Source organism: Bifidobacterium choladohabitans (assembly GCF_016102005.1).
Lineage (GTDB): Bacteria > Actinomycetota > Actinomycetes > Actinomycetales > Bifidobacteriaceae > Bombiscardovia > Bombiscardovia choladohabitans.
In genome coordinates this window covers 288,357-345,396 of sequence record NZ_JACFPL010000001.1, presented here as the reverse complement: position 1 = coordinate 345,396, position 57,040 = coordinate 288,357, and the positions used below count along the sequence as shown (strand labels likewise).

The 57,040-nt window shown below is 60.8% G+C and carries 52 protein-coding genes and 4 tRNA genes (2 of these 56 only partly in view); 39 read left to right on the top strand and 17 right to left on the bottom strand.

Going from position 1 to position 57,040, the window contains the following annotated elements; translation table 11 throughout:
* Positions 1-386, top strand: the final stretch of a protein-coding gene (gene menA / locus H3S97_RS01460) for a 1,4-dihydroxy-2-naphthoate octaprenyltransferase (RefSeq protein WP_198219416.1). Its footprint begins 562 nt before the window's first position; the window shows 386 of its 948 coding nt (coding positions 563-948); its start codon lies off the left edge, out of view; the stop codon is at positions 384-386.
* 67 nt (positions 387-453) lie between these two features.
* Positions 454-1,194, top strand: a complete 741-nt coding sequence (locus H3S97_RS01455; protein WP_198182852.1) for a phosphoglyceromutase — start codon at positions 454-456, stop codon at positions 1,192-1,194.
* A 192-nt stretch (positions 1,195-1,386) separates the two neighbouring features.
* Here H3S97_RS01455 and phoU read toward each other — a convergent pair whose 3' ends face one another.
* The gene (phoU, locus tag H3S97_RS01450) at positions 1,387-2,064 is read right to left on the bottom strand and encodes a phosphate signaling complex protein PhoU (protein ID WP_198182850.1); all 678 of its coding nucleotides are present in this window, start codon (positions 2,062-2,064) and stop codon (positions 1,387-1,389) included.
* 200 nt (positions 2,065-2,264) lie between these two features.
* Here phoU and H3S97_RS01445 point away from each other — a divergent pair, with 200 nt between their 5' ends.
* Complete coding sequence (locus H3S97_RS01445; protein ID WP_232342738.1) at positions 2,265-3,515, top strand: sensor histidine kinase; 1,251 nt, start codon at positions 2,265-2,267, stop codon at positions 3,513-3,515.
* On the opposite strand, the gene H3S97_RS01440 is transcribed toward H3S97_RS01445, so the two are convergent.
* On the bottom strand, positions 3,448-3,735 hold the full coding sequence (locus tag H3S97_RS01440) for a hypothetical protein (RefSeq protein WP_045935671.1): 288 nt from the start codon (positions 3,733-3,735) through the stop codon (positions 3,448-3,450). The two genes, H3S97_RS01445 and H3S97_RS01440, sit on opposite strands and share 68 nt — an antisense overlap.
* 139 nt (positions 3,736-3,874) lie before the next feature.
* Here H3S97_RS01440 and manA point away from each other — a divergent pair, with 139 nt between their 5' ends.
* The 4 genes from manA (at position 3,875) to H3S97_RS01420 (ending at position 8,469) form a co-directional block, all read left to right on the top strand.
* On the top strand, positions 3,875-5,260 hold the full coding sequence (manA, locus tag H3S97_RS01435) for a mannose-6-phosphate isomerase, class I (RefSeq protein ID WP_198219415.1): 1,386 nt from the start codon (positions 3,875-3,877) through the stop codon (positions 5,258-5,260).
* A gap of 293 nt (positions 5,261-5,553) precedes the next feature.
* On the top strand, positions 5,554-6,465 hold the full coding sequence (locus H3S97_RS01430; RefSeq protein ID WP_198182846.1) for a CHAP domain-containing protein: 912 nt from the start codon (positions 5,554-5,556) through the stop codon (positions 6,463-6,465).
* 49 nt (positions 6,466-6,514) lie between these two features.
* The gene (locus H3S97_RS01425) at positions 6,515-7,252 is read left to right on the top strand and encodes a C40 family peptidase (protein WP_198182844.1); all 738 of its coding nucleotides are present in this window, start codon (positions 6,515-6,517) and stop codon (positions 7,250-7,252) included.
* Positions 7,253-7,422: 170 nt separating this feature from the next.
* The gene (locus tag H3S97_RS01420; protein WP_198182842.1) at positions 7,423-8,469 is read left to right on the top strand and encodes a universal stress protein; all 1,047 of its coding nucleotides are present in this window, start codon (positions 7,423-7,425) and stop codon (positions 8,467-8,469) included.
* Between the two features lie 72 nt (positions 8,470-8,541).
* On the opposite strand, the gene H3S97_RS01415 is transcribed toward H3S97_RS01420, so the two are convergent.
* Positions 8,542-8,955: an OsmC family protein gene (locus tag H3S97_RS01415; RefSeq protein ID WP_198182840.1), complete on the bottom strand. Its 414-nt coding sequence runs from the start codon at positions 8,953-8,955 to the stop codon at positions 8,542-8,544.
* 143 nt (positions 8,956-9,098) lie between these two features.
* Between H3S97_RS01415 and H3S97_RS01410 the strand changes: the two genes are divergently transcribed.
* The 3 genes from H3S97_RS01410 to H3S97_RS01400 all read left to right on the top strand — a co-directional run bounded on the left by H3S97_RS01410 (position 9,099) and on the right by H3S97_RS01400 (position 11,271).
* Complete coding sequence (locus H3S97_RS01410) at positions 9,099-9,974, top strand: thymidylate synthase (RefSeq protein WP_198182838.1); 876 nt, start codon at positions 9,099-9,101, stop codon at positions 9,972-9,974.
* 89 nt (positions 9,975-10,063) lie between these two features.
* Positions 10,064-10,732, top strand: coding sequence for a dihydrofolate reductase (locus H3S97_RS01405; RefSeq protein WP_198182837.1), 669 nt, complete (start codon positions 10,064-10,066; stop codon positions 10,730-10,732).
* A complete protein-coding gene (locus H3S97_RS01400) occupies positions 10,732-11,271 on the top strand; it encodes a low molecular weight protein-tyrosine-phosphatase (protein ID WP_198182835.1) in 540 nt (179 codons plus the stop codon). Before H3S97_RS01405 ends, H3S97_RS01400 begins: the two co-directional genes overlap by 1 nt.
* A gap of 66 nt (positions 11,272-11,337) precedes the next feature.
* On the opposite strand, the gene H3S97_RS01395 is transcribed toward H3S97_RS01400, so the two are convergent.
* The 3 genes from H3S97_RS01395 to galE form a co-directional block, all read right to left on the bottom strand.
* Positions 11,338-11,413, bottom strand: a tRNA-Phe gene (locus H3S97_RS01395).
* 47 nt (positions 11,414-11,460) lie between these two features.
* A tRNA-Asp gene (locus H3S97_RS01390) sits at positions 11,461-11,534 on the bottom strand.
* Between the two features lie 72 nt (positions 11,535-11,606).
* Positions 11,607-12,617, bottom strand: coding sequence for a UDP-glucose 4-epimerase GalE (gene galE, locus H3S97_RS01385; RefSeq protein ID WP_198182833.1), 1,011 nt, complete (start codon positions 12,615-12,617; stop codon positions 11,607-11,609).
* A 149-nt stretch (positions 12,618-12,766) separates the two neighbouring features.
* Between galE and trmB the strand changes: the two genes are divergently transcribed.
* The 5 genes from trmB (at position 12,767) to H3S97_RS01360 (ending at position 18,338) form a co-directional block, all read left to right on the top strand.
* A complete protein-coding gene (gene trmB, locus H3S97_RS01380) occupies positions 12,767-13,579 on the top strand; it encodes a tRNA (guanosine(46)-N7)-methyltransferase TrmB (RefSeq protein WP_198182830.1) in 813 nt (270 codons plus the stop codon).
* 41 nt (positions 13,580-13,620) lie between these two features.
* Complete coding sequence (locus tag H3S97_RS01375) at positions 13,621-15,642, top strand: elongation factor G (protein ID WP_198182828.1); 2,022 nt, start codon at positions 13,621-13,623, stop codon at positions 15,640-15,642.
* A 111-nt stretch (positions 15,643-15,753) separates the two neighbouring features.
* A complete protein-coding gene (locus H3S97_RS01370) occupies positions 15,754-16,140 on the top strand; it encodes a VOC family protein (RefSeq protein WP_198182826.1) in 387 nt (128 codons plus the stop codon).
* A gap of 66 nt (positions 16,141-16,206) precedes the next feature.
* On the top strand, positions 16,207-17,730 hold the full coding sequence (locus H3S97_RS01365; RefSeq protein WP_408610406.1) for a xylulokinase: 1,524 nt from the start codon (positions 16,207-16,209) through the stop codon (positions 17,728-17,730).
* Between the two features lie 350 nt (positions 17,731-18,080).
* The gene (locus tag H3S97_RS01360) at positions 18,081-18,338 is read left to right on the top strand and encodes a hypothetical protein (RefSeq protein WP_198219413.1); all 258 of its coding nucleotides are present in this window, start codon (positions 18,081-18,083) and stop codon (positions 18,336-18,338) included.
* 357 nt (positions 18,339-18,695) lie between these two features.
* Here H3S97_RS01360 and H3S97_RS01355 read toward each other — a convergent pair.
* Together H3S97_RS01355 and H3S97_RS01350 are read right to left on the bottom strand one after the other, a co-directional pair.
* A tRNA-Glu gene (locus H3S97_RS01355) sits at positions 18,696-18,767 on the bottom strand.
* A 60-nt stretch (positions 18,768-18,827) separates the two neighbouring features.
* Positions 18,828-19,721 (bottom strand): glycosyltransferase, encoded by an 894-nt coding sequence (locus H3S97_RS01350; RefSeq protein ID WP_198219412.1) that lies wholly within the window; start codon positions 19,719-19,721, stop codon positions 18,828-18,830.
* A 90-nt stretch (positions 19,722-19,811) separates the two neighbouring features.
* Between H3S97_RS01350 and H3S97_RS01345 the strand changes: the two genes are divergently transcribed.
* The 10 genes from H3S97_RS01345 to H3S97_RS01300 all read left to right on the top strand — a co-directional run bounded on the left by H3S97_RS01345 (position 19,812) and on the right by H3S97_RS01300 (position 32,085).
* Positions 19,812-21,251 (top strand): AI-2E family transporter, encoded by a 1,440-nt coding sequence (locus H3S97_RS01345; protein ID WP_198182822.1) that lies wholly within the window; start codon positions 19,812-19,814, stop codon positions 21,249-21,251.
* A complete protein-coding gene (locus H3S97_RS01340) occupies positions 21,251-22,477 on the top strand; it encodes a glycosyltransferase family 2 protein (protein WP_198219411.1) in 1,227 nt (408 codons plus the stop codon). Before H3S97_RS01345 ends, H3S97_RS01340 begins: the two co-directional genes overlap by 1 nt.
* Positions 22,478-22,530: 53 nt before the next feature.
* Positions 22,531-23,376 (top strand): ABC transporter ATP-binding protein, encoded by an 846-nt coding sequence (locus H3S97_RS01335; RefSeq protein WP_198187401.1) that lies wholly within the window; start codon positions 22,531-22,533, stop codon positions 23,374-23,376.
* The gene (locus H3S97_RS01330) at positions 23,373-25,004 is read left to right on the top strand and encodes a hypothetical protein (RefSeq protein ID WP_198219410.1); all 1,632 of its coding nucleotides are present in this window, start codon (positions 23,373-23,375) and stop codon (positions 25,002-25,004) included. The genes H3S97_RS01335 and H3S97_RS01330 overlap by 4 nt, the downstream gene beginning before the upstream one ends.
* Positions 25,005-25,114: 110 nt before the next feature.
* Positions 25,115-26,542 carry a D-alanyl-D-alanine carboxypeptidase/D-alanyl-D-alanine endopeptidase gene (dacB, locus tag H3S97_RS01325; protein WP_198180345.1) on the top strand — a complete coding sequence of 476 codons (1,428 nt, stop codon included), beginning with the start codon at positions 25,115-25,117 and terminating at the stop codon, positions 26,540-26,542.
* 19 nt (positions 26,543-26,561) lie between these two features.
* Positions 26,562-27,671 (top strand): tRNA lysidine(34) synthetase TilS, encoded by a 1,110-nt coding sequence (tilS, locus tag H3S97_RS01320; RefSeq protein WP_198219409.1) that lies wholly within the window; start codon positions 26,562-26,564, stop codon positions 27,669-27,671.
* On the top strand, positions 27,658-28,260 hold the full coding sequence (gene hpt, locus H3S97_RS01315; protein ID WP_024626706.1) for a hypoxanthine phosphoribosyltransferase: 603 nt from the start codon (positions 27,658-27,660) through the stop codon (positions 28,258-28,260). The genes tilS and hpt overlap by 14 nt, the downstream gene beginning before the upstream one ends.
* Positions 28,257-30,371, top strand: coding sequence for an ATP-dependent zinc metalloprotease FtsH (ftsH, locus tag H3S97_RS01310; RefSeq protein WP_198219408.1), 2,115 nt, complete (start codon positions 28,257-28,259; stop codon positions 30,369-30,371). Before hpt ends, ftsH begins: the two co-directional genes overlap by 4 nt.
* 80 nt (positions 30,372-30,451) lie before the next feature.
* On the top strand, positions 30,452-31,534 hold the full coding sequence (locus H3S97_RS01305; protein ID WP_198219407.1) for a dihydroneopterin aldolase: 1,083 nt from the start codon (positions 30,452-30,454) through the stop codon (positions 31,532-31,534).
* Positions 31,531-32,085 (top strand): DUF3180 domain-containing protein, encoded by a 555-nt coding sequence (locus tag H3S97_RS01300; protein WP_198180331.1) that lies wholly within the window; start codon positions 31,531-31,533, stop codon positions 32,083-32,085. The genes H3S97_RS01305 and H3S97_RS01300 overlap by 4 nt, the downstream gene beginning before the upstream one ends.
* A gap of 102 nt (positions 32,086-32,187) precedes the next feature.
* Here the strand turns inward: H3S97_RS01300 and H3S97_RS01295 are convergent, their stop codons facing one another.
* Together H3S97_RS01295 and ettA are read right to left on the bottom strand one after the other, a co-directional pair.
* Positions 32,188-33,102: an acyl-CoA thioesterase gene (locus H3S97_RS01295; protein ID WP_198219406.1), complete on the bottom strand. Its 915-nt coding sequence runs from the start codon at positions 33,100-33,102 to the stop codon at positions 32,188-32,190.
* Positions 33,103-33,141: 39 nt separating this feature from the next.
* Positions 33,142-34,818 (bottom strand): energy-dependent translational throttle protein EttA, encoded by a 1,677-nt coding sequence (ettA, locus tag H3S97_RS01290; RefSeq protein ID WP_198219405.1) that lies wholly within the window; start codon positions 34,816-34,818, stop codon positions 33,142-33,144.
* Positions 34,819-35,123: 305 nt separating this feature from the next.
* On the opposite strand from ettA, the gene H3S97_RS01285 reads away from it, so the two are divergent.
* The 3 genes from H3S97_RS01285 to H3S97_RS01275 all read left to right on the top strand — a co-directional run bounded on the left by H3S97_RS01285 (position 35,124) and on the right by H3S97_RS01275 (position 37,628).
* Positions 35,124-35,750, top strand: coding sequence for an ECF transporter S component (locus H3S97_RS01285; protein WP_198187393.1), 627 nt, complete (start codon positions 35,124-35,126; stop codon positions 35,748-35,750).
* A gap of 105 nt (positions 35,751-35,855) precedes the next feature.
* Positions 35,856-37,484: a peptide ABC transporter substrate-binding protein gene (locus H3S97_RS01280; protein ID WP_198219404.1), complete on the top strand. Its 1,629-nt coding sequence runs from the start codon at positions 35,856-35,858 to the stop codon at positions 37,482-37,484.
* A 70-nt stretch (positions 37,485-37,554) separates the two neighbouring features.
* Positions 37,555-37,628: transfer RNA gene (locus H3S97_RS01275), tRNA-Ile, on the top strand.
* Between the two features lie 641 nt (positions 37,629-38,269).
* Here the strand turns inward: H3S97_RS01275 and H3S97_RS01270 are convergent.
* Positions 38,270-39,025: a helix-turn-helix transcriptional regulator gene (locus H3S97_RS01270; RefSeq protein ID WP_198219403.1), complete on the bottom strand. Its 756-nt coding sequence runs from the start codon at positions 39,023-39,025 to the stop codon at positions 38,270-38,272.
* 141 nt (positions 39,026-39,166) lie between these two features.
* On the opposite strand from H3S97_RS01270, the gene H3S97_RS01265 reads away from it, so the two are divergent.
* A complete protein-coding gene (locus H3S97_RS01265; RefSeq protein WP_198219402.1) occupies positions 39,167-40,378 on the top strand; it encodes a MalY/PatB family protein in 1,212 nt (403 codons plus the stop codon).
* 88 nt (positions 40,379-40,466) lie between these two features.
* On the opposite strand, the gene H3S97_RS01260 is transcribed toward H3S97_RS01265, so the two are convergent.
* Positions 40,467-41,240 (bottom strand): (S)-acetoin forming diacetyl reductase, encoded by a 774-nt coding sequence (locus tag H3S97_RS01260; protein WP_198177388.1) that lies wholly within the window; start codon positions 41,238-41,240, stop codon positions 40,467-40,469.
* Between the two features lie 207 nt (positions 41,241-41,447).
* Here H3S97_RS01260 and rpmE point away from each other — a divergent pair, with 207 nt between their 5' ends.
* The 8 genes from rpmE to H3S97_RS01220 all read left to right on the top strand — a co-directional run bounded on the left by rpmE (position 41,448) and on the right by H3S97_RS01220 (position 49,667).
* Complete coding sequence (gene rpmE / locus H3S97_RS01255) at positions 41,448-41,660, top strand: 50S ribosomal protein L31 (RefSeq protein WP_015022244.1); 213 nt, start codon at positions 41,448-41,450, stop codon at positions 41,658-41,660.
* A gap of 103 nt (positions 41,661-41,763) precedes the next feature.
* Positions 41,764-42,852 carry a peptide chain release factor 1 gene (gene prfA / locus H3S97_RS01250; protein ID WP_101432704.1) on the top strand — a complete coding sequence of 363 codons (1,089 nt, stop codon included), beginning with the start codon at positions 41,764-41,766 and terminating at the stop codon, positions 42,850-42,852.
* 23 nt (positions 42,853-42,875) lie between these two features.
* The gene (gene prmC / locus H3S97_RS01245; protein ID WP_198219401.1) at positions 42,876-43,811 is read left to right on the top strand and encodes a peptide chain release factor N(5)-glutamine methyltransferase; all 936 of its coding nucleotides are present in this window, start codon (positions 42,876-42,878) and stop codon (positions 43,809-43,811) included.
* Between the two features lie 52 nt (positions 43,812-43,863).
* Positions 43,864-44,523, top strand: a complete 660-nt coding sequence (locus H3S97_RS01240; protein WP_373564668.1) for an L-threonylcarbamoyladenylate synthase — start codon at positions 43,864-43,866, stop codon at positions 44,521-44,523.
* Positions 44,520-45,710 (top strand): MraY family glycosyltransferase, encoded by a 1,191-nt coding sequence (locus H3S97_RS01235; protein ID WP_198187387.1) that lies wholly within the window; start codon positions 44,520-44,522, stop codon positions 45,708-45,710. Before H3S97_RS01240 ends, H3S97_RS01235 begins: the two co-directional genes overlap by 4 nt.
* Positions 45,711-45,776: 66 nt before the next feature.
* Positions 45,777-47,324 carry an IMP dehydrogenase gene (gene guaB, locus H3S97_RS01230; protein WP_198187386.1) on the top strand — a complete coding sequence of 516 codons (1,548 nt, stop codon included), beginning with the start codon at positions 45,777-45,779 and terminating at the stop codon, positions 47,322-47,324.
* Positions 47,325-47,518: 194 nt separating this feature from the next.
* Positions 47,519-48,220 (top strand): oligoribonuclease, encoded by a 702-nt coding sequence (gene orn / locus H3S97_RS01225; protein WP_198219400.1) that lies wholly within the window; start codon positions 47,519-47,521, stop codon positions 48,218-48,220.
* Positions 48,221-48,260: 40 nt separating this feature from the next.
* On the top strand, positions 48,261-49,667 hold the full coding sequence (locus H3S97_RS01220; protein ID WP_198219399.1) for a PIF1 family DEAD/DEAH box helicase: 1,407 nt from the start codon (positions 48,261-48,263) through the stop codon (positions 49,665-49,667).
* 45 nt (positions 49,668-49,712) lie between these two features.
* Here the strand turns inward: H3S97_RS01220 and H3S97_RS01215 are convergent, their stop codons facing one another.
* The 4 genes from H3S97_RS01215 to H3S97_RS01200 all read right to left on the bottom strand — a co-directional run bounded on the left by H3S97_RS01215 (position 49,713) and on the right by H3S97_RS01200 (position 53,493).
* On the bottom strand, positions 49,713-50,165 hold the full coding sequence (locus H3S97_RS01215) for a GNAT family N-acetyltransferase (protein WP_332468253.1): 453 nt from the start codon (positions 50,163-50,165) through the stop codon (positions 49,713-49,715).
* Between the two features lie 264 nt (positions 50,166-50,429).
* Positions 50,430-51,128 (bottom strand): hypothetical protein, encoded by a 699-nt coding sequence (locus H3S97_RS01210; protein WP_198219398.1) that lies wholly within the window; start codon positions 51,126-51,128, stop codon positions 50,430-50,432.
* An 80-nt stretch (positions 51,129-51,208) separates the two neighbouring features.
* Entirely contained in the window at positions 51,209-52,708 is a 1,500-nt protein-coding gene (locus tag H3S97_RS01205) for a hypothetical protein (protein WP_232356203.1), read from the bottom strand.
* Positions 52,708-53,493, bottom strand: coding sequence for an ABC transporter ATP-binding protein (locus H3S97_RS01200; RefSeq protein ID WP_198219396.1), 786 nt, complete (start codon positions 53,491-53,493; stop codon positions 52,708-52,710). The genes H3S97_RS01205 and H3S97_RS01200 overlap by 1 nt, the downstream gene beginning before the upstream one ends.
* Positions 53,494-53,807: 314 nt before the next feature.
* On the opposite strand from H3S97_RS01200, the gene H3S97_RS01195 reads away from it, so the two are divergent.
* Positions 53,808-55,622 carry a proline--tRNA ligase gene (locus H3S97_RS01195; protein ID WP_198219395.1) on the top strand — a complete coding sequence of 605 codons (1,815 nt, stop codon included), beginning with the start codon at positions 53,808-53,810 and terminating at the stop codon, positions 55,620-55,622.
* A 134-nt stretch (positions 55,623-55,756) separates the two neighbouring features.
* On the opposite strand, the gene H3S97_RS01190 is transcribed toward H3S97_RS01195, so the two are convergent.
* Positions 55,757-56,611, bottom strand: a complete 855-nt coding sequence (locus H3S97_RS01190) for an exodeoxyribonuclease III (protein ID WP_198219394.1) — start codon at positions 56,609-56,611, stop codon at positions 55,757-55,759.
* Positions 56,612-56,980: 369 nt separating this feature from the next.
* On the opposite strand from H3S97_RS01190, the gene H3S97_RS01185 reads away from it, so the two are divergent.
* A protein-coding gene (locus H3S97_RS01185; RefSeq protein WP_198219393.1) for a single-stranded DNA-binding protein crosses the window boundary here: on the top strand, positions 56,981-57,040 show its start. The gene runs 456 nt beyond the window's last position; 60 of the gene's 516 nt are visible here — the first part of the coding sequence; its start codon is at positions 56,981-56,983; its stop codon lies beyond the right edge, outside the window.

Here is a 57,040-nt window from a genome sequence, read left to right as displayed (position 1 = left end):
TCGACCGCCATGGCTTCATCGGCGCTTTGGTTGGCGGTCTTATCTGCATTCCCGTTCTGGAGATCAACAACTACCGGGACATCGATGCGGACCCTCTGGCCGGCAAGTACACGCTGTCTTCATTCATCGGAGCCAGAGGCACACTGATTCTGATGGGGTCCTGCTATGCCCTGGCTGTGATCCTTGGTGTGGTCGAGTCATGGTCCCTGTCCGGCGGCTCCCTTGCGGACGCCTGGCCCCGCCTGCTCTGCCTGCTGCCCGTCCTGGCCCTGGCCATCACCACCACAGTGGCCAGCTGTCGGAACCGCTTCAGTAGAGCGTTCGCGCTGTCGGGCTATACGGATCTGCTGACGGGGTTCTGCTGGCTGGGGGTCTGCCTGCTTTAAGCGACCGCTCTACAGGGGGAGCTGTAGGTCCGCCAAACAGTCCCTCTTAGGTCTTAGAATTTTGACTATGACCTACAAACTAGTATTGCTCAGGCACGGCCAGAGCGCATGGAACAACACCAATCAGTTCACCGGCTGGGTGGACGTCCCGCTGACCGAGCAGGGCGAGCAGGAGGCCCGCAGGGGCGGCAAGCTGCTCAAGGATAAGGGTGTTCTGCCGGACATCGTCTTTACCTCACTGCTGCGCCGCGCCATCAACACCGCCAACATCGCCTTGGACGAGGCTGACCGCCTTTGGATCCCGGTCAAGCGCGACTGGAGGCTGAACGAGCGTCACTACGGAGCACTGCAGGGCAAGAACAAGACCGAGATCCGTGAGAAGTACGGCGACGAGAAGTTCATGCTCTGGCGTCGCTCCTACGCCACCCCGCCGCCCGAGATCGACCCTGACGACGAATACTCGCAGTCCCATGATCCTCGGTATGCCGGAGCCCCCGTGCCCCGTGCCGAGGCACTGGCCAACGTGGTCAAGCGCGTCACCCCTTACTGGGAGAGCGATATTGTCCCGGAGCTCAAGACCGGCAAGACCGTCCTGATCGCCGCCCACGGCAACTCGTTGAGGGCCATCGTCAAGATGCTCGACAACCTGACTGAGGACGAGATCGCCAAGGTCAACATCCCCACGGCCATCCCACTGGTCTACGAGCTGGACGAGAACTTCAAGCCCACCAAGCCTCGCGGCGAGTACCTGGATCCGGAGGCAGCCGCAGCCGGTGCTGCTGCTGTGGCGGCCCAGGGCCAGAAGTGAGATTCCTCGGATAGATCTATCCGATGATGTGAATCGGGCTTTGGATGCAGAGTATCCCAAGCTGATTGGGCGGTGTCTTCCCTTTTTGTGGAAGGCACCGCCTTTCGTATTTATTCCTGGCCGTTGGAGAAGTAAAAAACGGCCCGTCACCTGACTGACGGTCAGGTGACGGGCCGCACGGTTGCCGTCCGTTCAGTCCAGATCGAGGTCGAGGTCCTTGGGATCCTTGGAGGGGTCGAAGCCCGAGACGATGTAGACCACGCGCCGGGCCGCCGAAACGCCATGGTCTCCCAGACGCTCCATGAACCGTGCCACCAGGACCAGGTCGATCAGCTGCTGTCTGGTTCCCTTCCAGTCGTCTGAGAGGGCATAGCCGAATGTCTGCTGATGGAGCTTGTCCATCTGGTCATCGCTGACGATGATCTGTTCGGCTATGGTCGTGTCCCTGTCGGAGAGCATCTCGACCAGACGATCGGCCATGACATCCAGAAAGTCCTGCATCTGTTTGAACAGGGGGATGACCTCGTCGGGCAGGGTCGGTTCGGGATAGGAGCGCCTTGCGGTCTCGGCGATGTGCCTGGCCAGGTCCCCCATGCGTTCAAAGGTCGCCGACAGGCTCAACGTGGAGACCACGACTCGCAGATCAGTGGCCACGGGGCTCTGCTTGGCCAGGAGCCTGATGCATTGATCGATGATGCTGGCCTGGAGGTTGTCTATATCGGCATCCCCATCGATGACCTCCTGGGCCGTCTCCACGTCGCAGTCCATCAGGGATCGCCCGGCTTTTTTGATGGCATCGCGAACCTTGGCGGCCATCCGATCCAGATCGTCGGCCACCAGCCCCAGCTCTTCGTTGAAAATCACGCGCATTGTTCTTCCCTTTCGGCCTCGGTCAACGATATGACTCCAGTCTATGTGACCAGGATGGCAAGAAAAAGTCAGACCCGAAGAATGTCGGGCCTTTGGAGCGCCAATCACTGTCGGATATGCGAGAATAAAGCCGGAACGGCCGATAAGACTTGGTTGATGTAGCATGTCCGGGGTCGGCGCCGGACTGGAGGGAAGTCCTTATGAGACGGTTCATGGACCGCCTACGCAGCCTTGTGGGCAACCGAAGCAGGGATGGCGAACAGGCTGATGGCGAGGCTTTGGAGGGCTCGACCCAGGCCTTGTTGGCGCTGATCCCCGCCGCTACGGTTGTGGTCGATGGCGATGACGAGGTTGTCCGCTCCAGCCCGGATGCCTACAGGCTTGGAATCGTCAGCAACGACGAGATCTCCAATCCGAGGATCATCGAAGCCATCGCGCAGGTGCGCCGCTCGGGCGGTCGACGCAGCTTTAACCTGATCACTAGAACGCCTACCGAATTCGCTCTGGATGCCGCAGCTGAGAGCAGGGAATCCGATGATTGGGATATTGATGAGGCCGAGGATCCTGGGGATGCGACCCGTGTCCAAACCCAGGCGGTGTCCAGGAGGAACTGGCTCAAGGTCACCCTGGGTCGCATCGACCAGTCCCTGGTGGTGGTGCTTATCGATGATGTGAGCGATTCGGTCAGGTTTGTTCGGACCAGGGACGCCTTCATGACCAATGTATCCGAGCAGATGCTCAAGCCGGTCCAGGCACTGGAGGAGCTGGCGGCGCAGCTGAAAACCACCTCCCACCTGGAGGGGGATGATCCGGAACTGCTTCGCAGCCACCTGCGCAGCGTCTCCAAGGATGCCTCCTCGGTCCAGCGTTACAGCGCATATCTTGGGCATGTGCTCAAGGATCTTCTTCTGCTGATCCGGGCTCAGGAGCGGATCAAACCCAGCAGGGAGAACGTGCTTGATGTGGCTGAGCAGATACGTGCAGTGGTACGGGATGAGCAGGATAGAGCCGACCAGGCCCATGTGACCCTGCGCTGGCGATGCGACCAGCCACTGACGATTCATGGCGACGGGCAACAGATCAGAGTGGCCCTGGCCAAGCTGGTGGAGAACGCTGTCTCCTATTCGTCTTCGGGCTCTACCGTCTCCCTGGTGGCACAGCCCTCCAAGGATGGGCGCTACGGAATCATCAGGGTGGTCGACCACGGCAGAGGCATATCCAAGGCCGACCAGGGCAGGATCTTCGAGCGCTTCTACCGGGCCGACAACCAGAATGAAGAGACTGCCGTAGGCATCGGTCTGGGGCTGGCCATCGTCAAGCATGTCGCTCTGACCCACCATGGCTCGGTCACTGTCTGGAGCGCGCCGGGAGAGGGGAGCACCTTCACACTGATGCTTCCTCTGGCTCAGGGTCCGGTTGCTGGGCAAGACGGCGATAATCCCAACGATTGAAGTGCTCCCAGATCATCAGCAGAATGCCCACGCCAACCCCGGACAGGCAGACAATCAGGGGCTTGGTGACCGTCATCCCGGTCAGGGCCAGGATGCCCACCACGACCAGAGCCAGAATCCAGGCACCGGTACCGAACAGGAAGATGCGTCGCAGGTCCACCTGCACGGGCCGAGGCGATGGCCTTCGGGCATCCGGGTCGAAAATGGGAGCCAGCTTCATACCCCCACTGTACCGTTTGCAATGACATGCGGTGACCCCCACGCCTTGCCCAGGCTTCGGCCCGTGTCATATTATGACGGAGATTGGTGGGTTCGTATGCACCGGCCCATGGAGGGATTTCCCGTGGAAAGGGGAGTGCGTGTATCCGATCCAAGCTGTGGAGAAGCACTACGCCTGGGGCTCACATGACCGACTGCAGCGCATGTTCCATTTGCATGAGCCGGAGGGATGCCAGGGGGATACCTTGGCGGAGATGTGGTTCAGTGGGCACACCGAATCCCCCTCGCCCCTGACCCTGCCCGACGGGTCGCTCATACCGCTGACCGAGGCCATTCGTCGCAATCCCATGGCCATGCTGGGTGAGCGCGACTCCCGCCTCTTCGGCCCCACCCTGCCCTACCTGTTCAAGATCATCTCGGCCCGCATCCCTCTGTCCCTGCAGGTGCATCCGCTGGATTTTGAGGCTCGCGCCGGCTTCAACCGTGAGAATGCCCTGGGGGTGGCTGACGACGATCCCAGCCGCTCCTTTCATGACAGTCTGGCCAAGAACGAGATGGTGGTGGCCCTGGAGCCCTTCCAGGCCTGTGTGGGCTTCGCAACCATCTCCACACAGCTGACCCTCCTGCGCGCCGTGGATCACCCCCTGGCCGAGCTGATGACCGAGGCTCTGACCGCCCGCACCTTCCATCTGGGGGTCCCTCCGGCCCGTTTCGCTTCGGCCGATGCTATGATGCCGGTCTCCTCCCTGATTTGGCCGGATTCCCGCCGACGTATCTTCCGGGCCTTCCACGCTGCCGTGACTGCCGAGCCGGAGGCCGCCCAAGGTCTGGAGGAAGCCTTGGAGGCAGCTGCCGGGCGGCTGCGGTCCAGGCGGGCAAGGGCCGTGCTGGACCATGCCCTGTGTGCAGCCCGGTCCTTCCCGGATGATCCGGCCGTGCTCTGCTTGCTTATGCTCAACCCCGTGGACCTGGAGGAGGGCGATTCGGTCTATATCCCCGCCGGGACCCCTCACGCATACATCCATGGCACTGCAGCAGAGATCATGACCAACTCCGACAATGTACTCAGGGCCGGTATGACCCCCAAGCATCGTGACATTCCCAACTTCCTGCGCAGCCTGGACTGCCAGCCTTCAGCCCCCATCGATCCATCCAGCTCCATGATCGCCACCCTGATCATGCACAATATGGTGACCTACCGGCCCAAAATCAACGAGTACATGCTGGTCTACGGGCATGTACAGGAGGGTGGCGCCACCTGGCCCCTGCTCAACAGGCTTCAGCAGCGTTACGGGGATCTGATAGAGCGTCTGGGGCCTCGCCACCTGATGATTCCGCGCAGGGGACCCCGCATCATCGTCTGCACTGATGGGCGGATCCGTTGCGCAGCCGCCGACCAGTCCTGTGTACTGGACCAGGGACAGGCCCTCTTCGTCCCCTCGGAGGATGGCCGTGTCGACATCACCATGCCCCAAGATTCCGACGATGCCGGCGGGTCCTTCCTCCTGGCCTCGACCCCGGTCTGATCTGGTATGAGCCCGGTTCGCTCAGGGTGGACCGGGCAGGCTTCAGAACCGAGGGACACGCCGTGGCGGACGGCACGCATGCCGGTTTGCTCATGTTCGCCTCATGTCCGTATAATCCTAGCGTATTCCGTGGTTGTCGAAGATGAGCGACCACCGAAGCCATGCTTGAGTACACCAGTATGGACAATTCAGGTCATTTGGCCTGGGTTCTCGCTTGCGTTATGGTGTTCCCTTGTGATGGTTCGTGATACGGCACGAGAGTCGCGTCGGAACATAAACGGGAGTGATTCTAGATGAAGCATGCTGCGCACAGGGCTTCGGCCAGGCGAGGCGCAGGTGTCGGCAGTTGGTCGACCGGCCGATCTTCAGGCGTAACCCAGGCAGCGGGCATTGAGGGTCTTGATGATGCCCTGGCGGCCAAGCTCAACCAGGTGGCCCCTCGAACCCGTCGTTCCATTCGTCTGGCGGCCAAGGCCTCAGCCCGTCGCTCCCACATCATGACCGGTTCGGCCCTGACCGTCCTGGTCGGTGCCGCCGCCTCCTCCATGGCGGTCAGTCAGGCTCGCGGTGACTGGTCCCTGCCCCTGGCCGACAGTGTCGCAATCAATTTGGTCACCCCCTCATCCTCTGCCGGTTCCTCCAGCGCGAACGGTGGTGCAAGGGTCTCCCGCTCTGATTACCGTCAGCCTCTTCCGACGGCTTCTCAACGCAACGAGGGCAGCTGGGAGCTGGGCGAATCCGAACTCGATGCCGGGCAGATGTCCAAATCCCTGGCCGACAATCCGGTCGTGGCTGTGTTGATGGATGCCAACCGATCAGTTCTGCCTTCAGGGTTCAATCCCAACCATGCCACCGGGGATGCAGGCAATGTCTACGAGTTCAGCCAGTGCACCTGGTGGGCCTACGTCCGACGTCACCAGCTGGGTCTGCCGGTGGGTTCACACATGGGCAATGCCAAGGATTGGTCCGGCTCTGCACGCTCCCTGGGCTATTGGGTGGACAACACGCCGCGCAATGTCGGCGACATCGTGGTCTTCCAGGCCGGCCAGGAGGGTTCGGATTCCACCTATGGCCATGTGGCCATCGTCGAGAAGATCAATCCCGACGGCTCCATCGTCACCTCGGAGTGCGGTGCCATCATGAACGGAAAGACTTACTCTCGCACCTTGTCCAATGTGCATGCCTTCAGCTACATCCACTACTGATTCCTAGCTGGTTAATCTTTATTCCCAATGCGTGATAGAATTGTGCCCGATGAAAAAAACACGCAAGTATGTGAGCATGATGGCAGCAGCCACAATCTGTGGCATGCTCTCCATCGGTATACCCGCCGTGGCCCAGGCCAGTGACGGCAGTGAAGCCGTAGTTACTTCGTCGCGTTCATTCACCCCCGGCAGTAAGGTGCGTGCCGACCTGTTGACCGAGTCGACGGCTACCACCGTCGAAAAGGACAGCAGCTGGGGTGGCATTGAGTCTTTGAATGTTCCTGCCACCAAGTCCCAGGCCGAGAAGGATGCTGAAGCCAGGGAGCAGCAGGCTCAAGAGCAGGCCCAGGCTGCAGCCAGTCGGCGTCAGTCCGCGCAGCAGGTCAGTCGTTCGGCTGCTCGTGCCGCTCGTGCCAGCACCACCAGCACAGTCGTTGATGCGCCGGTCTCCGGCACGGGTGCCGATGTGGTCAACTACGCCCTTCAGTTCCAGGGGATTCCTTATGTGTATGGCGGGACCGATCCAGCCACGGGCTTCGACTGCTCTGGATTCACCCAGTATGTGTTCGCCCACTTCGGCATCAGCCTGCCCCGCACGGCCGATGCGCAACGTTCAGTGGGTGTACCGGTCACGGATCCTGCTCCTGGCGACCTGCTGGTGACCTCTGATGGTAGCCATGTGGGCATTTATGTCGGCGGTGGTCGCATGATTCATGCCCCGCGTCCCGGTCGGACCGTAACAGTTCAGAAGCTTTATCGGGATTTCGAGTATCGTCGTCTGGTCTAAGGCATAGTTTTTGCGCAGGCTTAACGCCCCTACAGGGGCGTTTTGCATATTCGGAGTCGAAGTTCCTCGCGTGTTGGCCCCTGCCAACTTATTGATGAGGTCTGCATGCGATATTCTGACAGAAAGAGCGATGTCGGTTTGTCATCGCCAAGTTTAAAGGAGGTCGTCGGATGAGCAACGACAAGGCTGTTCTGGTAGGCGTCGATGGCTCGGACGCCAGCTACAAGGCGGCGTGGTGGGCCGCCAACTACGCTAAGCATGCAGGGTTGACCCTGCAAATCGTCTGCGCATATTCCCTTCCCTCGTATGCGGCCGTCTCCTTCGACGCGACATACACCACCATGGGAGACGACGTAGCGGCCCACAACGATGCCCAGGAGATTCTCTCCAAGGCCAAGGCCATAGCCGATGAACAAGGTGTAGGGGCAGCCACGCTGATTGTGACGGGGGATCCCTCATCGGTCTTCGTGGAGCTGAGTCGCAACTACCGGCTGATTGTCATCGGGAACCGGGGCAAGGGCGGCCTGGCTGAGCGTCTGCTGGGCACCACCAGCTCCAGCCTGCCCGCCTACGCTTACTGCCCTATCGTGGTCGTTCCTTACACCGACGACGATGGCAACCTGATGCATCTGAGCAACGACATCAAGCGGGTCGCCGTGGGTTCCGACGAGTCCAAGTGGGGGCTTAAGGCCCTGCAGATCGCCGCCGCCTTCGCCGACAGTTGGAACGCCGAGCTGGATGTCATGTCGGCAGTGCCCAATATCTCCGGACTGACCGGCACGGGTTCGGCCGAGGAGCGCAGCGTCATGGATTCCTACCTGGACGACCTCAATACCCGAATCGAACCACTCATGAAGACCTATCCCGATCTGCGCATCAACAAGACCGTGGTGCCGGGGTCGGCTGTGGAGGCTCTGACCCAGGCCAGCAAGACCCATGACGTGGTCGTGGTCGGTTCGCGTGGTCGCGGCGGCTTCACCGGGCTCCTGCTGGGATCGACCAGCCAGGGGCTCCTGCAGCATGCCGTCAGCCCCGTCTACGTGGTGCCGCGCAAGTACGTGGAGGCCGAGGAGTCCGGGCTCAAGGCTGCAGCCGAAGCTGCCGAAACTACCGATGTGGCTGAGATCACCGGTGTGGAGCAGGTCTCTGTGGATTCTGCCAAGCCCGAGCAGTTGGCCGACCTGGAGTCGACCATCGACCCCGAGCACAAGGGGTAAGGGCAAGGAGCGGAGATCCCGGAAGTTCCATGAACCTGGGGGTCCCCGCTCCTCTCTTCTTGTCCTGTCGGATCAGTGGCGAACCTTGACGGAGATCCTTACCGGGGTCTCCCGCTGATAGGTGTGTGCCACGGTGCAGGACTTGGCGATATGGCGGCGGACCCGCTCCTCCAGCTTGTCTGCATCATCCTGGGCCAGCCTGGCCGAAGTGGCATCGACGTCCACCTGCTCGTCGAAGCTCAGGTAGGCGTCATCGTCGGCGTCATAGGTGCCGTCCACCACGATTTTCGCCCCCTTGCCCTTGCCTAGGGCGCTCTCCACGGCGAATTGGCTGGAGAGGGCTCCACAGGCGGCCAGAGCGATTTTCATCAGGTCGCCGGGGTTGAACTGATCCTCGCCCTTGCCGAAGGTGATGTGGGCGCCGTTGTCGCCATAGGCGTTCCAGGTGCCGTTTTCGTCGCGTTCGACCCAAAGTCTCTTGCTCATCTGTTCCTCCTTGTCCGGCACCCGGCCGGGTGCGTCATCCGGATCCGACCCTGTGGCCGGACCTGTTCCTCCAATCTAACCCGGACTTGGCGATTCGTCACCGGGGCGCGCTCAGCTGACCGAGGACTTGATAGTATGGCCGCATGGCCTTGACTTCCGAAGAACTGCAGCGCATCCGTACACGTATCCCCGAGCGTCCCGACTCGGACATTCCCACTCCTTATGAGGACCTGGTGCGCACCATCCTGCGCGAGGGCACCCTGAAGTCCGACAGGACGGGCACCGGGACCATATCCCTGTTCGGGCGGCAGATGCGATTCGATCTGTCGCGTTCCTTCCCGCTGATCACCACCAAGAAGGTCTACTTCCGTGGCATCGCCTATGAGCTGCTTTGGTTCCTGAAGGGGTCGCAGAACGTGCGCTGGCTGCAGGAGAACCGTGTGCATATCTGGGACGAGTGGGCGGACCCGGAAACCGGGAATCTGGGTCCGGTCTATGGGGTCCAGTGGCGCAGCTGGCCCGCTCCGACCCCTGAGGACCCCCATCACACCATCGACCAGATCGCCAAGGTGCTGGATTTGATCCGCACCCACCCGGACTCCCGTCGAATGATCGTCACCGCTTGGAATCCGGCCCAGATTGACAGCATGGCCCTGCCGCCCTGCCATGCGCTCTTCCAGTTCTATGTGGCCGACGGCAGGCTGAGTTGCCAGCTCTATCAGCGCTCCTGCGACATGTTCCTGGGGGTGCCTTTCAACATCGCCTCCTACGCCCTGCTGACCCTGATGATGGCCCAGCAGGCCGATCTTGAGCCTGGGGAGTTCGTCTGGACCGGCGGCGACTGCCACATCTACGACAACCATGTGGAGCAGGTTCTGGAGCAGCTGTCGCGCAAACCTTATCCTTACCCGACCATGCGCATCCGCAAGGCCGACTCCATCTTCTCCTACCAGTACGAAGACTTCGAGGTTGTGGACTATCAGTGCCATCCCGCCATCAAGGCCCCGGTGGCGGTCTGATGGTGCGCTGGGCCGAATACGGGCACCGTCGAATCCGAAGATTAGAATGTACTCGTATATCTACTCACCATGAGGAGTGAACACAACAGATGGAGCATGACAATAGTCGCAGCGGCTATCACGAACCCGAGCCCGGTCAGGCCGGGCTTCTAGGCGATGAGGAATGGCGGCATCAGGAAGAAGAGATAGGCCGTCGCTCATCGGTCAATATGATCTGGGCGCAGGCGCGGGCCACTGACGGTCGGCGCGGCGCCATCGGTTACCACAATGCCCTGCCTTGGCATTTGAGCGAGGACATGCGGCACTTCAAGGAGCTGACCGTATCCCATCCTGTCATCATGGGGCGGCGGACCTGGGTGTCCATGGGGGAGCGGCCCCTGCCCAAGAGGGACAACATCATCCTGTCCAGCGACCCAGGGTTCCATGCACCCGGCGCTACCGTGGTATCTGCGGCCGACGATGCTCTGGAGCTGGCCAGGCAGGAAGCAATTCCCGACGATGGGATGGATCGCAGTGAAATATGGGTCATCGGCGGGGCAGGGGTCTTCAGCACCTTCTTTCCGTTGGCGGATGCGGCCTACGTGACCGACCTGGACCTGCAGACCCCGGCCGACGTCTTTGTGCCCGATATGGAGGAGCTGGTCAACAAGCGGTTCTGGCATGTGCGTGATAAGACCCGGTGGATGACCCCGGCCAAACCAGACCAGGCGGCTGCCATCCCGCGGTTCCGGTACGTCACCTATGGGAAGGTGCGTTGATGGGTCAGGATTCTGAAGGAAAGGCCTCACGGGGTCCCTACAACGTCATGACCGTCTGCACCGGCAACATCTGCCGGTCACCCATGGCTGAGGTCATCCTGCGCAAGTTCTTCCAAGATCGCGGACTGGATGAGGACCAGGTCAGAGTGGAATCCAGCGGGGTCAGCGACGAGGAATTCGGCAACCCCATAGATCGGCGTGCCCAGAAGGTTCTGCGCGAGCGGGGCTATGAGGTGCCGCCTGACCACTTCGCCCACCGGATCACCCGGGAGGAGGCCGAAGACGCCGACCTGCTGCTGCCCATGACGGCCGACCATATGCGCGCCCTGCTGCGTCTGCTGCCCTCAGGCAAGCGATCCGCCGTTCATCTGTACCGTAGCTTCGACCCGGATCTGCCCAAGCCGGCGCCGGGTCGGGAGAGCCAAATCGACCTGGTGGACCCCTGGTATGGCGGCCCCCGTGAGTTTGAGGTGGCCATCGATCAGATCGAACACACTGCGCCTTACATCGTCGACTGGGTGGTCCGTCAGCTGTCCTGAACGATAGATGAATGCAAATATCAATTAAGCCCTTGGGTTCCTTATGAATCCCAGGGGCTTAATGGCTGGTGGCTCCGAGCGGGATCGAACCGTTGACCTAGCGATTTTCAGTCGCTCGCTCTACCAACTGAGCTACAGAGCCATGAACAGTCGAAAAGACCCGGACAAACCGGGCCAGACCATTCCCAGCGACTCCGGCCGGACTTGAACCGGTGACCTCCGCCGTGACAGGGCGGCGCTCTAACCAACTGAGCTACGGAGCCGAGGCTGCTCGAACAGCCAAGAGGAAAGTTTACATGAGCGCCTGAGGAATGCAAGCCCCGGCGCGTCGCTGCCTAGTCCTGCTGCTGCCAGCCATCGGTGTCGATGTGGTGGGCGGGGTTGGCCTGCCAGGCCTTCCAGGCCGATTCGACGATCTCTTCGACGCCGTACTTGGCATGCCAGCCCATCTCGGTGTTGATCCGGGTGGGGTCGCCGATCAGGTGCGGCGGGTCGCCGGCACGGCGGGGCTTGATGGCCTCGGTGAAGGGCAGACCCGTCACTTTCCTGACCTCGTCCACGATTTGGCGAACGGATGTGCCCTGGCCGGTGCCCACGTTGAAGGCGTCGTAGCGGCGCTGGTCGCGGTCCAGGTAGTCCAGGGCGGCGATGTGGGCGTCGGCCAGATCGGAGACGTGGATGTAGTCGCGCACGCAGGTGCCGTCGGGGGTGGGGTAGTCGTCGCCGAAGATGGCGGGTGCCTTGCCCTGCCGCAGCCTGTCGAAGAGCATGGGAATCAGGTTGAGGACAGCCGGGTCCTCCAGGCTGACCGGTCCGCAGCCGGCCACGTTGAAGTAGCGCAGGGCGCAGAAGCGGATGCCGTAAGGCTGCTCGCAGGCCCGGGCCATCCACTCGCCGACCAACTTGGTCTGGCCGTAGGGGTTGATGGGGACCATGGGCTGCACATCCTCGGGGACCACGTCGACCGGAGGCTCGCCGTAGGTTGCTGCCGAGCTGGAGAAGACCAGCTTCTTGGCATCGGTCTTTGCCATGGCCGACAGGACGTTGATCATACCGTTCAGGTTCTGCCGGTAGTACCAGATGGGCTTCTCCACCGACTCGCCCACCTGCTTGCGGGCTGCGAAGTGGATGACCGAGTCGACCTTGTTCTCCTTGATGATCTCAGCCAGACGCTGGTCGGCCCCCGGTGCGGCCACGTCGGCGCCGTAGAGACGGGCATCGCCGATCCGGCTGGGCTTGCCATAACTCAGGTCATCGACCACGACGACCTCCTTGCCGGCCTCCTGCAGGGCGTGGACCACATGGGCGCCGATGTATCCGCAGCCGCCTGTAACCAAAACTGACATCTGTATGCCTTTCCTGTCGAAAACCGGACGAAAGGGCTTGTTCGGTTTTGCAATCTTTTGTTGTTTTTTGTTCTAGATTGAGTATATCACGGGCACATGTGACTCTTGTGTCCGCTTGTATCCGCTTTCTAGGATATATATGAGCTGTGATGAGTGCAGAAAGACAGAGCAAGGCCCCCATGAGGTCCATCGTCTCCTATGTGAGGCGGTCCGAGAAGCTGAACGACCGGCTGGCGAGGGCTTGGGCTCGGTATTCTTCCAAATATCTGCTCGATTTGGGCCAGGCTGAGGGTTCGTTGGCGGTTGCAGAGAATCTGCGTTGTGATGCAGCAATGATCAGGTCGGTCTGGGGACGGGATGCGCCGCTGATCGTCGAGATCGGATCGGGCCAGGGGGAGAACGTCGTGGCCAGCGCCCGGGAGCACCCCGATCTGAACTATCTGGCCCTGGAGGTCTATCAGCCAGGGCTGGCTCATACCATGCTGATGGCCGGTAAATCCGACCTGGATAATCTGCGGCTGGCCCAGGTCAACGCCCCGGACCTTCTGGCCCGTATGGATCCTGGACTAATAAACGAAGTCTGGACCTTCTTCCCCGACCCCTGGCCCAAGATGAAGCACCACAAGCGTCGTCTGGTCCAGCCGGCTCTGGCTGAAGAGCTGGCGAAGCGCCTGGTACCAGGCGGCATCTGGCGAATCGCAACCGACATCGAAGATTACGCCCTGCATGTGCATGAGGTGATGGATGGCAATCCGAAATTCAGGAACCTGGGCGATCTGCCAGTCAGCCTACCTACCCGGCATGTCGGCAAGGGGACGGCTGATCAGGCCAAATCCCTGCCTCATGCCATGTTCATGGAGTCGGAGCGGTTCGGCGGCAGGATCGTGACCAATTTCGAGCGTAAGGGGATCCAGGCCGGCCGGGTCATCCACGACCTGACCTATCAGGTTTCGGCAGACTGACCATAGAGTGCGCATAAACATGAAGAGCGAGGGAGGCCCCGATGGTCAAGAGGATAGTGGTGGGGATGCTGGCACATGTGGATGCCGGCAAGACCACCCTCTCGGAAGCCATGCTCTACCGGGGCGGGAGAATTCGCCGTCTGGGCAGGGTGGACCATGGCGATGCCTATCTGGACACCGACGATCTGGAGCGGCAGCGGGGCATCACCATCTTCTCCAAACCAGCCCGGCTGACCTATCGTGATGTCGATCTGACCCTCATCGATACACCTGGCCATGTGGATTTTTCGGCCGAGATGGAGCGGGTCCTGTCTGTCTTGGATTATGCCCTTCTGGTCGTCGACGCAACCGCTGGATTGGAAGGGTATGTCGACACGCTCTGGCGACTTCTGCCGCGCTACGGTGTGCCCACCTTCATTTTCGTCAACAAGTTGGATGCCCCTGGATCTGACGCCGCCCGCATACTGGAAAGCTGCAAGCAGCGCTGGTCTCCGGGCTGCTTCGATTTGAGCCGTGGACTTGGGCACGGTGATATGGAGGATGTGGCCCTGCTTGACGAGGGTGTCATGGATGAGTACCTCAAGACCGATGGCATATCGGATGAGAGTCTGGCAAGGCTGGTTGCCGGCCGCCGTCTCTTCCCATGTTTCCTTGGGTCTGCCCTGCGCCTGGACGGGGTCGACGCCCTCCTGGAGGGGTTGGAGCGGTACACCCTTTCGCCTGTGTACGGCAAACAGTTCGGTGCAAGGGTGTTCAAGGTATCGCATGATGACAAGGGTGCCAGGTTGACCTGGCTCAAGGTGACCGGTGGCGACCTGCCGGTCAAATCCTCTTTGACCACCGAGCTTCGTCATGGGGATGAAGCCAGCCAAGCATCGGGTTCTGTCGCGCAGGCGTACGGGACAGCCGGAGATATGGGGAGGAACGGACACGTTGAGACCAGGGAGACGGTTGATCAGCTTCGTGTCTATTCGGGGGCTTCCTATACGTTGACGGACTGCGCCCAGGCCGGAAGCATCGTGGCGGCAACCGGCCTTGACCTGACACGTCCGGGGCAGGGGCTTGGGTGCGAGCGGAAGGATCTGACTCCTGTGCTGGAGCCGGTGCTGTCCTATGCAGTGTCAGCCGAGGGGGTGGACCCGCACCACTTGTTGAACGCCTTGCGCATCCTGGAGGATGAGGATCCCCTCCTGCATGTGGTCTGGCAGGAACGGCTCCAGGAGATCCACCTGCGTATCATGGGCCAGGTTCAGTTGGAGGTGATTCAGGAGGAGCTGGATCGACGGTTCGGCATGCAGGTCTCCTTCAGCCAGGGCGGGATCCTATACAGGGAGACCATCGCGGCCCCCGTCGAAGGAGTCGGACATTTTGAGCCCCTCCGCCACTACGCCGAAGTCCACCTGCTCCTGGAACCCACGGAGCCGGGCAGCGGTCTCGGTTTCGCATCGACATGCAGTCTGGATCGCCTGGAGGGGAACTGGCAGCGGCTCATCATGACCCATCTGGCGGAGAAGGAGCATCTGGGCGTTCTGACGGGGTCGCCCATCACCGATATGCGCATCACCCTGCTGGACGGCCGCGGGCACATCAAGCACACCGAAGGCGGGGACTTTCGCCAGGCCACATACCGGGCCGTCCGGCAGGGGCTGATGAAGGCCCGCAATATACTGCTGGAGCCTTGGTACCATTTCAGACTCACCGTTCCCCAGGGGAATTTGGGCAGGGCCATGTCGGACATCTACCGGATGAAGGGCGGTTTCTCGGAGCCGCAGGCAGACGGGGATACTGTCGAACTGGAAGGGGATGCGCCGGTATCACAGATGCGTGATTATGCCATAGAGGTCAGCACCTACACTCACGGCCGTGGACATCTGACCTGTTTCTTCAACGGGTATCGTCCCTGCCAGGACCAGGATGCTCTTGTGGATTCCATCGGTTATGACCCCGAGTCCGACCTGGAGAACACCCCTGACTCGGTCTTCTGCGCCCACGGAGCAGGGTACCCGGTCAAATGGAACAAGGTGGAGGACTTCATGCACCTGCCCGGCGGCCGGTACATCTGAAGCACAGCCTTAAGGTTTGAGCTTGGTTATCCCCTGCATCGAGCGGTACGGGGAAAGAGCATTCTGGGCGGTCTGCCATTATCGGTTGATGATCCACCTAGAATTACGGACATGATCGATCATCTGACGCTGAAGGTTCGGGACATCCAGGCCTCCATCGATTTCTATAGCAAAGCCCTGGCACCATTGGGGTACGTGGCCAAGGCCCACCATGAGCCCACCATCGGGTTCGGTGCAGAGGATGATGGGGCCCATTCGGACTTCTACCTGACGCCGAGCGAGGACGGGGCCGGCTCACCGGTGACCCACATAGCCTTCAGGGCCGCCGATGCTGCAACGGTGGATGCCTTCCACAGGGAGGCGCTCGCTGCCGGAGGCCGTGACAATGGTGCTCCGGGGCTGCGCGATTATCATCCCAAGTATTATTCGGCTTTCGTCTTGGATCCGGACGGGAACAATGTCGAAGCTGTGGTGGACTGGTCAGGTGCCCAGGGGTGACTGCGTTAGTCCACATACGGGATCATGCCAGCCTTCGGAAAGTCGGGAAAGCCTAGGATGGCCGGTATGACCTATACAGCCGCATTTGACGTGGGGACCACGCAGGTCAAGGCCGTTCTTGTGGATGACCAGGGTTCTGTCAGGGTGTGTGCATCCAGCGGTCTCCTGCCGATTGACACAGGTGACGGGCGTATCGAACAGAATCCCGAGGATTGGTTGCAGGCCTTCATCGAGGTGTCCCGTGACCTTTTGGCCAGGGCCGGGCGGAGCATCAAGCACTTCAGGAGCGACCAGGTCACCGGCATCATCATGAGTGGGCAGATGCAGGATCTGATCGCCCTGGATGCGCAGGGGCAGCCAGTCGGGCCGGCGATCCTGTATGCGGACGGCAGGGCCGAAGAGGAGTCTGCCGAGCTGGTTGAAGCTTACGGGGCTGGGTCCTTCCGCGCTCGAGTGGGGAACCCGTGCGACGGGTCCCTGCCTGTAGCCAAGCTGATATGGATGTCCAGGCATCAGCCCCAACGGTATGCGCAGGTTCGCCATGTGCTCATCGATGCCAAGGATTATCTGATTTGGTGGCTGACCGGTGTCTACTGCGGCGATGTGACGGCCTGTTCGACGGCAGGTGCCATGGATCTGCGCTCGCGGACGTGGAGAAGGGACATCCTGGAAGCAGCAGGCGTGGATGCCGCGATCTTCCCGGAACTCCATTGGCCATGGGAAGGCGTTGGCACCAGCACGCCGGGCGCATCCGCTGCCACGGGGTTTGCTCCGGGAACCACGGTCTATGCGGGTATGGGGGATGCCGGGGCATCCACCTTGGCCGGCGGGGTGTTCCATCCTGGTCAGTTCAATATCAATTTGGGAACATCCGGGTGGATTGCCACAGTGACGAACCGGGCTGTAGCTGACCGCCCTGGAATGGTCAATCTGGCCTATCTGGGTACAGACAGCATCATCAACACGGTGCCATTCCTCAATGCAGGCAACGTGCATGCTTGGGCCACCGGAGTCTTTGCGGGGGGCGGTCCGACCGAGGGCGACGACGACCCCTATCGACGCATGGGGCACTTGTTGGAATCCAGCCCGGCGGGAGCGCGCGGTGTGATATGCCTGCCCTATCTGGTGGGGGAGCGCTTCCCGATGATGAATCCTTCGATCCGTGGAGCCTATGTCGGTATTTCTTTCCAGGCCACGGCAAGCGACCTTGCCCGAGCGGCGCTGGAAGGCGTGTCCTATTCGATTCGCCAGGGGCTCGACCTGCTGGGCATGCCCATCGAACGCGTCACCCTGATTGGTGGTGGCACCCGTGAGACCCAATGGTGCCAGATACTGGCGGATATCCTTGACGCGACCGTTCAGGTGCTTGATGATGCCCATCTCATGCCTGCAGCGGCCCTGGCAGAGCTGGTCTCCGTTGGCAAACGGACAGGTTCGTCTTCCAGGCCCGATCTGCAGGCCTTGGAGGAGCTGGTGGAAGCGAATCTTGTTGGACGGGTCTATTCACCTGACGACGCAAACCGCCATGTGTACGATGCCGGTTACAACCGGTTCCGGCGGCTGTATCCGGCTTTGGATTCCCTCCGGTAAAAACCCCCGAATGCAATCGCGCTTTATGATTTCTGTGAGTACAGTCGAGGTTTGCGGAATGATCACTCTGGAAATTTAGAATTTTCAAGCTTTTCGGTTTGAGACAATCATGTCTTCGAATGACAACGACAATTAGTGACTGTTCTCACTTAATCACGCGTTCTGCCATGTGAGGTTGTCGAAGGCCAATCAAGTAAAGTACTGTGTCAATTCCCTGATGAATCTGACATTAGGCTCAATGATTGAAAGTATAGAGGTTTCGAATATTGGAAAATGGTATTTTTGTTCTTCTCTTCAAAGAGATATAAGATTAACCAGTTGGTTGCAAGAGAAGGTTGGAAAATAAACTAATGACAAATCAACAATTACAAGGTATAAACACCCTCGAACAAGCCGCAGCTAAAATCGGACGTTCCCCAAACCTAATAGATCAAGCAATGAGAGCATTAAATCTTTCATTTCCTCTTTCTGAACAAGATTTAGAGAAGATTAAGAATTATATTGCATCTTTTCCTCATGCTTCAAGCACATCTGAACGAGTCCGACAAGAAGCGGAGGAAATTAATCCGCGAGATCAAGAGGATGAAGATACGCCAGATCTTGATTAACGTACCGTGTCTGTCGGTTTGACTGTGTAGCGGTATATCGACATTGGGCGTCAAACACTCTTTTTTACTATAGGTAAGATAATAATAATATTTTTTATTTTCTACCAAAGGTGCATTAGAGGGGATGTGATGATTCTCCTCAGATCTGCTGAAAGTTAACAATTTTAATTGTGCGATGCATGGCGATTTCGCGTTTAGCGCTTAAGCGAAAAGAAGATCTGAACCCCCGTATCAAAGCTAAGTGCATAGCTATATAGGGTTTGCCTCATGTGTGCATATCTCTATTTAATAGAAAAAAGAAATAAAACAACAAGATAAATCATCAAGCTAGATATAAATCTATATAGTGCACTTTTGTACCCCCGGAGAGAGTCGAACTCTCGCTGTCAGATTGAAAGTCTGGTGTCCTAACCGTTAGACGACGGGGGCGAACGTGCCCATGATACCCGCCCCCTGTGGACCAGGCAAGCCTGGTGTGCCGTCCGCTGGTCAGTGGTCCTCCTGGTCCAGCTCCTGGTCGCGCCGGTGGAAGAGCTCCATCTGTTCGCGAATCCAGACACGTTCCGCAGGGTTGATGTCGGCGGATTCCAGGTACTTCTGGTAGACGGGATAGAAGGCTCGCAGGATGGGGTAGATGGCGTAGAGGGTGTGCTCGGGCTTCTGCTCCCTGGTGTGCTGCGGGTGGGCGTCGAAGGTGTTCTTGAAGCGCTGCATGTAGTGGCGGAAGGACGTAAAGGAGGTGTCCATCCGGCGGGCGCTGATACCCACGTTCATGTCCTTGCAGTAGACCGTCTTGAACCCCTGGTCGATCAGGTGCAGGGAGATATCGACATCCTCGTGCATGATGTCCTCCTTGTCCCTGCAGACCTGGTTGCGTATGTTCCGCCAGGCCGTGGCGCGCAGGGCCATGTTGGAGCCATAGAGCAGGTATTGCCCGTCGTCCGCCCGGTAGATGGCTCGGCGAATGGTGTTGTCGCCCTTGAGTCCGATCCGCTTGCCCGGCATGTCGTAGTAGGCCACTGGCCCGGTGGCGCCCATGGCCTTTGTGTCCCGGGTGAAGATGCCGGAGACCACTTCGACCCAGTTGGGACGAAGCATGCAGTCCGCGTCGATCCGACCCAACACGTCGCCGGTGGCCCGGTCAAGTCCGTAATTGCGGGTTGGGATCAACCCCTGCTCACTGTCCTGATGGAGGAGCTTGACATGCTGGTCAGGGTGCTGATCGATGAATTTTTCGACGATGGAGGCCGTTGCGTCCGTGGAGTGGTTATCGACTACCAGTACCTCCTTGGGTGCCTGGCTCTGCCTGGTAGCGTTCAGGAGGCAGTCTTCAATGCGTTCTTCCTCATTCCAGGCGGGTATGACTATGGAAACGGTCAACATACCTCTCAGGATACGTGTGCCCGGATACACCGTCGGCTCAACCTGCGCCCAATAGCCCGCCATGTCAGCCATCTTGGGATAATGGAACATATGGCCAACGAGCAAAAGCAGCGCTTCGATTTCGCGACGGTCTTCCCGCCCAAGGGGGACCCGCGCCGACCTCCGGAATGGTTCGGCCGCGGCCTCCTCTACGTGGTCATAGCTGTCTTCCTGGCCTGGTTCGCCTACTCCTCCTGGTGGAAGATCGAATTCCTGGTTCTGGACGTGGTGATCGCCATCTTCGTCGCCCTGGCCATGGAGCCCTTGGTGCTCAGGCTGGTCAAGCACGGCTGGCGGCGGGGAGCGGCCTCGGCGGTCACCCTGATAGGCCTGATCATTATTGTGATTGTCCTCCTGGGCATGTTCGGCAATCTGCTGGTCCAGCAGGTCATCGGCATGGCCAACGGCTTGCCGGCCCTCTATGAGCAGGTGGCGGAATTCATCGCCAGCCGCACCCCCTGGCACCTGCCGGCCATGCAGGATCTGGGCGGGGAGATCGTCAAGAACATCCAGACATCCTGGGTGACTGACTTCGCCGGGCAGGCCCTGAACACCACCGTGGGGCTGGCAGGGTCCTTCATCAATATCATGACAGTTCTGCTGGTGATCTACTACATCTCCGCCGCAGGCCCCAAGCTGCGTCGCAGCCTCTGCCAGTGGCTGGCCCCCAGGAGCCAGCGCCGCTTCCTCTTCGTCTGGACCATCGCCCAGGACCAAATCTCCAGCTTCCTGTTCAGCAGGACCATCCTGGCGCTCATCTCCGCGGCCTGCATGTCGGTCTTCCTGGTCATCCTCAAGGTGCCCTACTGGCTGCCGCTGGCCCTGTTCTGCGGGCTGGTGTCCCAGTTCGTGCCCACGATCGGCACCTACATAGGCGGGGCCGTTCCCATCGTGGTGGCCTGGGGGAGCCGGGGACTGCTGATGGCTGTGATTGTGCTGGTCTACATCATCATCTACCAGCAGATCGAAAACATGATCCTGGCCCCCAAGATCTCCCAGCGGACCATGGATCTCAACCCGGCCATCGCCTTCCTGTCCGTACTGGCACTGGGCGCGGTCTTCGGCGCCCTTGGCGCCTTCCTGGCCCTGCCCCTGGCGGCCAGCTTCCAGGCCATCTTCTCGGCTTCGGTCAAGCATTACGAGCTGATTGACTCCCCGCTCATGCAGGATCCCAAGCCTGTCGGCAAGTCCAAGGTGGTCGAGGGCGTCGAGGCCTTCAACGAGCACGTGGTCCAGCCGGTGGCCAGCCATGTGGGCAGCCGGTCCGCAAAGGGAACCAGTGCCAGGGTTCGGGTGGAGGACCCTGTCATGACCATTGCCAGCCAGCTCTACCCGACATCCTCACCGACGGCCAAGGACCTGGACGAGTCGGCCACGGTGCCCATACCCAAGTCCGCCTCGGCCCCGGTAAAGCACAGACCGCTCAAGGGTACCGAGACCGGGGACGAGACCTCCGAGGGGGAGGACAACCCCCGCAAGGAGTGGCGCTGATGGCCCTGCTCAAAGTATTGGACGTTCTGATGATGCTGCTGGGCGGGGTGGGCATCGTCTACCAGGCCATCTGCATCGTCATCTCCTTCGTCTCCAAGCCGGTGGTCTTTCCAGAGGCCCCCTTCGACAAGCGCTTCGCCGTCCTTATTTCCGCCCGCAACGAGGAGCAGGTGGTTGGTCATCTGATCAACTCCATCAAGGAGCAGACCTATCCATTCTCCATGGTCGACATATGGCTGGTGGCCGACAACTGCACCGACGACACCGCTGGGCTGGCCAGATCCCTGGGCTGCCATGTGGTCGAGAGGCAGGACCCGGCCCGGGTGGGCAAGGGCTACGCTCTGACCTTCCTGCTGGAGCAGATACTCGATCGGGGTCTTGACTCCCGTTATGATGCCTACTTCGTCTTCGACGCGGACAACATCCTGGACCGTCATTACATCGAAGAGATGAACAAGGCCTTCCAGTCCGGCTTCCGCATACTGACCAGCTACCGGAACTCGGTCAACTTCTCGGACAACTGGGTCTCCTCAGGCTCGGCCCTATGGTTCATCCGCGAATCCCGGTTCCTCAACACATCAAGGATGGTCATCGGCTCCAGTTGCCATGTGGGTGGCACCGGGTTCATGTTCTCCAGGGAGGTTATGGAGCGCAACAACGGCTGGAAGTTCCATCTGCTGACCGAGGACCTGGAGTTCACCATGGACTCGGTTCTGCATGGCGAGCGCATCGGCTATTGCGGCACCGCCATCCTCTATGACGAGCAGCCGGTCACCTTCAAGCAGAGCTGGCGACAGCGGCTGCGTTGGAGCAAGGGCTTCCTCCAGGTCTTCCGCTACTACGGGCCTGCCCTGATCTCCCGGGCCTTCCGTGAACGCGACTTCTCAGCCGTGGACCTGACCATCCTGATCTGTCCCTTGACCGTCTTGGGCCTGGTCCGCTGCTTCTTCGGCCTGCTCTTCCCGGCTCTGGGTTTTGTGACCTGGACCAGCCAGGTGACCACCTTGATCGATGGCATTGCAGCTGGGATTCTGGGCCTCCTGGCCATGATGGGCCTGGCTGCCCTGACCGTGCTGGCCGAGCGGGACAAGATCGGCGCATCCAACAAGGAGCTTTTCGCCTACTGCCTGAGCTTCCCCATCTTCATGCTCAGCTACGTGCCCATCTCCTTCCAGGCCATTTTCGCCAATCCGGGATGGAAGCCCATCGAGCACTCAGGGCATTAAGGACGGTAGTCCCATAATCGGCAGCGAGATAGGGATACGCTAGAATTAAGGCCATGTCCGATGAAGCGCAAGCAACCAGCATGACCGCCCAGACGGCAGCGGTCCCTCCGCCAGATCCACAGGCAGCGGTTTCCATCCGTGCCCTGGTCAAGTGTTATCAGGGTCGGCCTGCTGTCAACGCCCTCTCTCTGGATATTCCCAGGGGATCCTTCTATGGGATAGTCGGCCCCAATGGCGCGGGGAAGACCACCACGCTGAACATGATGACCGGTCTCCTGGTGCCCGACTCCGGCAATGTCATGATCCTGGGCAGGGACGTGTGGTCGGACGTGGATACGGCCAAGCGGGTCATCGGCGTCATGCCCCAGGCCGATCAGATCTTCGATAGGCTGACGGGTCTGCAACTGCTGGTTTACTCGGGCATGCTTCGACGGATGCCGCGCAGTGAGGCGCTGGGCCGGGCCAGGGACCTGCTGGAGGCCTTCGACCTGACTGATGCCGGCGGCAAGCGGGTCTGTGATTATTCATCGGGCATGACCAAGAAGATCTGCCTGGCCACAGCCATGATTCATTCCCCCAGGCTCCTGGTGCTGGATGAGCCCTTCGAATCGGTCGACCCGGTCTCCAGCGCCAATCTCAAGGACATCCTGGCCGAGTATGTCGATACCGGAGGAACAGTGGTCATCTCCTCGCATGTCATGGCCCTGGTGGAGCGGATGTGCACCCATGTGGCCATCATCGACCATGGTCTGGTTCGGGCTGATGGTACGGTGGCCCAGGTCGCTTCCGGCGAGGATCTGGAGGATCGCTTCCTGGAGCTTGTCGGCGGCCGTCACCAGGCTAAGCGAATCGCCTGGTTGAACGGCTCCGGGTCCGAGGAAGACCAGGAGACGCAATGAGCGCGGCACCCACCATCATCGCCATGCGTTGGTCCATTACCTGGGGAACCACCAAGCGCTCCTCCTGGCAGATGGTCGGCGCCATCATCAGCCTGCTCATGGCCATAGGCATCTGCCTGGCCTCATGGCAGGGTGCGCTGACACTGGGGAGTTGGCTGCCCACTGCCGGTCCGGGCGACCGGCAGCGTATGGGAGCCATATTGGTCCTGTTCCTGGTCGGGTTGACTCTGGGAGTGATCCTGATTCAACTGGCCTTTCTGGGCCAGGGGTCGAACCTGAGCCCTTCGCGATTCGTTCTGTACGGGATTCCTGACAGCCAGCTGCAGGTGGGGCTCTACCTGGCTGGGCTGACCGGGCCTGCGGGATTGACAGGTCTTGTCTGCTTCCTGGCCCTGACGGCCATCTATGCCCGCATGGGTGTCGGAGCTGCGATCGTGGCTTTGATCGCAGCCCTGCTGGCTGTCCTGGTGATGCTGGCCTTGTCCCGGGCTGTTTTGGACCTGGTCGGTACCCTGGTGGTCTCCAAGCGCACTCGATCCGGGCTCTACCTGCTGGTCACCATGGTGATCATGCTTTTGTGCATGTTGCCCTCTCTGCTGGACAGCGGGATTATGGATGGCATTGCAGTCGACACTGAATCCCTCAAGTCCTTGGCCGACACATTGGCCTGGACGCCACTGGGCGCTGCTGTCCGTCTGCCGGAGGACTTCATTTCCGGATCATGGTGGGCTCTGGTCGGACGACTGTGTATGGAGCTGGCCACCCTGGCTCTCTGCTTCCTGATCGGCATGCTGTGCCTGCGTCATGACCGTTTGCATGCCGGGGCGAGTGCTGAACGGTCGGTTGCCCCCAAGGGGCTGGGGATGCTGGGCCGGTCCCGGGACGCTGTGGATGCCATGGCCGCGCGATTGCTGATCTATCTTCGTCAGGACCCCCGCAGGCTTGTTAGCTATCCGCTTCTACTTGTTGTGGTGATTCTATACGCGGTAATCTTCCGCCAGATGCCCATGATGCTATGGTTGGGGCCGGTTGTGGGCGCCTGGGTGCTGGAGGTTCCCGAGGGCAACGCATTGGCCTACGATGGGCTTGCCCTGCGCATGGAGATAGCGGCGGGAGTGAAGGGTCGCGAGGACCGGCTCTCGCGTGTCCGGAGCCATCTGAGCGTGGCCATGCCCTGCATACTCCTGCTTGGACTGGTGACTTTGGCGCTTTCCGGGGCGATGAAAGGGGGACGAGATCTGGTCATCTCCCTGAATATGCTGGCTGTGACCGTAGGATTGCTCCTGTCTGGGCTGGGAGTTGCCCAGGTCTTCTCGGCCCTGCTGATCTATCCGGTACCCTCCATGGACCAACCTTTCGCCTCACCACAGGGACGAGCCGTTGCCCAAGGCTTCCTGCCCTTGCTGCAGTTGCTGGCTAGCCTGGTGATCATGCTGCCCACCTTCCTGGTGGCATTACTGGCCATGACCACGGTCGGGATTCTTCCGCTCTGGCTGCCCATGCCCGTCGCACTGGCGAACGGTCTGATTGTGCTTGCCGTTGGTGTCGCTATAGGGTCTCGAATCTTCGATCGTCGTCAGTCGGCCATACTGCTGACTCTGGATCGATATGCCTCTCTGCAGTCCTGAGACAGTGACAGGACCAGTACTAGGCTAGTTGGATGATGCCGACCGAGCCGAACCCGGTTGGCGAAGGCAAGTCCGGGAGTGAGCAATTGGGTGACAGACTTCAGCTGCGCATGACACGCCGTCGTCGGATCAAGCGACGCTGGCGGGTGGCCTTGGCCATGCTTGTGGCTGTCGTGCTTGTCGTCGGCTATGCGTGCATGGACTTGGCCGATCTGGTACCCGGACCTCTGACCTTGGCAAAGACCAGTCATTCTTCGGTCCCCCCTGCTGTCTTGATGGGCGAGCCGCCGACCCTGGTCGCAGACAAGCCTGGATCCGCAGTGGATGCCGGTCAGGTTCAGCAGTTGGTTAACACTTTCGCCGGCACGCCGGGCCTGGGCAATGCATACTCGCTGGTCGTCCGGCAGGCTGATGGGCGCGTGCTTGCTCAGAAGAACGCCGATCAGGCGCGCCAGCCGGCCTCCACCATGAAGACCTTGACAGCAGCCGCCGCCGCATCCGTTCTGGATATGTCCTCACAACTGGATACTGAGGCGGTTCTGAATTCCTCTTCCTCCTCGCAGGCGACGCTGACCCTACGCGGTCACGGCGATATGCTGCTGGGGGTCGGCAAGGACGATCCCCTGCACGTCAATGGCCGGGCCGGCCTGGGGACTCTGGCCGAGAAGACGGCCCAGGCCCTGCACCAGCAGGGGATCAGCCGAGTGACCCTGGCCTACCAGGACACGCTCTTCGGCGACGATCGGTCGCCGAAGGGAATCGAAGCAAACAATGCTGATGGAATCTACTTCCAGGAACCTGTCGCTATGGCCGTGGATGAGGCCAGGCAGGGACGGGCCGAGCCTTTTGCCTATCCGGACGCGGGCGGGGTCTACCTGCCCAGGGTCCAAAACCCCGCAGGGGCTGCTGCAGCAGTCTTTGCCAGTCGCCTGAAGGATTCCGGGATCCAGGTGGACAATGCCCAGGGTCCTGATCGGACCGACCATGCCCAGGGCAAGGTTGTGGCCCGTATCCGCTCGGCACGGCTCAGCGAGATCATGTCGCTGATGCTGCGCAACTCCGACAACAGCCTGGCCGAGCTCTTCGGCCGTCTGACCGCCTTGGCCCTGAACACGCCCAACAGCCCTGCCGGGGCTGTGAAAGCCGTGACCAGCACGCTGAACAAGCTGGGCGTAGATACCACGGGCCTCAACATGGCCGACTGCTCGGGGCTGACCCCTGGCTCCAGCCTCAAGGTGGGCACCTTGGCGGACGTCCAGCAGCTGGCCCTGTCCGAGAAGGGGCTCACCCCCCTGGTCAAGGGTCTGTCGGTGGTGGGGCTGACCGGCACAGCAGCCAGGCGGAAAATAGACAATCAGGCTGATGGGCTGATCCGGGTCAAGACCGGCACCTTGGACCATGTGACTTCACTGGCGGGCAATGTGATTCGGCGCTCAGGCGGTGTTCTGGTCTTTGCCGTAGTCGTCAACGATCCCGAGGATGTGGCTGCTGCCCGGCACGCTGTGGACACCCTGGTCGGATCCCTGGATCGGCTCTAAGTAGGAAGCGGCCTGGACCATGGTCTATTCGGCAGAGATGAAAAAGGCGGTGGGGCTCCTGCGTTCGACCCTGGACCGGGAGGGCCTAGGCTTGCAGGATAAGCGGTTCGCCCATCACGGGGTGCACCGGCCCGATCCGGATGCCCCACTGATTCTGGTGGCATGCTCGGGAGGGCGGGACTCCCTGGCCCTGGCCTGCGTGGCCCACCTGGTGGCCGATATGACCGGGTTGCGGTGTGGGGCCCTGCTAATCGATCATGGCCTGGTGCCGGATTCGGATCGGATCGCCGAACGTGCGGCTGGAACCTGCAGGGGGCTGGGATTGGATCCTGTCCGCGTCACCAGAGTGGATGTACCCGTTACTTCGGCCGGCCCTGAGGCTGACGCCCGTGCGGCCCGTTATCAGGCCCTCTCCGAGCAGGCCCTCAAGCTTGGCGCCAGGGTCGTCCTCCTGGCGCACACCCGTGACGATCAGGCTGAAACGGTGCTGATCGGCCTGATCCGCTCCCAGGGGCTGGAGGCCATCACCGGCATGGCCCGGCGTGTGGAACGCGGAGGAATGCGCTACCTGCGCCCATTCCTTGACCTGGACCGGAAGGACACCACGGCCATTTGCCGCCAGCAGGGGATTCAGTGGTGGGACGACCCCACCAACGGCGACGATCAGCCGGCCGGTTCCGCGCTTCCCGAGACGCTGCCGTTGCGCTCGCGGATCCGCCACGACCTGCTGCCCGCCTTGAATCGCTTTGCTGGCCGGGACATGGTCCGCCGTCTGGCCCTGGGCGCGGATATGGCCCGTCTGGATCAGGATTATCTGGACACCCAGGTGGATGGGTTGTTCCAGCGGCTGGTCGCCCGCCCTGACTCGGACCAGAGAGCCGAGGGGGTGCTGGCCCGCCTGGACGCCCTCGGATTGGCCGACTGCCACCCGGCCCTGCGCACCCGCCTGCTGGCCCAGGTGCTGACCAGGCTGGGCATACGGTTCACGGCCGTGCAGGTCAGGGCCCTGGATGATTTGGTCTGCCGATGGCACGGTCAGCAAGGGCCACGCTTTCCCAGCTCCCATACAGCAATCCGTAAGGGTCAAGTCATTCTCATATGCAATGATGGAGACCATGCGCATCGCTGATATTCAATCCCATATCGACCATGAACTGGTGTCCAAGGAACGGATAGAAGAGCTGATCAACCGGACGGCCGAACAGGTCAGCCGGGATTACCGGGGTAAGAACCCGATCATGCTGGCCGTGCTCAAGGGGGCTTTCAACACGCTTGCCGCCCTCTCACAGGCCGTCACCATACCGGTTCAGATCGAGTTCATGAGCATTTCCAGCTATCCGGCCGGCAAAACCAGCGTTTCCAAGGGAGACCTGGACATCAGGATGGATCTGGACTGCGATGTGCGCGGACGGCATATTCTGATCGTTGAGGATATTATCGATTCCGGCTACACCTTGCACTGGTTGGTTGAGCATCTCAAGGAGCGAGGAGCTGCATCGGTGGAGATTTTCACCCTGCTGGACAAGACCTCGCGGCACGAGGTCGAGGTGGATGTCAAGTATCCGGGGTTCGCCATACCCGACGAATTCGTTGTGGGCTTCGGGCTGGATTACGACGAGCAGTATCGTAATCTTGACTCGATAGCCGTACTCAGGTCCGAGGAATACATGGACCCGACCCAGGAACAGGATCATCAGGATCAGGGGGAGCAGTCATGAGCTACTCGCAGGGACCGCAGCAGGGTCCGCCCAATGGAGGCAGGGACAACGGGGACAAGGGCAACAACCCCTTCAACTTCAACCTTGGCAACAACGGCTCCGGCCCCAACGGGGGCAACCGCTCCTTCTGGCGTTCCCCCTGGCTCTGGGGGATTCTGGCCGTGGTCATCATCCTGTCAATCTTCGGCTTCTTCAGCAGCCAGAACGGCGCTCAGACCATCAATACCCAGGATGGCCTGGAGCTGCTGAACGACCGCAGCAGCATGGTCAAGAAGGCCGAGATCACCGAGAAGATGCAGGTCGTCGAGCTCAAGCTCAATAGCGACTTCGTCAAGGATGTACCCGGCTTCCGCGGCAACCGCACCTCCAAGAACTTCGGCAAGGATGTGCAGTTCTACTACGTGGAGGCCCAGGGGGAGCAGGTCGTCAAGGCCGTCGAAAAGGCCAAGCCCTCCGAGGGGTACAACTCGGTGGTGCCGCAGACCAGCATGATGAGCTACCTGATCTCCTCCATCCTGCCCATGCTGATCATTCTGGGGGTCTTCTGGTTCCTGCTCTCGCGCATGTCTTCGGCGGCCGGCGGCGGCATGTTCGGCATGGGGGGCAAAAAGAACTCCGCCAAGCTCAGCGACGGACAGACCCCCAAGACCAAGTTCTCGGACGTGGCCGGCGAGGAGGCCGCAGTCCAGGAGGTGGAGGAGATCAAGGAGTTCCTCAAGGATCCCTCCAAGTACAAGGCCCTGGGAGCCCGCATACCCCGTGGCGTCCTGCTCTATGGTCCCCCCGGAACCGGCAAGACCCTGCTGGCCCGGGCCATCGCCGGTGAGGCCAGCGTGCCCTTCTACTCCATGGCAGGATCAGACTTCGTCGAGATGTTCGTCGGTCTGGGCGCTTCCCGGGTGCGTGACCTGTTCGACGAGGCCAAGAAGAATGCGCCGGCCATCATCTTCATCGACGAGATCGATGCAGTGGGCGGCAAGCGCGGCTCCGGCATGAGCGGCGGTCACGATGAGCGCGAGCAGACCCTGAACCAGCTGCTGGTCGAGATGGACGGCTTCGACAACGACACCAACCTGATCATCATTGCAGCCACCAACCGTCCGGACATTCTGGATCCGGCCCTGCTCAGGCCCGGCCGGTTCGACCGTCAGGTGGCCGTGGAGGCTCCAGACCTGGAGGGCCGCGAGGCCATCCTCAAGGTCCACGCCAAGGGCAAGCCCTTCGTGCCGGATGTGGACCTGCACACTGTGGCTGTGCGCACGCCCGGCTTCACCGGCGCCGACCTGGCCAACGTGCTCAACGAGGCGGCCCTGCTGACCGCTCGCTCCGATGCCCAGCTGATCGACAACCGGGCCATCGACGAGGCCATCGACCGTGTGCTGAGCGGACCTCGGCGGCGGACCAAGGGCATGGCCCTGGCTGAGATGCGCAACACCGCCTACCACGAGGGCGGCCACGCCATGGTTGCTGCGGCCCTGCACCACACCGACCCGGTCACCAAGGTGACCATTCTGCCGCGTGGACGGGCCCTGGGTTACACCGCGGTCATGCCTACCACAGACCGGTACTCGCAGTCCCGCAACGAGCTGCTGGACCAGATGGCCTACGCCATGGGTGGCCGGGTGGCGGAAGAGGTGGTCTTCCACGATCCGACCACCGGCGCCTCCAACGATATCGAGAAGGCCACCAGCATCGCCCGGCAGATGGTCCTGCAGTACGGCTTCTCATCCAAGCTGGGAGCCATCAAGTGGGCAGATGAGAACGACCAGGATGCCGGACTCGATGCCCTGAAGCCCCACAACTATTCGGAGAAAACCGCCGAGGCCATCGATGAGGAAGTCCACAATCTTATCGAGACGGCCCACCAAGAGGCCTGGCAGATCATCACCCAGAACCGTGACGTACTGGACGAGCTCGTCCGACAGCTGCTGGTCAAAGAGACCCTGAACAAGGACGAGCTGGCTGCGGTCTTCGCAGGCTTGCGCAAGGCTCCCGAACGTCGGCTCTGGCTGTCTGCACCGGATCGGCCGGACTCCGAGCAGCCTCCGGTGGAGATTCCTGAGGAGCTCAGGCGCAGCGTGAACGGGTCGTCCGCAACGGACCAGCACTGAATTCCGGATCGGCTCGGTGAAATACACGTTGCCGGGCCGTGCGGCAGTGAATGTTCCAAGGCGAGGGAGGAGCGTACATCATGGATTCCATCCGTCTTAGTTCCATCAAGGTCGCACCCCTGCATGGCCGGCAGAAGCCAGGGTTCAGATACCAGGTCGATGCCGTCCTCTACCTGGATTTGAGTGAGGCAGGCAGGCTCAACGACGGCACTCAGACCGTGGACTATGTGCAGATTGTCCGTCGGATCGTCAACCTGATTCAAAGCGAGCCGGCTGACGAGATTCTGGAATCCCTGACCGCCAAGGTGGCTGATGCCATCCTGCTCTCCCACCAAATCCGCCGCACCCGGGTCACGGTCACCCGTCTGGGCGCTGACCAGGGAACAGGGGTCGATTTTCAGGTGGGCGTCACCCTTGAGCGTGCATCCGATGATCAGGTGGAAGGCAACCCTGCCAGCATGGAATCCGGGCGGGTTAGCAGCGGCGGGAATCCTTCTTTAGGACATCCCTCCTTCCTGCTGTCTGGTCAGGCCGATTCTGGCCATGCGGCGCAGGCCCGGCTGCGTCACCCCGTAACCTCCTCCACGCAGAACGGCCTGTCCTCGGATCCGGAGAATGATACTGATGCGTCCAGTCGGCCGACTGCTGAGGGAGCCAAGCCACAGGGCCTTCTGACGCGTGATGTGATTGCGCTGGAGGGAGCATCGGGAACCGATCGGTTGACCATGCTCCGTGCTCTTGCAGCCCTTGACGGAATTCCCGGCAGTCAGCTGGTCGGCATCTCGCCCCTATATGCCTACCGGGATGATCGGGGGAATCAGCGTCTATCGGCTGTGGTTATTCTGCAGACGCCGCTGAATCTGGAGGAGCTGCGGTCGGCCCTGGACATGGTGGCAGCCCCAATCAGGCAGATGGGCGGGCTGGATGCCGATGTGGTGGAGGTGGAGACCTTGGACGGTTCGGTCCCCTCTCCCCAGGACCGTCCGCCTCTGCTGGCCGCCGATGCTCCATCGCGCATTCTGATTCCCTGGGCCTATTTGGAGCCTGAACACTGCCTGCCGGGTGCTGGCGGATCCTGTCTGGCCAGCCTGGCCAACCGTGCACCTGACCGTGACCGTATCAGCCTGGTCTCGGAGGACTGGATTCTGGACGGTCTGTCATGAGGGCCCGCCGCACCCCGCTCGCGCACTATCTGGTCGCCCTGGTTCTGGGCCTGATGGGAGGCGCCGGCATCTCGGAACTGGGCATGTCAACCAGGACGGACCTCATGGGGGTTCCCTGGCTGGTCAGCGTATTGCTCTTTCTGCTGGGGTTGGCCATCCTGATCATGGCCTTCCAGGTGCATCGCTACGCCAAGGGGGACCGCAAGCAGATGGATTTGCGCTTCGCGGTCAACGTGCTGATCATGAGTAAGGCCTTGGGCATTGCCTGCGCCGCCCTGTTGGGCTGGTACGGCAGTCAGGCCCTGATCAGCATGGGCCATGCAGGCGCTCCCTATTACATGCGGGTCATGCAGGAGTGCCTGGTCGCATCCCTGGTCTGTTTGATCGATGTGGTGGCGGGTGCCGTGGGGGAGTGGCTCTGTCAACTGCCCCCGGATGACGGACCTGAAAACCCCGACCGGCGCAAGTCCTCACAAAGACCCATGGCCGATGCGGCCGACACCGCTGACAGGGCGGAGACAAAGGCCGATTCCAGTGAAAGACATGGCTGATCGGCGTTCAAGGCCGTCGCTGAGAAATTCCTGAATCCGGTCGGCTGCTGTCGAATTGGCTGCTGACCCTTTGCTTGGGAAACGCGATGATCTGGTGGCCGCTCAGCCCTTGGGAACCCTGATCATGGCCTCCTGAACCATGAAGGCGGCCAGGTCACCCTGGCGGTTGTAGACCTTGGCCATGCATAGGCTGCGACCGTGGTCGGCTACGGGGGATTCCTGAATAAAGCAGTGCCAGTCGCAGGGATCCAGGTCCTGATACCACCACATGGCATGGTCGATGGAGGCGAAGGAGATCCCCGGGGTGGTCATGCTCAGCCCGGCACGGCGCAGGGCAGGCTCCATCATGATCTGATCGCACTCCATGGCCAGCAGGGCCCGGCGCATCAGCGGGTCCATGTCGGCCCTTCCCTGGGTGCGGCTCCATACGGCCTGGCGGCTCCTGCTGTCATCCTCGGAATCTTTGTTTTCTGCATCATCTGCGTCGTCCAGCAGGACCGTGCCGCCGACATGGCGCATATCGAAGGGGCTCTGATGGGCGTAGTAGTCCGCGAAGGGGGACTTGTCGGCATAGGGTTCCATAAGCTCCCGGGAACCAGGCAGGTCCTCGGGATCAGGCAGTCCCGTCGGCATGGGGTCGGCATAGCGGACGCCCTCCTGGCCGACCTGCTGGTAGGAGAGCAGAGCGTTCAGGATGGTCCGTTCCCCCTGGTGCAGGTCAACCCGTCGGGAGGAGAAGGAACGTCCGTCACGGATGGTCTCCACTTCCGCATGGACATCCTGATTCAGGAGTCCTGTACGCAGGTAATAGGCGTGCATGGAATGAGGCAGTCGACCCTCGGGCACGGTCCGCCCGCCGGCCATGATGGCCTGGCCCAGCAGTTGGCCTCCGTAGAGGCGGCCAGTGGGGAAGTCCAGCGATTTGCCCAGGAAACGGGAACGGCCATCGGCGGGCTGCTGCTCCTGCAGGTTCAGCCCAGCGATGGCCTGGGCCAGTGCTTCATCCTCGGTGCTCATGCTTCTCCTCGGCCCTCGATCCCTCGTGGTGTATTTCGTTCAGCGGGTCAGCTTGCGGTGGATGCGGTGGGGCCTGGAGGCCTCCTCGCCCAGACGCTTGACCTTGTTCTCCTGGTAGGCCTGGAAGTTGCCCTCGAACCAGTACCAGGAGGCCGGATTCTCGTCCGTGCCCTCCCAGGCCAGGATATGGGTGGCGATACGGTCCAGGAACCAGCGGTCGTGGGAGATGACCACAGCGCATCCGGGGAAGGCCAGCAAGGCATTTTCCAGACTTTCCAGAGTCTCCACGTCCAGATCGTTGGTGGGCTCGTCCAGCAGGAGCAGGTTGCCGCCCTGCTTGAGGGTGAGTGCCAGGTTCAGCCTGTTGCGCTCTCCGCCGGAGAGGACGCCAGCCGGCTTCTGCTGGTCCGAGCCTTTGAAGCCGAAGGAGGCCACATAGGCGCGGGTGGGCACCTCGACGCCGCCGACCTCGATGAAGTCCAGCCCTCCGGAGACCACCTCCCAGAGGTTCTTGTTGGGGTCGATGCCCTCGCGGTTCTGATCCACATAGGAGATCTTGACCGTGTCGCCGACCTCCAGGGTGCCCGAAGTCAGCGGTTCCAGGCCCACTATGGTCTTGAAGAGCGTGGACTTGCCCACGCCGTTGGGGCCGATGACGCCCACAATGCCGTTTCGAGGCAGGGTGAAGCTCAGGTCGTCGATCAGGACGCGGTCGCCGAAGGCCTTGTGGATGTGCTCGGCCTCCAGCACCTTGGAGCCCAGGCGGGGCCCCGGCGGAATCTGGATCTCGGAGAAGTCCAGCTTCTTGTTGTTCCGCGCCTCGTTCTCCATCTGCTCGTAGCGCTCCAGACGGGCCTTGTTCTTGGCCTGCCGGGCCTTGGGTGAGGAGCGGACCCATTCCAGTTCGCTGTTGAGACGCTTGGCCAGCTTGGCATCCTTCTGGCCCTGGACCTCCAGACGCTTGGCCTTGGTCTCCAAGTAGGTGGAGTAGTTGCCCTGGTAGGGGTAGAGGTGGCCACGGTCCACCTCGCAGATCCACTCAGCCACGTTGTCCAGGAAGTACCGGTCGTGGGTCACGGCCAGGACGGCGCCCTTGTAGGTGTGCAGGTACTGTTCCAGCCAGAGGATGGACTCGGCATCCAAGTGGTTGGTGGGCTCGTCCAGCAGGAGCAGGTCGGGGGCCTCAAGCAGCAGCCGACATAGAGCCACGCGGCGGCGCTCGCCTCCCGAAATGACCGAGACCGGGGTGTCCGGGTCGGGGCACTGCAGGGCATCCATGGCCTGGTCCAGCTGGGAGTCAAGGTCCCAGCCGTTGGCGGCATCGATCTGCTCCTGAAGCTGGCCCATCTCGGTCATGAGGGCGTCGTAATCGGCGTTGGGGTCTGCCATCTGCTCGCCGATTTGGTTGAAGCGGTCCACCTTGCTCATGATGTCGCCGAAGGCCATGCGAATGTTCTCGCCGACGGTCTTGTCATCGTCCAGCGGCGGCTCCTGCTGGAGGATGCCTACCGTATAGCCGGGGGTGAGCTGTGCCTCGCCGTTGCTGACAGTGTCCAGGCCGGCCATGATCCGCAGCAGGGTGGACTTGCCCATGCCGTTGGGGCCCACCACGCCAATTTTGGCGCCGGGCAGGAAACTCAGGGTCACATCGTCCAGGATGACGCGGTCGCCGAAGGACTTGCGCGCCTTGATCATCTGATAAATGAATTCGGCCAAGAAGCTACCTCACAGAACCATAGAAAAGACAGTGCAAACTGCATTCATGGTAGTGGGAACTTCTGACTTATGCGCCGGGCTGATAAGCAAGGTCAGTCAGGCGGATGGCCACCTATAAACAAGACCTATGACCAGACCCTGGTTCTGCCGCCGTAGTCGGGGTAGCCTTGAGTCGACGTTCCCGCCCGGTATGCGCAGGTCAAGGAACGCCGGATGGGCCTTTGCCGGCTTGGGCGGGTCCCTTCCCATCGCTGTGCGCATGAGGAACGGGCCGTCGGCTCTATGACGGTCGTAAGGGAGTATCGATGACGGTAAAACAGCAACAGGGTCGGGTTTCCGCATCTCATCGGTTGCGCTGGAGGCCGCTTGACATTGCGGTCGGTGCCGGCCTGGGCGCGGTGTCGGGGTTGATTTACTGGTTGGCCAGCCTGCTCGCCTCGTGGATATTCCCGCTGATGACGGCCCTTCTTCCCGGGGCGGCGGCCCTTTTGCATGGGGTCTTCTACTTTCCCTGTACCCTGTCCCTCTTGATACTGCGCAAGCCCGGCGCGGCCGTCTATGTCGGCATCATCAGTGTCCTGGTCGAGATTCTGCCTGGCAACGCCTATAACGTGCCGATGATTTTGGTGGAGGCCATCGTTGAGGCCCTTTGCGCGGAGCTGGCCTTCGGAATATTCCGCTACCGCCGGTGGACCCTGGGAACGACCGTTCTGGGGGGTATCCTGATAGCCTTGGTCTATAACGCTTTTCTCCTGGCCTTCTACTATCAGGGGGTCTCCCTCCTCAGCCCGAGGGGGATCATCGGCACCATCTGCGAGCTGATCAGTGGAGTGGTTCTTGCTGGACTGGTCAGCTGGTTCCTCTTCCGGGCCATCGGCAGCACCGGTGCCCTGGATCGGCTGGCATCCGGGCAGGATGTCAGGCAGGTCTGAATATCGGCATCCTCGCCAAACCGACTGTATTGACCATATGTTTAATGACTCGGTGTTTCTTGTGCAGCTGTGACAAGGCCCATACCGGGCAGGAAGGGTCCTACTATGACCAAGCTTCGTTCCTACATCGCAGCAGTGGTGCTTCCGCTCGTCCTGGCAGCGGGCGCCTGTGGCACCTCCCAGGCTCCCCAGGAAGACCGGGTCGACCCACAGGCCGCCATCAGCGTCAACAATGCCGAGCCTACAGCTCCCCTGATTCCCTCCAGCACCAACGACACTGCGGGCTGGAAGGTGGTGACCCAGCTCTTCGATGGTTTGGTCACCTTCGATGCCAAGGGCGGGATGACCCTGGTTCAGGCCAAATCGATTACTCCCAATGAGGATGCCAGCCGGTACACGATTGTCCTCAAGCCGGGGCTTACCTTCAGCAACGGGGAGAAGATCACAGCCAAGACCTATGCGGATTCCTGGTCCTTTGCGGCGAATGCGGCCAATGGACAGCTGGGGGCCTCGGCTTTTTCGACCATCGCCGGGTACCAGCAGGTGCAGGATGAGCATGGCGACCCCAAGGCCCCTCTATCCGGTCTTCGGGTGGTTGACGACCTGACCCTGGAGGTGACCATGGACAAGCCGGATTCCTCCTTCCCCTACAAGGTGGGAGATGTGGCCTTCCTGCCGCTGCCGGCATCCGCCTACAAGGACATCAAGGCCTTCGGCAGGAAACCGATCGGGAACGGGCCCTACCGCTTCAAATCATGGGTACCCAATCAGGGTATTAAGCTGGAGAAGGACCCCTCATACAAGGGACCGCGCAAGGCCCGTAACGGAAGCCTGGAGTTCAGAGACTACCAGAGTCTTGATGCCGCCTATGCCGATGTCCAAGCCGGCCACCTGGACGTGCTCGATACGGTTCCGGTCTCCCGTTTGAAAACCTTCCATACCGATTCGGGCCTGCAACCCTTGATCAAGCCGGGGCCGGCCTTCCGGTCGCTGACCATTCCGCAAGGTCTGCAGCATTTCCAGGGGCAGGAAGGCGCCCTTCGCCGGGCGGCACTGTCATATGCCCTGGATCGCGCGAAAATAGCGGACAAGGTCTTCGCTGGCTCAGTTACGCCGGCCACTGATTTCCTTGCCCCGACCATCAGGGGGCATGCCTCCGACATCAAAGGCAGGGAGGTGCTGGACCACGATCCGGACCTGGCCCGCAAACTCTGGAAGAAGGCTGACGCCATCGCTCCTTGGGAGGGCACGCTTCGCATCGCTTACAGCGCCGACGGGACCGACAAGGACTGGGTTGATGCGGTTCTGCATGAGTACGCCCAGGTTCTGGGCATCAAGACGGCACCGAATATCTTCCCGACGGGTAAGGAATTCAATACGGCGGTTCATAACCGTCAGGTCAACAGTATTTTCAATTCGGGCATCACCTCGGACTATCCCCACCCCGAAGGCTACCTGGTTCAGGGATATGCCTCCAGCCAGGCCGATGGCAAGGGGCTAAATAACGGGGACTACAAGAGCGCGGAATATGATGCCATTCTTTCCTGCGCCGCGTCCAAGACCGATCAGGAAGAAGCCATGCAGGATTACCGCCAGGCCGAGGCCGTCCTCTTCAAGGATCTTCCGGTGCTGCCCCTCTGGTACAGGAAGGTCTCTGCAGTGGCCGGAAAGCAGGTTCGGCAGGCTCCTTTCGGATACATGGGTCTGCCTGTCTACAATCAGGTCACCAAGTAGGTCCGACGACCCGGACCTGGCTGATGACGAGTCGTTTTGATACCATGACTCTGGCCGATATGTTCGGCGCGGGGCCTTAGCTCAGTCGGTTAGAGCAAACGACTCATAATCGTTCGGTCCAGGGTTCAAGCCCCTGAGGCCCCACACAAACAAGCCCTCGGGACCTTCTAAAGGTTCCGGGGTTTGTTTATGGATAGATTCAATCGGGTAAGATCAAAATCTCTTATCTCAAAGTCAAATGGGAAACTTGGCGCAACACTGGTTCACGTCTTCGATGACTGCCAGTGGGCTGGTCAGGGTTTTGTACCCCGAACTTTCTTGATAGTCTTAGTAGAAGGACAGCCCCGGCTATTGTCGGGGCCATCCTCTCGTCGCCTAGCTCTAGCATCCATGATTCACCGATGCAATATGTATGGCTTCACATGTAAGCCGGGGGAAAAGAGCTAGGCGCGTTTTTTATGTCGGATCATAGAGCACCCTCGGTGTATATCCACTTCTCGGTGCCCCAAATGTGCATACGTAGACAGCCATAAGATCTGTGCACGTGACAATGATCCGGAAGCGTTTCCGTAGAACCGCTAAGTATGAGAATTTATCAGGGAAAAGAATACGGGACGAGCTCGAGTGGGAGCCGTCGGCATATGCCGGGAAACTATACGCATGTACATCTCCTCTGAGACTGAAAATAATTCAGCCCCTGTAGGTCCATCGTGTATACGTCCCCCGTATATCTGTTTTCAATCATACACCCTGGAGGGGGTGTGTCAAAGCTGAGCAGGGCGAGCCTAGGTGCTCTGATCAGGGCCTACAGCGGCATTGCGTATCGTATGCAAATAGCGGTAGACGCTGGGGGAGGAGATCCCGAGAGCCTGGGCAACCGTGTCCACTGAGCCCTTGACCAGAAAGACTCCTGACCCATCCAGTCGTGTAATAAGCTGCATTCGCTCCTGCAGGTTCATCCTTGCCGGAGAAATACCAAGCTCTGTGGCGAACTTGTCGATATTATGCGTAACCACTTCGTCTGCGTTGACGGAGAGGACTTCATGGACCGATTGGTCGGTTCCGGTCTCGGCCTCCGGTTCTTCTGGCGTGGCCTCATTGTCTTTCATTTCGGCAGTGGGATCGGCCAGTCCCAGAGCGTCCAGATAAGCGCTTGCCCGCCTGAGCTCTTGGCTGGCCTGTCGAAAGGCGGAATTGTCAAAATTGATGCAGAGAAAGCCGATCACCCGTCCTCTGGAATTCCGCACGAACAGGGTGGAGGAGACCACGGGATGCCCCTGGATGGTGTAGCCAGCATAATGGGTCAGATAGTCATGCCGGTCGTATTCGTGGTTCTGCCAGATATGCAGGACCAGGTCGGTGGCTGGGCTGCCTATGGTGCGTCCGCTCAGATTGCCGTTGGCGATGGCAACCACCGAATGCGAGAAATCCTTGACATTCTGAAGCACCACTTCCGTCTTGGGCCCGAGGATTTTGCCCAGGAAGTCCACTAGCGGGACGAAAAGCTGCAGAGAAGATGAAACGGGCTTTGATGCACTCATTCTGTCACCCCATCCACTGACTAAAGCCAGATAGTACCATCGCTGCTCTGGTATTGGACGCAGACACTCGGGCGGAGCCCACGGCTGTAGACTGGCGGAAGGTCGCTGCGAGCGCATCTGCACCGGATGAGAGGTTGACTAATGACATACGATTTCACCAGCATCATGGATAGGCACGGCAAGGACGCCATTGCTGTAGACGGCCTGGGTGCCGAGCCTGGATTCGCCCCCGAACCTCCCAAGGAGGGCTTCGATGTCATTCCCATGTGGGTGGCCGATATGAATTTTCCTACGGTGCCGACCATACCCGAGGCCATCATCGAGCGTGCCAAGCATCCTGCCTTCGGCTATTTCAATCCCACTGACGAGTACTACGATGCCATCATCAATTGGCAGCGCACCCGCAATGGTGTGGAGGGCCTGACGGCCGAGGCCATCGGCTATGAGAACGGGGTCCTGGGCGGTGTGGTCTCGACTTTGACTGCTTTTGCTGCTCCGGGTGATGCGGTGCTGCTCCACAGCCCGACCTATGTCGGCTTTACCTCCTGCATCGAGAACAACGGCTACCACATCGTGCACAGCCCCTTGAAGAAGGACGAGCAGGGTGTCTGGCGGATGGACTTCGAAGACATGGACCGCAAGCTCAAGGAGAACAACATCCATGTGGCGGTCTTCTGCAGCCCGCACAATCCCTGCGGCCGCGTCTGGGAGAAGTGGGAGATCGAGAAGGCCATGGAGGTATATAAGGAGAACGACTGCGTGGTCATCTCCGATGAGATCTGGTCGGATCTGATCCTGTCGGGCCACAAGCACATCCCCACCCAGTCGGTCAGCGAGGATGCCCGCAACAGGACGGCTGCCTTCTATGCACCCAGCAAGACCTTCAACCTGGCCGGGCTGGTCGGCTCCTACCACATCATCTACAACAAGTACCTGCGCGACAGGATTGTGGCCAAGGGGTCCAAGGCCCACTACAACGACATGAACGTGCTGTCCATGCATGCCCTGATCGGAGCTTACAAGCCCCAAGGCCAGGAATGGGTGGATGAACTCCGGCAGGTCCTGACCGGCAATGTGGACTACGCCTACGGTTACTTCCGGCAGCATTTTAAGGGAGTCGAGCTTTCCAAGCCCCAGGGCACCTACATGCTCTTCCTCGATTGCACGCAATGGTGCAAGGACCATGATCTGAGTCTGGATCAGCTGCTGAAGCGGGCCTGGGATGTGGGCGTGGCCGTCCAGGACGGGCGACAGTTCAAGGCTCCCTGCGCCATCCGTATGAACCTGGCCCTGCCTTTGAGCCGTGTCCAGGAGGCCATGGATCGTCTGGACAAGTACGTCTTCAACGCCTGAATGATCCCTTGATGATCATGGACCCTCGCTGTCGGGCGGAACCGATCGGCGGGGGTCCATCATATGCGGGCGAATCCTTGCTACAGAATCACTGGAATTGCATGCCGCCGTCCACAATCAGGGTCTGTCCGGTTACGTAGTCGGAGTCATGCCCGGCCAGGAAGGCTACTGCATTGGCCACATCCTCCGGCTCGGAAAGCCGTCCCAGGGCGATGCCGTCCGAGAAGGTGGACATGCCCCACTCGTCATCCTTGCCGGCGTTGACCCCGACCTGATGAGCGATGTCCATCATCATGGGCGTCTTGACAATGCCGGGGGCGTAGGCGTTGGCGGTGATGCCTTCCTTGGCCAGATCGCGTGCAGCCACCTGGGTAAGGCCGCGGATGGCGAACTTGGTGGAGGAGTAGAGCATCAGGTTGGGGTTGCCCACCACGCCTGCCTGGCTGGTGGCGTTGATGATCTTGCCCCCGTGGCCCCGATCACGGAAGGCCTGAACGGCGGCCTGCATGCCCCAGATGGTTCCTGCTACGTTGACGTGGTAGACCTTGTCGAACAACTCCGGAGTGATGGACTCGATGGGTGTGGTCGGACCCAGACCGGCGTTGTTGACAATCACGTTGAAGTCCCCCAGCTTGGTGGCGGTCTTCTCGACGGCCGAGCGCACCTGGACACGGTCGGTCACGTCCAGGGTGACGGCCATAGCCCGTCCGCCTGATTGATTGATGGAGTCGGCCACTGCCTGGGCCTTGTCCGTATTCATATCCGCCACGGCCACGGCGAACCCGTCCTTGGCCAGACGGCGGGCAATGGCCTCGCCGATTCCCTGAGCCGCCCCTGTAACGAACGCCACTTCCTGCTGCATTGCTGCCCTCCTTTGTCGCCTCGCCGGGCCGGTCGGTCCGACTGTTTGATTCTAGAGGACGCTCGACCGGCCACCTCGGTTGATTGATTCGGCGTGTGGCGCAAGGGTGCCGTAATCTCTTCGGGTTGCGCTAGACTATTATGCGGTTGCCGGTTCACGTCCGCCACAGGGGCGGTCGACCCGGGGCCCTTGGATCTAGGAGTAACCATGAAGCAGGGAATTCATCCCGATTATCATCCCGTTGAGGTCACGTGCTCGTGCGGCAATACCTTCATCACCCGTTCGACCGCTCCCGGCGATCATATGACGGTTGATGTCTGCTCGCACTGCCACCCCTTCTACACCGGCAAGCAGAAGATTCTGGACACCGGTGGTCGCGTGGCTCGGTTCGAAGCCCGTTACGGCAAGAGGACCAAGTAGCACTTCCAACGCCAGTCCCTTCCGGGTCGCTCTGCTATGCCCGGTGGGGACTGGCGTTTTTTATGACTTGAACCATGCGGATAAGCGGACGGGAAGGGTGCAGATGAGCGAGGAGCAGTTTCCGGCGGCAGTGGCTGCCGTCGAGGAGTACGGTCGCCTGGAAAAGCAGATGAGTCAACCCGAAACGGCTTCAGATCCGGCGCAGATCCGCAAGTTGGGTCGCAGACATGCTGAGCTTGCTCCCATCGTTGAAGCCTATAAGGCCTACCAGAGCGCCTTGGAAGACAGCCAGGCGGCCGAGCAGATGGCACGGGAGGATCCTGACTTCGCGCAAGAGGCCAAGGCCATGGCTGACCGGATACCGGACCTGGAGCAGACCCTGCGCACCGCTCTTATTCCGCGCGACCCCGATGACGGCCGCGACACGATCATGGAGATCAAGGCCGGCAGCGGCGGCGAGGAGGCGGCCCTCTTCGCCGGCGATCTGATGCGCATGTACGTGCGGTATGCCGAAAAACGTGGCTGGACCACCGAAATCATGAGTGAGAACCGTACCCAGCTGGGCGGTGTCAAGGATGCCCAGCTGGCCATTCGCGCTCGCGGCCAGGTGGCTCCTGCCGACGGCGTCTGGGCTTCACTCAAGTACGAGGGCGGCGTCCATCGGGTCCAGCGTATTCCCGTCACCGAGTCCCAGGGCCGCATTCAGACTTCAGCCGCCGGAGTCATCGTCTTTCCTGAGGCCGACGAGGACGACGACGAGATCGAGATCGACCCCAAGGACCTCAAGGTTGACATCTTCATGAGTTCCGGCCCGGGAGGACAGTCCGTCAATACCACCTACTCGGCTGTGCGCATGACCCACATTCCCACCGGCATCGTGGTCTCCATGCAGGATGAGAAATCCCAGATACAGAATCGCCAGGCTGCCCTGCGGGTGCTCAAGTCCCGTCTGCTGGCCATGAAGCACGAGGAGGAGGCCGCCCAGGCCGCCGACATGCGCCATTCCCAGGTCCGTTCCCTGGATCGGTCCGAGCGTATCAGGACCTACAACTTCCCGGAGAGCCGGATCGTGGACCACCGAACAGGCTATAAGGCCTACAACCTGGAACAGGTGCTGGACGGCGACCTGCAGGCCGTTATCGACTCCGATATTCAGGCCGACGAGGCCCGCAGAATGGCATCACAGGGGTGAATCAGCAGGAGCATGGGACCAGTATGGCTGAGCTGGTCGATAGGGGCCATCGCCTGCTGGCCCAGGCCGGTGTGCCTACGCCGCTCAATGATGCCAGGCTGCTGCTGGCCGATGCCCTTGGATGCGATCTTCATCAGCTGGATCAGGCCCTGCTCTTGGACCGGACAGCTGAGGAACTGCTGACGAATGAAGGTGGTCGTAGACAGGCTGATGGTTTTCAGTCGGCGGCCCTGGACCGTTATCGGTCCCATCTGCAACGGCGGGCCGGACGCGAACCCCTGCAGTACATTCTTGGCCATGCCTACTTCCGTTATTTGGATCTCCGCCTGGGACCGGGGGTCTTTATTCCCCGTCCTGAGACCGAAACGGTGGTCCAGGCGGGAGTGGATGCCTTGACCAGGGTGGATCATCCACTGGCAGTGGATCTGTGCTCGGGCAGTGGGGCCATCGGCCTGTCCCTGGCCACAGAGGTTCCAGGAGCGCGGGTCCGGGCCGTGGAGGTCGACAAGGAGGCGTATCGGTGGGGCGCCTTGAATGCCGCCGCTCAGGAGGCCGCCATCCGGGAGGTTGGATCCGATTATCAGCTGATGCTGGCCGATGCCGCAAATGCCGCCACCCTGTCTGATCTGGATGGCCGGGTGGATCTGGTCATCAGCAACCCTCCCTACGTCCCCATGGATGCGATTCCCAGCCAGCCTGAGGTGCGTGACTGGGATCCGGACCTGGCCCTCTATGGGGGTTCGCCTGACGGGTGTCTCTTGCCCTGCCGCATTCTGGACAGGGCCATGGTGCTGCTGGCTCCCGGCGGTCTGCTGGTCATGGAACATGATGCCTCCCAGGGGCCGGCCATGGTCGCTGCTGCACTGGAGCGGGGGTATGTTCGGGCACGCACTCATCGGGACCTGGCTGGCCGCGACCGCTATCTGGCGGCCTGGCGGCCTGCCATGGTCCTGGGATAGATTGGTAGCTGGTCACATGAACATGTCGAGCCGAAAGGTCGTGATGCAGGGTATGAGCCGGGTGATGACCTATGACAGTCGCTCGCCGCAATTGCTGGCCCGGGTGGTGGCTGCCGGAGGACTGGCAGTCATTCCTACCGACACGGTCTATGGCATCGTCTGTGATCCATGCAATGATGCGGCCATCGATAGGCTCTTCCAGGCCAAGCACCGTCCCAGGACCAAGTCCATCCAGGTGCTGCTGGATGGGGTCGAGACCATGGACCGGCTGGATCTTAGCCTGCCTGCTCCTCTTGATCGCCTGGCTGACGAGCTGCTGCCCGGTCCCTTTTCGCCCATTGCCCTGGTAGGAAGGTCCTGCCCCTTGCGCACTCCTCGGATGGAGCCCGAGGGTCCTACCCAGGCCGTCAGAGTACCCGACTCGCCCATCTGCCGGACACTCCTGCAGGTGACCGGCCCCTTGGCTGCTTCAAGCGCCAATCGATCGGGTAACCCAAGTGTGGAGACCGTCCAGCAGGCCAGAGCCGAGCTGGGTGACAGCGTCGATCTCTACCTGGACGGGGGGCCGACCCCAGGCTCAGTGGCCAGCACGGTGGTGGAAGCCGACAGGACCGATCCTGACGGAATACACGTGCTGCGGCAGGGCGTCATCGGCGAGGCCCGGGTCCGTGCTCTTCTGTCGGGCCGGTCCAGCGGAGGGGAGGGCCAGTGAGGGTATACCTGTTCATTGCCGCCATCGCTGGCGGGGCCACCTGGCTGGTCATGCCCATGGTTCGTCACCTCGCCATCAGGGTTGGCGCCGTAGGCGTGGTCCGCGCTCGCGACGTACATAAGGTGCCCACCCCTCGTATGGGCGGCCTGGGCATGTTGATCGGCTTTGCCGTGGCCATGTGCTTCGCCTCCCGCATTCCCTTCATCACAGGCCTCTTCCAGTCCGGCCATCAGGCCTGGGTCATCCTGGCCGGGGCCGTAGCCATCTGCCTGCTGGGCATAGCCGACGACCTCTGGGACCTGGACTGGATGCTCAAGCTGGCCGGCCAGCTGCTGATTTCGGTCTTCGTCTCCTGGGGTGGTATCCAGATCATCTCCCTGCCGCTGGGATCCCTGGTGGCGGCCTCGCCCAGCCTGTCCATGGCCATCACGGCATTCCTGATCGTGGCCTCCATCAATGCGGTCAACTTCGTGGACGGACTTGACGGCCTGGCTGCAGGCATCGTGGCCATCGGGGGCATCGCCTTCGCCATCTACTCCTATATCATCGCCCGCATCTCGCCCGACTACGCCTCCCTGGCCACCCTGATCGACGTGGCCATGGTGGGTATTTGCGTGGGATTCCTCCTGCACAACTGGCATCCGGCCAAGCTCTTCATGGGCGACTCGGGATCCATGCTGCTGGGATACCTGATCACCTGCGCCTCCATTGTGGTCACCGGCCGGCTGGATCCGGCCACCATTCATGCCAGCATCTATCTGCCGGCCTTCATGCCCATTCTTCTGCCCATCCTGGTGCTTTTCCTGCCTGTTCTGGACATGTGCCTGGCCATCGTCCGGCGGCTCAGCCACGGGCAATCACCCATGCACCCCGACCGCATGCACCTGCACCACCGTATGCTGCGCATAGGCCACACGGTTCGTTCCGCTGTCCTTATTCTTTGGGGCTGGGCCGCCCTGATCGCCTTCGGCTCACTCTTTATTCTTTTCTTCCGACTGAGATATGTCTTGATCGGTCTGGCTCTGGCCGCCATACTGCTGACCTTCGCCACCCTCTACCCCTACTACCGCCGTCGACTTCCCGAGATCAGGCGCGAGAACGCCCTTCTCGCCGCCCAGGGCTCGCAGCATGCTGCCAGACCGCCTTGGCATCGCAGGAGCCGCCACGATAACAATGAGGACAGCTGATTCGCTGGATGAAACAGTACGGACACGATACTCTTAACGGTCAAGAAGCACTTGTAGCATGGTGCTATGGCTATGGAAAACCCACAAAGCGAACCCTCCTCCTACACTCAATTGCCCGACGCCTTCCAGAAAATCGGTCTGGCCTATGACGACGTCCTTCTGCTGCCCAACGAATCCGATGTCATCCCCTCCGAGGTAGACACCACCACCCGGCTGACTCGGAACATCACCATGAGGTCCCCGGTTCTTTCGGCCGCCATGGACACGGTCACCGAGGCCGCCATGGCTGTGGCCATGGCCCGTAACGGCGGCATCGGCGTCCTCCACCGCAATCTCAGCATCGAAGATCAGGCCAATCAGGTCGACATCGTCAAGCGCTCCGAGTCCGGCATGATCTCCGACCCCCTGACCGTCACCCCGGATGCCACGCTGACCGACCTGGACAAGCTCTGCTCCACCTACAAGGTCTCCGGTCTGCCTGTGGTGGATCGTCGGCAGCGGCTGGTGGGCATCATCACCAACCGTGACATGCGCTTCGTCAATCCCGCCGACTTCGACCGGCTCAAGGTCAGCGACATCATGACCAAGGATCACCTGATCACCGGTCCGTCCAACATCACCAAGGAGGATGCCCACCAGCTTCTGGCCAAGTACAAGGTGGAGAAGCTTCCCCTGGTCGATGACGAGGGCAAGCTGACCGGGCTGATCACCGTCAAGGACTTCGTCAAGACCGAGCAGTACCCCGAGGCTACCAAGGATGAGCGCGGCCGTCTGCGCGTGGCCGCCGCCGTCGGATTCTTCGGTGACGCCTGGCAGCGCATCACCGCCCTGGCCGATGCCGGGGTAGACATCTTGGTAGTGGACACCGCCCATGGCCACGCCAAGCTCATGCTGGATATGATTCGCCGGATCAAGGCTGATCACGCCTTCGACCATGTGGATGTGATCGGCGGCAATGTGGCTACCCGCGAGGGCGCCCAGGCACTGATCGATGCTGGAGTTGACGCGGTCAAGGTCGGCGTGGGCCCAGGCTCCATCTGCACCACCCGCGTGGTGGCTGGCGTGGGCGTGCCCCAGCTGACCGCCGTCTACGATGCCGCCCTGGCCTGCCGCCCTGCCGGTATTCCTCTGGTGGCCGACGGTGGAATTCATTACTCGGGTGACATCGCCAAGGCCATCGTGGCAGGGGCCGATTCGGTCATGCTGGGCGGTCTGCTGGCAGGCACTGAGGAGGCCCCTGGTGAGAAGGTCCTCCTGCATGGCAAGCAGTACAAGGTCTATCGGGGCATGGGCTCCCTGGGTGCCATGGCCCCTCGCGGCAAGAAGAGCTACTCCAAGGACCGCTACTTCCAGGCCGACGTCACCAGCTCCGATAAGGTGGTGCCCGAGGGCGTCGAGGGCGAGGTGCCCTACCGTGGTCCGCTCAACTACGTGCTCTACGAGCTGGTCGGCGGCCTGCACCAGACCATGTTCTACACCGGTGCCCGCACCATCCCCGAGCTGCAGCGCAAGGGCCGGTTCATTCGGATCACCGATGCCGGTCTGCGTGAATCGCATCCCCATGACATCGTCATGACCAAGGAGGCCCCCAACTACTCAGGCTTCCACAACTGAGCCTACATGGGCAGGTGATCGGCGCAGGATCTCATCAGGACCTGCGCCGATTGCATATCTCGCGCCCGTTACGGTCCGGTCGGACGGGCTGACGAATCCTCTGCCGGTCACGTGCTGGCGGTATCTTGTAATGTTCCGTCCAAGGCGGCGGAAGGAGCGATCCGGGAGGCAACCCGGATCTGAAAGGCGTACAGATGAGCGATAAGAATGATCTGACTTTCTCGGCGGAGGAATCCCGCATGATCTGGATAGACTGCGAGATGACCGGTCTGGATATCTTCCATGACGAGCTGTGCGAGGTCTCCGTGGTACCCACCGACTTCAACATGAAGGCTCTGGACAAGGGCATCGATCTGGTCATCAAGCCCTCCCAGGCGGCCCTGGACCATATGGGGGACTTCGTCAGGAAGATGCACACCTCCTCCGGTCTGATCGAAGAGATGAAAACCGGCCTGGACCTTGAGGAGGCCCAGCGTCAGGTAATCGAGTACGTCAAGCCCTTCCTGCCCAAGAACGGCAAGGCCCATCTGGCAGGCAACTCCGTGGGCTCCGATAAGAAGTTCCTCGACCGGTACATGCCCGACCTGATGGCTCTTCTGCACTACCGGGTCATCGACGTGAGCACCCTCAAGGAGCTGTCACGCCGCTGGTACCCGGACGTCTACAAGAACAAGCCGGCCAAGCATGGCGGCCACAGGGCCCTGGCCGACATCATCGAGTCCATGGACGAACTGCGCTACTACCGCTCCATGTTCTTCCTTCCGGCTCCCGGACCCGACCAGGCCCAGTCCAAGGCCGGTGCGGAACAGATTGAGCAGACCAGCCTGCTGCGCCATTACGAAGAGTCCGGCAATCCGGTCGAGGATGCCAACAAGCCCGAGAAGACCGACTACTGACAGGCGTGGCCATGTACCTCTGACGTGGCACCATGGAGGCATGCAGCAATCCGAAGCCTTGACCATATTGAGTGCTGGGGCCAATGCCTTCATCACAGGCGCCCCCGGGTCAGGCAAGACCTTTGTGCTCAATGAGTTCGTCGCTCAGGCTCGTCAGGCCGGGGCGGTTGTCGCAGTGACAGCCTCGACTGGCATCGCCGCCACGCACATCAACGGCCAGACCATCCACTCCTGGAGCGGAGTAGGCATCGCCACCTGCATGACCGAATCGCTCTTGAAGCGGATCAAGACCCGCCGTCGCAGGCAGATTGAGGGCACCGACATCCTGGTCATCGACGAGGTCTCCATGATGCATGCCTGGCTCTTCGACATGGTGGACCAGGCATGCCGGGCCGTCCGTCATAGCCCCGAACCCTTCGGAGGAATCCAGGTGGTCCTTTCCGGGGACTTCTTCCAGCTGCCACCGGTGACTCGGTCCAACCGAGCTGCAGGAATACTACCCAGCCCTGAATTCCAGGCTGCCCGGGAACGCTATGCCCAGGCCGGTAAGGATCCGGACGGGTTTGTAACCGAATCACTGGTCTGGCAGGACCTGGACCCGGTCATCTGTTACCTGACCGAACAGCACCGCCAGGATGATGGCCAGCTCTTGACCGTCCTGACCGATATCAGGGAGGGCGGCGTCACCCAGGAGGACCATGATGTCCTGGCCGCCCGTGTGGGCGCAGTGCCCGCCCCCGGTCAGGTGGCGGTCCACCTCTTCCCGGTCAACAAGCAGGCCGACACGCTCAACGACAAACGCCTGGCCTCCATTGACGAAGAGGCTCACCATTACCAGGCCACATCCCGGGGCGAGGCCAGACTTGTGGAGCGTCTGAAGAAGAACATGCTGGCTCCCGAGGATCTGGCCCTGAAGACCGGAGCCGCAGTCATGGCCCTGCGCAATGACCAGGATCATCAATATGTCAACGGCTCTATAGGTACAGTCAGCGGATTCACCAGCTCGGCCAAGGGGGGATGGCCGATCGTCTCCTTCCAGAACGGCAACGTGGTCACCATGAAGCCGGCCGCCTGGGAGACCATGGACGGGGACACGGTCTTGGCCGCCGTCAACCAGGTGCCTCTTCGCTGTGCCTGGGGGATCACCATCCACAAGTCCCAGGGGATGACCTTGGACAGGGCGGTCATGGACCTGAGACGGACCTTTGCGCCAGGGATGGGATACGTGGCCCTCTCCCGTGTGGAAAGTCTGGATGGGCTCTACTTGACAGGCATCAATGAGCACGCCTTCCTGGTCTCTCCCGATGCTATCGTTCTGGATGCTGGTTTGAGGGCTGAGTCCAAGGCGGCCTGTGCCCGTCTGCAGGATGAAGGTCCTGAGTCCTTTACCAAGCGTGCCGTCGGTCAGGAACCAGAAGACGAATTCAGCCAGGACCAGCTGTTCTGAAGGGTCGGCCTTACTTGTCTTGGCTCGGTACGGTCGTTCGGGTCGCTAGAGACACCATGACAGACGGACCATGTCTTTAAGGGTGATTCCGTTCTCGACAATGGGCTGCTGGTAGCGGTCTACAAAATAATCCCGCACAATGCGGTCCATGCGAAATCCGCATGTCTGGTAGAAGCAAAGGGCTCCAAAACTGGTGGATCCGGTGCCTACTTCCAGTCTGCTCAGACCCAGCCCGACAGTTTCCATCTTGGCTCGTTCTATTAATCTGCTTCCAAGTCCCTGTCTGCGAAAAGCGCGGTTCACGCTGATATCGGCGATTTCCAAGGCGTCCGTAACAGGTCTGATAAGCAGCATGGCACCGGCCAGAGCTTGTCCCACTCGGATTTCATAGGCGCGGGAATGGGTGAAAACGTCATGGATTATCCGTTCCGAAGGATCGGCCTCCAGGAGGAGCGTCATGTGCTCTGCGTCAAGGTCGGTGAAGGTCTGGATGGTCACACCTGGCTCTGATGACATAGGTGCCCGCCTTGTCCTTGTAAAAGCAGAAAACCTGTTCGTACATAACCATCATATCTTGGCTGTCCTCATGGCCGAGGGTAGATCTGGATAGATGCCAGATGTCAGGTTGCGGATTTACTGACCTTTTCCTGCATGCGCCGTTTGGTTTCGGGTTCGGCTGACGGCTAGGTGGACTCGGGCAAACTCCTGCAGTGTTAAGGCCGGCAGGTTCTTGCACCTCTCAAAAGCAGCTATGCTGGCTCTTTATTTCTTGTCCATGATCATTCCCCGGCCTCCGGTGACCGTCCAGAGTATGACGGCGAAGACCGTCAAGACCGTGGCAATCGCCGGCCAGATCCCCTGTCCAGGAACTGGCGGTTTGATGTCCTCGGGGTATAGACGAAGCGTCAGCCCCATGCCTACCTGCATACCTTGGCTGGCGATATTGATCACTGCCAGCCCTACGCCCAGCCCAAGCCCGTAGAAACGGCCCAGTAATGCGATGCCGAGCATGACCAATGATGCGTCGACCAGGCCGTTGCAGGAAGCCAGCCTAAGTAGCGACTGCGCGTTGGTCGGGTCGCCGTGGGAGCTAGGTATGGTAAGGAGGAGGCTGAAAAGAAACGGCAGCATCAGCACGCCTGTCCCGGCAGCCAGGGCTCGCCAACGGACGCGTGCCAGGTTCAGGCGCTCCCAGGTGGGCATAAGCGGGGCAAGCATGACCAAGGCGCATGCGCTGAACGCCGCGTAGGCCAGCTCGGCCATGGGCACCATACTGGGCACGGCGCTTTTGCCTTGTGGGCATTGGGTATGTACGGCGTCGCTGAATACAACCGCATGTGGATCAGGAAGGCAGACGTACCCGTAATATGCTGATCGAGCATAGATCTCTCCGCCGGTAGCGGAAGCGGAGACGGAGGCGAGCAGGAAGGGCACGGCCGCAGCCAGCGCGATGAATGCCAAGGCCGCCCATGAGTGGCGCCCAGCCAACCATCCGACTGAGATTCCGCCTTTCATGGAACCACGTCGATGCCGACCGCCCATCAGGGGTTCTTCCCCAGATCATCGATGACATCGGACGGCGTGACGGCGCAGCGTTCGATCTCAGAGAGGTTGCGACGCACGTAGGCATGAAACTCTTCATTAGTGGCGTCGTTAAGTAGATCGGCGGCAGGGCCTCTGGCGCTTCCCATCCCAGAGCTCCCGTTTCCTCCGCCCAACGCCTCGTAGGCGGTCTCTCTCATGCGCTGGGGCAACTGCTCCAGCACGAAGGCGGACACGCTGGCACCATCATCCAATGTCCGTTGTTTATACACGTTTTTAAGTGCCGTAGCCGCGCAGTCAGCATGGACGAATTCCTTCACGATGGCCTGTGTGACATCAGCTAGGTCACTGTATCGTCCAGTGCGTTCGGTGACTGTGTCGGTCATTATCTGTATCTTCTTGCCGCCCAAGTGTTCCAGTTCGGCCAGGCCTTGGCCGGTGAGATTCCACGCCTGGCCGTGGGACGTAGGCGTAAAGGCGTTGCCCAGCAAAAGCACAAGACCCGAGCTGCCTTCCACACTGTCCTTGGGGAACCATGAGGCGACCGACCGCATATATCGCATGTAGCGTCTCAGGTGGGCGCCATCATCCGGGTGGGAGCACACTGACAGCGGCACGCCGTCTATGCTTTTGCACACCGGGGTGAACGGAGCGGATCGTCGCCATTCCGCCGGGCCGGACATGGCTACCAGGCCCCCGGCAGCAGTCGGAACTAAAAGAAGCACAGCCAATGGGGCGACTATCCAAGACAGGCCGGGCTGCCACTGGTGTGCGGTCAGCGTGCATGCCGCTGTGGATGCGGCCAGCACTACTGCGACCAAGATCCAGCGCACTGTCACCGCTGAAAGGTTAATACTGAGTCCCGGTTCGGCACCGATGCCCGTGTCCATCATCGGCATCACCACGGCCAGCGGCGACCCCCAGGCTCGGGGAAACACGTCACCCTTGGGTATGCGCGGCATCAGCAGCACTAAGCTGCCCCAACACAGGGCAGCAGGCAAAAGCGTGGCCGGCACCAGGGACCAGCGGCTGCCCATGATGGCCCCGAGCGCATAGCCGAGGGCGAACATGGCCGCCGGCACTGCCATACCCATGAGCAAGGCTCCCACGGGAACCGACCCGCCTGTGAACCGCAGTGTCTGGACGATGGCGGGAAGACAACCTGCCACATAGGCCAGGGAACTCAATGCGGCACCCTTGAGGACAGGCACACCATATCTGCGGACAGACGGGCCCCCGATCCAGGGCGGCGCGACCATGGATCGCGGGGAACACGCTTTCCAGGCGCTCCATGCGCCGAACATGCAGGCGATTACATCCGTCACCAGATGCATCCAGGTCAGGTCGAACTGCAAGGCCGCATCTGTCAGTGCCCACGGGGACGCATCTGATTGGCCGACTCCGTAGTTGCGCACCGATAATGCGGCCGGATATGCCATCATTGACAGAAAGAACACCAGCGAGCTCACCGGTGACAAGGGATTGAGCAGACGGGCCATCATGAGACCTCACCCTGGTCAAATGGCAGGTGTCCGGATCCCGTCAGCAGCCGTCGATAACCGGATTCCCAAGGCGATGCCATTGACTCCTCAGGATCGGCCAAGGCGGCGAGATCATCCATGCGTCCGTCCAGGAGCAGATGCCCGTGGTCGAGTACCAGCACGCGGTCGGCGATTGCGGCCAGATCCTCGACCAAATGCGTGCTCACCAGCACTGTGTGGCTGTCCGCATATGCGTCGAGGAATTTACGCACCTCAATGCGCTGCACCGGATCAAGGCCAACGGTCGGTTCGTCCAAGACAAGCACGTCGGGACGGGCGACAATTGAACACGCGATGCCCGCCCGTTGACGCATGCCACCGGACAGGCTGCGCACCGGGCGGCGAGCTTCCCCGGACAATTCCACCTGCTCCAGGGCCCACACCGCTGCATCACAGGAAGCTTTCCAGGACAGACCGCGCGCCCATGCGGCGTACCGTACATTGCGCATCAGGCTGGAAGCATTCATCAACTCGAACGATTGCGGCAAATATCCGATTCGGCTCCTGGCCCGACGTCGTCCAGCGCTTGTCAGCACATTCGCCCTGGCTATCCTTACACTGCCCGAGGAAGGACGTGACAAGGTGGTCACAATATTCATCAGTGTCGTCTTGCCGGCACCATTGGGCCCCAAGAGCCCGAATACGCCATTGCCGAAGCTCAAGGACACATCCGACAACGCCTGTTTACGGCCGTAGGAGAAAGACACGTGCGAGAGGGAAACGTCTACTTTATAATTCACCATTGAACCAAACTAATAAAAAGATTGAACTAATTTTACTTCAAAATTCATTTAATTCTACATTACACAACTGCCCGAGTCAAATCGGTGTGCTTGACAAAGCTCATGAACGGTATTCGGAATTGTTCTAAGAAGTTGCGGTCTCCGTATTCCGCAGCGTCTCGATTGATCTCAAGAGATGATCCGAGGCGTGGCCGCCAGAACTATGTATGATGGGCGCGATCAATAATTTCCAGATTTCGGGCTCTCCTGCAGCAAATTGTCACAGGTCATCTTTTATGGTTGCTTGTCCCTTTGCGCGCATATCTTTGGGAGGTATGAGAACCAAAGCCATGCGCATGTCAACCCTCTTTCTGCGGACCCTCAGGGAGGATCCGGCCGACGCCGATGTGGACTCGGCCAAACTCCTTCAGCGTGCCGGATACGTCCGCAAGGTGGCCCCGGGCATCTTCACCTGGCTGCCACTGGGTCTGAAAGTCCTTGACAAGGTCCAGGCCGTGGTCCGTGAGGAGATTAACGGCATTGGCGCCCAAGAGGTCCACTTCCCGGCCCTGCTGCCTCGCGAGCCCTACGAGGCCACCCACCGATGGGAGGAGTACGGCGAGAATCTCTTCCGCCTCCAGGACAGGCACGGCGCTGATTACCTGCTGGCTCCCACCCATGAGGAGATGTTCACCCTTTTGGTCAAGGACATGTACTCCTCATACAAGGACCTGCCGGTGGTTCTCTATCAGATCCAGACCAAGTACCGCGACGAGTTCCGTCCCCGCGCCGGGCTGATCAGGGGTCGCGAATTCATTATGAAGGATGCTTACTCATTCACCGTGGATGAGGAGGGGCTGAAGAAGGCCTACCAGGATGAGCGCGGCGCCTATGAGCGGATCTTCAAGCGACTGGGTGTCAATTACGTAATCGTCCATGCGGTCTCCGGGCCCATGGGGGGATCCGAGTCCGAGGAATTCCTGGCTCCGCTGCCCATAGGCGAAGACACCTTTGCCCTGGCTCCCTCGGGCAAGGCATGGAATGTTGAGGCGCTGACCACCACGCGTCCCGATTCCGTCGACTATGCCGAGACCCCGGCCATGCAGGAGCTGGACACCCCCGACTCGACCACCATCGACACCCTGGTAGAGCGGTTCAACCAGCTGCATCCTCGTGAGGATGGCCGTGACTGGACCGCTGCCGATACCCTGAAGAACCTGATTGTAGCCGTCAAGCACCCTGCGGATGATGACCATCCCGAGGGCTGGCGGGAGCTGGTGGCCGTCGGCCTGCCGGGCGACCGTCAGGTGGACATGAAGCGGCTGGAGGCCCAGTTCGCCCCGGCCGAGATCGAGGAGGCCAGTGAGGCTGACCTTGCGGCGCATCCCGAGCTGGTCAAGGGGTACATCGGTCCCCGTGTGCTGGGTCCTCAGCGTTCGGACACCGAGTCTGCCGCCCATATCCGCTACTTCCTCGATGCCCATGTGGCGCCTGGCTCAGACTGGGTGACCGGTGCTGATGCCGAAGGCGTGCACCTGGCCAATGCGGTCTACGGTCGTGACTTCCAAGCCGACGGAGTGGTGGAGGCCGCCGAGGTCCGTCACGGTGACATGAGCCCTGACGGATCAGGGCCGCTCAGCTTCGAGCGTGGCGTGGAGATCGGCCAGGTCTTCCAGCTCGGACTGAAATACTCTGACGCACTGGGTCTGAAGGTTCTGGACCGCAATGGCAAGGCGGTGCCGGTCTGGATGGGTTGCTATGGCATCGGCATTTCCCGTGTGCTGGCCTGCATCGCCGAGATGCATCACGATGACAAGGGTCTGGCCTGGCCCAAGGCTGTCGCTCCTGCTGCGGTTCATGTGGTGGCCACCGGCAAGAAGCAGGAGGCCTTCGATGCTGCTGAGAAACTGGTTGCCGACCTGGAGGACCGTGGCGTGGAGGTCCTCTACGACGACCGGCCCAAGGTGTCTCCAGGGGTCAAGTTCAAGGATGCCGAGCTGATCGGGGTCCCCCTGGTCGCCATCGCCGGACGCGACACCATCGCCAACGGCACCATCGAGATTCGCAACCGCGACGGCTCGGAGGTGCAAGCAGTTCCTGCCGATCAGGCCGCTCAGGTGATCGTGGATCGGATTGCAGCTCTGCAGTAGGATATGCCGCACTTATAGTTGCCTGCCGCAACCAATATAAATATAGAGGGGTGGGGCCTTGGCCGCGTCATGATCTATGCGACCAAGGCCCCACCCTTTTGGTTGCATCGGTTTTGGTTCGGGAACCTATCCGGTCAGATGCGCAGCAGGATGGGCAGGTGGTCCTGGCGCTCGCCTGTGTCCACGGGTTCGCTGGTGCTGACCTGGTCAGCGATTCTGTTGGAGGTCAGCCAGTAGTCGATGCGCCAACCGGAGTTGTTGATCTTGCTCTTTGGAGCCCGCTGAGCGAACCAGGTGTAGATGCTGCGGTGGTCATCGTAGAATCCGGCGGCATCGCCATGGATCTTTCGGAAGGTGTCGGTGAAGCCTGTATCCAGCAGAAGGCCGAACTTCTCGCGCTCCTGATCAGTGAAGCCGGCGGAATGGTGGTTGGATGCCGGGTTGGCGATGTCGATCTCCTCATGGGCCACGTTGAAGTCGCCACAGGCCAGGACCGGCTTGCGGGCATCCAGTTCCTGCAGGTAGTGACGGTAGCGATCGTCCCAGACGCCGCGCGGCTTGAGCCTGACCAGTCCCGATCCTGAATTGGGGGTGTAGACCGTGGTGACGAAGCAGTCCGGGAACTCCAGAGTGAGCATGCGGCCCTCGTCGTCCATGGTGTCCGGAGCGCCGATGCGGGGACGGGTCACTGTAGGTTCCGGCAGGCTCTTGCGGTAGAGCATGAGCGTGCCTGCATAGCCTGTGCGGGCCGGGGCCTCGGAGCGGCGGTCCACCTCCTGATAATCGGGGAAGTAGCGCATGAGCGCCTTAAGGATGCCCGCGGATTTCTTCTGGTCACCGTTGAGTTTGGTCTCCTGGATGGCTACGACATCGGGGTCCAAATCCCGTATGGACTCCACCACCTTCAAGGAGAGGGCGCTGCGGCTGCTCTTGCCCAGCAGGGCGGCGTTGAGCGAATCGATATTCCAACTGACCAGCGTGTGAACCATGACTGCGGGTCCTTCCAAACCGTACCGATGTATCTGCTCTCACAGTTTAGCCCAGGCCAATGCTCAATGGTCCTGGACAGTGGAGGGGCATTCGGAACCCAGCCATGGGGGCGGCTTGTCCACCACGGGAACCAGACCGAGCCCGTTCGACCACATTGGTCTGCGGGTCAGGTGCGGAGACGTGGGCGGAGGCAGGATGGATTCACCGTTCGACGGAGGGTTCCTGGCTGGGGCCAGTCCCTTCCCCCGCTCCGATTATCCGCGCTCCGGTCGGGGATCCTCCGTCGAATGGCCTCACCGCTGCAGGATCAGGAATCAACTGGCAGATTTACAGCGTCGGATTCATAACAACAACAGAGAGGTTCCGGTATGTCCATCAACGAAATAAAAACAACCGTCTTCGGCTTCATGGGGACCCAGCCAACGCGT

Coding starts and splice junctions, on each gene's coding strand:
- H3S97_RS01455 (WP_198182852.1), top strand. CDS start 454: ATGACCTACAAACTAGTATTGCTCAGGCACGGCCAGAGCGCATGGAAC.
- phoU (WP_198182850.1), bottom strand. CDS start 2,064: ATGCGCGTGATTTTCAACGAAGAGCTGGGGCTGGTGGCCGACGATCTG.
- H3S97_RS01445 (WP_232342738.1), top strand. CDS start 2,265: ATGAGACGGTTCATGGACCGCCTACGCAGCCTTGTGGGCAACCGAAGC.
- H3S97_RS01440 (WP_045935671.1), bottom strand. CDS start 3,735: ATGAAGCTGGCTCCCATTTTCGACCCGGATGCCCGAAGGCCATCGCCT.
- H3S97_RS01430 (WP_198182846.1), top strand. CDS start 5,554: ATGAAGCATGCTGCGCACAGGGCTTCGGCCAGGCGAGGCGCAGGTGTC.
- H3S97_RS01425 (WP_198182844.1), top strand. CDS start 6,515: ATGAAAAAAACACGCAAGTATGTGAGCATGATGGCAGCAGCCACAATC.
- H3S97_RS01420 (WP_198182842.1), top strand. CDS start 7,423: ATGAGCAACGACAAGGCTGTTCTGGTAGGCGTCGATGGCTCGGACGCC.
- H3S97_RS01415 (WP_198182840.1), bottom strand. CDS start 8,955: ATGAGCAAGAGACTTTGGGTCGAACGCGACGAAAACGGCACCTGGAAC.
- H3S97_RS01410 (WP_198182838.1), top strand. CDS start 9,099: ATGGCCTTGACTTCCGAAGAACTGCAGCGCATCCGTACACGTATCCCC.
- H3S97_RS01405 (WP_198182837.1), top strand. CDS start 10,064: ATGGAGCATGACAATAGTCGCAGCGGCTATCACGAACCCGAGCCCGGT.
- H3S97_RS01400 (WP_198182835.1), top strand. CDS start 10,732: ATGGGTCAGGATTCTGAAGGAAAGGCCTCACGGGGTCCCTACAACGTC.
- galE (WP_198182833.1), bottom strand. CDS start 12,617: ATGTCAGTTTTGGTTACAGGCGGCTGCGGATACATCGGCGCCCATGTG.
- trmB (WP_198182830.1), top strand. CDS start 12,767: ATGAGTGCAGAAAGACAGAGCAAGGCCCCCATGAGGTCCATCGTCTCC.
- H3S97_RS01375 (WP_198182828.1), top strand. CDS start 13,621: ATGGTCAAGAGGATAGTGGTGGGGATGCTGGCACATGTGGATGCCGGC.
- H3S97_RS01370 (WP_198182826.1), top strand. CDS start 15,754: ATGATCGATCATCTGACGCTGAAGGTTCGGGACATCCAGGCCTCCATC.
- H3S97_RS01365 (WP_408610406.1), top strand. CDS start 16,207: ATGACCTATACAGCCGCATTTGACGTGGGGACCACGCAGGTCAAGGCC.
- H3S97_RS01360 (WP_198219413.1), top strand. CDS start 18,081: ATGACAAATCAACAATTACAAGGTATAAACACCCTCGAACAAGCCGCA.
- H3S97_RS01350 (WP_198219412.1), bottom strand. CDS start 19,721: ATGTTGACCGTTTCCATAGTCATACCCGCCTGGAATGAGGAAGAACGC.
- H3S97_RS01345 (WP_198182822.1), top strand. CDS start 19,812: ATGGCCAACGAGCAAAAGCAGCGCTTCGATTTCGCGACGGTCTTCCCG.
- H3S97_RS01340 (WP_198219411.1), top strand. CDS start 21,251: ATGGCCCTGCTCAAAGTATTGGACGTTCTGATGATGCTGCTGGGCGGG.
- H3S97_RS01335 (WP_198187401.1), top strand. CDS start 22,531: ATGTCCGATGAAGCGCAAGCAACCAGCATGACCGCCCAGACGGCAGCG.
- H3S97_RS01330 (WP_198219410.1), top strand. CDS start 23,373: ATGAGCGCGGCACCCACCATCATCGCCATGCGTTGGTCCATTACCTGG.
- dacB (WP_198180345.1), top strand. CDS start 25,115: ATGACACGCCGTCGTCGGATCAAGCGACGCTGGCGGGTGGCCTTGGCC.
- tilS (WP_198219409.1), top strand. CDS start 26,562: ATGGTCTATTCGGCAGAGATGAAAAAGGCGGTGGGGCTCCTGCGTTCG.
- hpt (WP_024626706.1), top strand. CDS start 27,658: ATGCGCATCGCTGATATTCAATCCCATATCGACCATGAACTGGTGTCC.
- ftsH (WP_198219408.1), top strand. CDS start 28,257: ATGAGCTACTCGCAGGGACCGCAGCAGGGTCCGCCCAATGGAGGCAGG.
- H3S97_RS01305 (WP_198219407.1), top strand. CDS start 30,452: ATGGATTCCATCCGTCTTAGTTCCATCAAGGTCGCACCCCTGCATGGC.
- H3S97_RS01300 (WP_198180331.1), top strand. CDS start 31,531: ATGAGGGCCCGCCGCACCCCGCTCGCGCACTATCTGGTCGCCCTGGTT.
- H3S97_RS01295 (WP_198219406.1), bottom strand. CDS start 33,102: ATGAGCACCGAGGATGAAGCACTGGCCCAGGCCATCGCTGGGCTGAAC.
- H3S97_RS01285 (WP_198187393.1), top strand. CDS start 35,124: ATGACGGTAAAACAGCAACAGGGTCGGGTTTCCGCATCTCATCGGTTG.
- H3S97_RS01280 (WP_198219404.1), top strand. CDS start 35,856: ATGACCAAGCTTCGTTCCTACATCGCAGCAGTGGTGCTTCCGCTCGTC.
- H3S97_RS01270 (WP_198219403.1), bottom strand. CDS start 39,025: ATGAGTGCATCAAAGCCCGTTTCATCTTCTCTGCAGCTTTTCGTCCCG.
- H3S97_RS01265 (WP_198219402.1), top strand. CDS start 39,167: ATGACATACGATTTCACCAGCATCATGGATAGGCACGGCAAGGACGCC.
- H3S97_RS01260 (WP_198177388.1), bottom strand. CDS start 41,240: ATGCAGCAGGAAGTGGCGTTCGTTACAGGGGCGGCTCAGGGAATCGGC.
- rpmE (WP_015022244.1), top strand. CDS start 41,448: ATGAAGCAGGGAATTCATCCCGATTATCATCCCGTTGAGGTCACGTGC.
- prfA (WP_101432704.1), top strand. CDS start 41,764: ATGAGCGAGGAGCAGTTTCCGGCGGCAGTGGCTGCCGTCGAGGAGTAC.
- prmC (WP_198219401.1), top strand. CDS start 42,876: ATGGCTGAGCTGGTCGATAGGGGCCATCGCCTGCTGGCCCAGGCCGGT.
- H3S97_RS01240 (WP_373564668.1), top strand. CDS start 43,864: ATGAGCCGGGTGATGACCTATGACAGTCGCTCGCCGCAATTGCTGGCC.
- guaB (WP_198187386.1), top strand. CDS start 45,777: ATGGCTATGGAAAACCCACAAAGCGAACCCTCCTCCTACACTCAATTG.
- orn (WP_198219400.1), top strand. CDS start 47,519: ATGAGCGATAAGAATGATCTGACTTTCTCGGCGGAGGAATCCCGCATG.
- H3S97_RS01220 (WP_198219399.1), top strand. CDS start 48,261: ATGCAGCAATCCGAAGCCTTGACCATATTGAGTGCTGGGGCCAATGCC.
- H3S97_RS01205 (WP_232356203.1), bottom strand. CDS start 52,708: ATGGCCCGTCTGCTCAATCCCTTGTCACCGGTGAGCTCGCTGGTGTTC.
- H3S97_RS01200 (WP_198219396.1), bottom strand. CDS start 53,493: ATGGTGAATTATAAAGTAGACGTTTCCCTCTCGCACGTGTCTTTCTCC.
- H3S97_RS01195 (WP_198219395.1), top strand. CDS start 53,808: ATGAGAACCAAAGCCATGCGCATGTCAACCCTCTTTCTGCGGACCCTC.
- H3S97_RS01190 (WP_198219394.1), bottom strand. CDS start 56,611: ATGGTTCACACGCTGGTCAGTTGGAATATCGATTCGCTCAACGCCGCC.